This is a genomic window from Butyrivibrio sp. LB2008, assembly GCF_000621565.1.
In the GTDB taxonomy this organism is placed as follows: Bacteria; Bacillota; Clostridia; order Lachnospirales; family Lachnospiraceae; genus Butyrivibrio.
Genome location: NZ_JHXZ01000012.1, coordinates 172,826 through 230,496 on the forward strand (window position 1 = coordinate 172,826; position 57,671 = coordinate 230,496).

Annotated in this window: 53 protein-coding genes, 1 other RNA gene and 1 riboswitch (2 of these 55 running past the window's edge); of the genes, 49 read left to right on the top strand and 5 right to left on the bottom strand. The window is 40.3% G+C overall.

Annotated features, from left to right (window positions below; genetic code table 11):
- Positions 1-703: the 5' portion of a diacylglycerol/lipid kinase family protein gene (locus T356_RS0102440; protein ID WP_026513128.1), read on the bottom strand. The gene continues 266 nt to the left of window position 1, outside the view; only the first 703 of its 969 coding nucleotides appear in the window; the start codon lies at positions 701-703; its stop codon lies off the left edge, out of view.
- Positions 704-837: 134 nt separating this feature from the next.
- Here T356_RS0102440 and glyA point away from each other — a divergent pair, with 134 nt between their 5' ends.
- From glyA to T356_RS0102465, 5 genes are all read left to right on the top strand, one after another.
- Positions 838-2,076, top strand: coding sequence for a serine hydroxymethyltransferase (gene glyA / locus T356_RS0102445; protein WP_026513129.1), 1,239 nt, complete (start codon positions 838-840; stop codon positions 2,074-2,076).
- A 709-nt stretch (positions 2,077-2,785) separates the two neighbouring features.
- Positions 2,786-4,114, top strand: coding sequence for a glycoside hydrolase family 3 N-terminal domain-containing protein (locus T356_RS18100; protein WP_051563097.1), 1,329 nt, complete (start codon positions 2,786-2,788; stop codon positions 4,112-4,114).
- Positions 4,115-4,130: 16 nt separating this feature from the next.
- On the top strand, positions 4,131-4,856 hold the full coding sequence (locus T356_RS0102455; RefSeq protein ID WP_026513130.1) for a polyphosphate polymerase domain-containing protein: 726 nt from the start codon (positions 4,131-4,133) through the stop codon (positions 4,854-4,856).
- Positions 4,853-5,521 (top strand): DUF4956 domain-containing protein, encoded by a 669-nt coding sequence (locus T356_RS0102460; RefSeq protein ID WP_026513131.1) that lies wholly within the window; start codon positions 4,853-4,855, stop codon positions 5,519-5,521. Before T356_RS0102455 ends, T356_RS0102460 begins: the two co-directional genes overlap by 4 nt.
- Positions 5,522-5,667: 146 nt before the next feature.
- Positions 5,668-6,528, top strand: coding sequence for a hypothetical protein (locus tag T356_RS0102465; protein ID WP_026513132.1), 861 nt, complete (start codon positions 5,668-5,670; stop codon positions 6,526-6,528).
- Between the two features lie 65 nt (positions 6,529-6,593).
- Here T356_RS0102465 and T356_RS0102470 read toward each other — a convergent pair whose 3' ends face one another.
- Positions 6,594-7,097, bottom strand: coding sequence for a hypothetical protein (locus tag T356_RS0102470; RefSeq protein WP_026513133.1), 504 nt, complete (start codon positions 7,095-7,097; stop codon positions 6,594-6,596).
- Between the two features lie 150 nt (positions 7,098-7,247).
- Positions 7,248-7,559 (bottom strand): hypothetical protein, encoded by a 312-nt coding sequence (locus T356_RS20995; RefSeq protein ID WP_155838950.1) that lies wholly within the window; start codon positions 7,557-7,559, stop codon positions 7,248-7,250.
- Between the two features lie 259 nt (positions 7,560-7,818).
- On the opposite strand from T356_RS20995, the gene T356_RS0102480 reads away from it, so the two are divergent.
- The 7 genes from T356_RS0102480 to T356_RS18105 are packed head-to-tail and all read left to right on the top strand — an operon-like array spanning position 7,819 to position 16,428.
- Positions 7,819-8,361 carry a hypothetical protein gene (locus T356_RS0102480; RefSeq protein WP_026513135.1) on the top strand — a complete coding sequence of 181 codons (543 nt, stop codon included), beginning with the start codon at positions 7,819-7,821 and terminating at the stop codon, positions 8,359-8,361.
- 2 nt (positions 8,362-8,363) lie between these two features.
- A complete protein-coding gene (locus T356_RS0102485) occupies positions 8,364-9,050 on the top strand; it encodes a polyphosphate polymerase domain-containing protein (RefSeq protein WP_035780208.1) in 687 nt (228 codons plus the stop codon).
- Between the two features lie 49 nt (positions 9,051-9,099).
- Entirely contained in the window at positions 9,100-9,786 is a 687-nt protein-coding gene (locus T356_RS0102490) for a DUF4956 domain-containing protein (protein ID WP_026513137.1), read from the top strand.
- A 24-nt stretch (positions 9,787-9,810) separates the two neighbouring features.
- On the top strand, positions 9,811-11,451 hold the full coding sequence (locus T356_RS0102495) for a CotH kinase family protein (RefSeq protein WP_026513138.1): 1,641 nt from the start codon (positions 9,811-9,813) through the stop codon (positions 11,449-11,451).
- 3 nt (positions 11,452-11,454) lie between these two features.
- Positions 11,455-12,885 (top strand): MBOAT family O-acyltransferase, encoded by a 1,431-nt coding sequence (locus T356_RS0102500; RefSeq protein WP_026513139.1) that lies wholly within the window; start codon positions 11,455-11,457, stop codon positions 12,883-12,885.
- Positions 12,886-12,899: 14 nt separating this feature from the next.
- A complete protein-coding gene (locus T356_RS0102505; protein ID WP_026513140.1) occupies positions 12,900-14,132 on the top strand; it encodes an alginate O-acetyltransferase AlgX-related protein in 1,233 nt (410 codons plus the stop codon).
- Complete coding sequence (locus T356_RS18105; RefSeq protein WP_051563098.1) at positions 14,122-16,428, top strand: glycosyltransferase; 2,307 nt, start codon at positions 14,122-14,124, stop codon at positions 16,426-16,428. Before T356_RS0102505 ends, T356_RS18105 begins: the two co-directional genes overlap by 11 nt.
- A 27-nt stretch (positions 16,429-16,455) precedes the next feature.
- Here the strand turns inward: T356_RS18105 and T356_RS0102515 are convergent, their stop codons facing one another.
- On the bottom strand, positions 16,456-17,256 hold the full coding sequence (locus T356_RS0102515; protein WP_026513141.1) for a hypothetical protein: 801 nt from the start codon (positions 17,254-17,256) through the stop codon (positions 16,456-16,458).
- 107 nt (positions 17,257-17,363) lie between these two features.
- On the opposite strand from T356_RS0102515, the gene thrC reads away from it, so the two are divergent.
- From thrC to T356_RS0102565, 11 genes are all read left to right on the top strand, one after another.
- The gene (gene thrC, locus T356_RS0102520; protein ID WP_026513142.1) at positions 17,364-18,857 is read left to right on the top strand and encodes a threonine synthase; all 1,494 of its coding nucleotides are present in this window, start codon (positions 17,364-17,366) and stop codon (positions 18,855-18,857) included.
- A 36-nt stretch (positions 18,858-18,893) separates the two neighbouring features.
- Complete coding sequence (locus T356_RS0102525) at positions 18,894-20,267, top strand: citrate/2-methylcitrate synthase (RefSeq protein ID WP_026513143.1); 1,374 nt, start codon at positions 18,894-18,896, stop codon at positions 20,265-20,267.
- Between the two features lie 14 nt (positions 20,268-20,281).
- Positions 20,282-20,941: a deoxyribose-phosphate aldolase gene (gene deoC / locus T356_RS0102530; protein ID WP_026513144.1), complete on the top strand. Its 660-nt coding sequence runs from the start codon at positions 20,282-20,284 to the stop codon at positions 20,939-20,941.
- A gap of 92 nt (positions 20,942-21,033) precedes the next feature.
- Positions 21,034-22,857 (top strand): aminopeptidase P family protein, encoded by a 1,824-nt coding sequence (locus T356_RS0102535; RefSeq protein ID WP_035780210.1) that lies wholly within the window; start codon positions 21,034-21,036, stop codon positions 22,855-22,857.
- A 40-nt stretch (positions 22,858-22,897) separates the two neighbouring features.
- Positions 22,898-23,761: a CPBP family intramembrane glutamic endopeptidase gene (locus tag T356_RS0102540; RefSeq protein WP_026513146.1), complete on the top strand. Its 864-nt coding sequence runs from the start codon at positions 22,898-22,900 to the stop codon at positions 23,759-23,761.
- Positions 23,762-23,876: 115 nt separating this feature from the next.
- A non-coding RNA gene (gene ssrS, locus T356_RS20730) (6S RNA) lies at positions 23,877-24,085 on the top strand.
- Positions 24,086-24,162: 77 nt separating this feature from the next.
- Positions 24,163-25,293 carry an AI-2E family transporter gene (locus T356_RS0102545; protein ID WP_026513147.1) on the top strand — a complete coding sequence of 377 codons (1,131 nt, stop codon included), beginning with the start codon at positions 24,163-24,165 and terminating at the stop codon, positions 25,291-25,293.
- Positions 25,294-25,365: 72 nt separating this feature from the next.
- Positions 25,366-25,557, top strand: coding sequence for a hypothetical protein (locus T356_RS0102550; protein WP_026513148.1), 192 nt, complete (start codon positions 25,366-25,368; stop codon positions 25,555-25,557).
- Between the two features lie 171 nt (positions 25,558-25,728).
- Positions 25,729-26,988: a 6-phosphofructokinase gene (locus tag T356_RS0102555; RefSeq protein WP_026513149.1), complete on the top strand. Its 1,260-nt coding sequence runs from the start codon at positions 25,729-25,731 to the stop codon at positions 26,986-26,988.
- A 143-nt stretch (positions 26,989-27,131) separates the two neighbouring features.
- Entirely contained in the window at positions 27,132-27,410 is a 279-nt protein-coding gene (locus tag T356_RS0102560; protein WP_026513150.1) for an HU family DNA-binding protein, read from the top strand.
- A 152-nt stretch (positions 27,411-27,562) separates the two neighbouring features.
- The gene (locus T356_RS0102565; protein ID WP_026513151.1) at positions 27,563-29,224 is read left to right on the top strand and encodes a putative bifunctional diguanylate cyclase/phosphodiesterase; all 1,662 of its coding nucleotides are present in this window, start codon (positions 27,563-27,565) and stop codon (positions 29,222-29,224) included.
- Between the two features lie 279 nt (positions 29,225-29,503).
- Here T356_RS0102565 and T356_RS0102570 read toward each other — a convergent pair whose 3' ends face one another.
- Positions 29,504-30,391: a DegV family protein gene (locus tag T356_RS0102570; RefSeq protein WP_026513152.1), complete on the bottom strand. Its 888-nt coding sequence runs from the start codon at positions 30,389-30,391 to the stop codon at positions 29,504-29,506.
- Between the two features lie 517 nt (positions 30,392-30,908).
- On the opposite strand from T356_RS0102570, the gene T356_RS0102575 reads away from it, so the two are divergent.
- The 26 genes from T356_RS0102575 to T356_RS0102705 form a co-directional block, all read left to right on the top strand.
- Complete coding sequence (locus tag T356_RS0102575) at positions 30,909-31,499, top strand: manganese efflux pump MntP (protein WP_026513153.1); 591 nt, start codon at positions 30,909-30,911, stop codon at positions 31,497-31,499.
- 17 nt (positions 31,500-31,516) lie between these two features.
- A complete protein-coding gene (locus T356_RS0102580; RefSeq protein ID WP_026513154.1) occupies positions 31,517-31,759 on the top strand; it encodes a GIY-YIG nuclease family protein in 243 nt (80 codons plus the stop codon).
- A 100-nt stretch (positions 31,760-31,859) separates the two neighbouring features.
- Positions 31,860-33,773 (top strand): sensor histidine kinase, encoded by a 1,914-nt coding sequence (locus T356_RS18110; protein WP_035780211.1) that lies wholly within the window; start codon positions 31,860-31,862, stop codon positions 33,771-33,773.
- Positions 33,770-34,537 (top strand): LytR/AlgR family response regulator transcription factor, encoded by a 768-nt coding sequence (locus T356_RS0102590; protein ID WP_026513155.1) that lies wholly within the window; start codon positions 33,770-33,772, stop codon positions 34,535-34,537. Before T356_RS18110 ends, T356_RS0102590 begins: the two co-directional genes overlap by 4 nt.
- Before the next feature lie 463 nt (positions 34,538-35,000).
- A complete protein-coding gene (locus T356_RS0102595) occupies positions 35,001-36,434 on the top strand; it encodes a thiol-activated cytolysin family protein (RefSeq protein ID WP_026513156.1) in 1,434 nt (477 codons plus the stop codon).
- A gap of 90 nt (positions 36,435-36,524) precedes the next feature.
- Positions 36,525-37,529: a hypothetical protein gene (locus T356_RS0102600; RefSeq protein ID WP_026513157.1), complete on the top strand. Its 1,005-nt coding sequence runs from the start codon at positions 36,525-36,527 to the stop codon at positions 37,527-37,529.
- 126 nt (positions 37,530-37,655) lie between these two features.
- Positions 37,656-37,734: riboswitch (cyclic di-GMP riboswitch) on the top strand.
- 100 nt (positions 37,735-37,834) lie between these two features.
- A complete protein-coding gene (locus T356_RS0102605) occupies positions 37,835-38,644 on the top strand; it encodes a hypothetical protein (protein ID WP_155838951.1) in 810 nt (269 codons plus the stop codon).
- A 317-nt stretch (positions 38,645-38,961) separates the two neighbouring features.
- Entirely contained in the window at positions 38,962-39,255 is a 294-nt protein-coding gene (locus T356_RS0102610) for a hypothetical protein (RefSeq protein WP_026513159.1), read from the top strand.
- 53 nt (positions 39,256-39,308) lie between these two features.
- Positions 39,309-39,395, top strand: coding sequence for an Imm53 family immunity protein (locus T356_RS21795; RefSeq protein WP_442856026.1), 87 nt, complete (start codon positions 39,309-39,311; stop codon positions 39,393-39,395).
- On the top strand, positions 39,392-39,616 hold the full coding sequence (locus T356_RS0102620) for a hypothetical protein (protein WP_026513160.1): 225 nt from the start codon (positions 39,392-39,394) through the stop codon (positions 39,614-39,616). Before T356_RS21795 ends, T356_RS0102620 begins: the two co-directional genes overlap by 4 nt.
- 1 nt (position 39,617) lies before the next feature.
- A complete protein-coding gene (locus T356_RS21005; protein WP_155838953.1) occupies positions 39,618-39,761 on the top strand; it encodes a hypothetical protein in 144 nt (47 codons plus the stop codon).
- Positions 39,758-40,735, top strand: coding sequence for a PstS family phosphate ABC transporter substrate-binding protein (locus T356_RS0102630; protein ID WP_051563099.1), 978 nt, complete (start codon positions 39,758-39,760; stop codon positions 40,733-40,735). The genes T356_RS21005 and T356_RS0102630 overlap by 4 nt, the downstream gene beginning before the upstream one ends.
- A gap of 340 nt (positions 40,736-41,075) precedes the next feature.
- Complete coding sequence (pheS, locus tag T356_RS0102640; protein ID WP_330370873.1) at positions 41,076-42,098, top strand: phenylalanine--tRNA ligase subunit alpha; 1,023 nt, start codon at positions 41,076-41,078, stop codon at positions 42,096-42,098.
- 278 nt (positions 42,099-42,376) lie between these two features.
- The gene (gene pheT / locus T356_RS0102645; protein WP_026513163.1) at positions 42,377-44,800 is read left to right on the top strand and encodes a phenylalanine--tRNA ligase subunit beta; all 2,424 of its coding nucleotides are present in this window, start codon (positions 42,377-42,379) and stop codon (positions 44,798-44,800) included.
- Between the two features lie 30 nt (positions 44,801-44,830).
- A complete protein-coding gene (locus T356_RS0102650) occupies positions 44,831-46,336 on the top strand; it encodes an aminopeptidase (RefSeq protein ID WP_026513164.1) in 1,506 nt (501 codons plus the stop codon).
- Between the two features lie 29 nt (positions 46,337-46,365).
- Positions 46,366-47,424: a tRNA preQ1(34) S-adenosylmethionine ribosyltransferase-isomerase QueA gene (gene queA / locus T356_RS0102655; protein WP_026513165.1), complete on the top strand. Its 1,059-nt coding sequence runs from the start codon at positions 46,366-46,368 to the stop codon at positions 47,422-47,424.
- Positions 47,425-47,449: 25 nt separating this feature from the next.
- Positions 47,450-48,310, top strand: coding sequence for an NUDIX hydrolase (locus T356_RS0102660; RefSeq protein WP_026513166.1), 861 nt, complete (start codon positions 47,450-47,452; stop codon positions 48,308-48,310).
- Between the two features lie 247 nt (positions 48,311-48,557).
- Entirely contained in the window at positions 48,558-49,748 is a 1,191-nt protein-coding gene (locus T356_RS0102665) for an SPFH domain-containing protein (protein WP_026513167.1), read from the top strand.
- A 33-nt stretch (positions 49,749-49,781) separates the two neighbouring features.
- Positions 49,782-50,711 carry a sugar kinase gene (locus T356_RS0102670; RefSeq protein WP_026513168.1) on the top strand — a complete coding sequence of 310 codons (930 nt, stop codon included), beginning with the start codon at positions 49,782-49,784 and terminating at the stop codon, positions 50,709-50,711.
- Positions 50,712-50,830: 119 nt separating this feature from the next.
- Complete coding sequence (locus T356_RS20075; RefSeq protein WP_051563100.1) at positions 50,831-51,463, top strand: CPBP family intramembrane glutamic endopeptidase; 633 nt, start codon at positions 50,831-50,833, stop codon at positions 51,461-51,463.
- Positions 51,464-51,511: 48 nt separating this feature from the next.
- Positions 51,512-52,861 carry an NCS2 family permease gene (locus T356_RS0102680; protein ID WP_330370874.1) on the top strand — a complete coding sequence of 450 codons (1,350 nt, stop codon included), beginning with the start codon at positions 51,512-51,514 and terminating at the stop codon, positions 52,859-52,861.
- Positions 52,862-52,885: 24 nt separating this feature from the next.
- Positions 52,886-53,839 (top strand): FtsH protease activity modulator HflK, encoded by a 954-nt coding sequence (hflK, locus tag T356_RS18115; RefSeq protein ID WP_197020868.1) that lies wholly within the window; start codon positions 52,886-52,888, stop codon positions 53,837-53,839.
- Positions 53,826-54,719 carry a protease modulator HflC gene (gene hflC, locus T356_RS0102690; RefSeq protein ID WP_026513171.1) on the top strand — a complete coding sequence of 298 codons (894 nt, stop codon included), beginning with the start codon at positions 53,826-53,828 and terminating at the stop codon, positions 54,717-54,719. Before hflK ends, hflC begins: the two co-directional genes overlap by 14 nt.
- A 395-nt stretch (positions 54,720-55,114) precedes the next feature.
- Entirely contained in the window at positions 55,115-56,545 is a 1,431-nt protein-coding gene (rho, locus tag T356_RS0102695; RefSeq protein WP_026513172.1) for a transcription termination factor Rho, read from the top strand.
- Between the two features lie 516 nt (positions 56,546-57,061).
- A complete protein-coding gene (locus T356_RS0102700) occupies positions 57,062-57,292 on the top strand; it encodes a hypothetical protein (RefSeq protein WP_026513173.1) in 231 nt (76 codons plus the stop codon).
- Positions 57,293-57,333: 41 nt separating this feature from the next.
- A protein-coding gene (locus T356_RS0102705) for a hypothetical protein (RefSeq protein ID WP_026513174.1) crosses the window boundary here: on the top strand, positions 57,334-57,671 show its 5' portion. It continues 451 nt past the right edge of the window; only the first 338 of its 789 coding nucleotides appear in the window; the start codon lies at positions 57,334-57,336; the stop codon falls past the right edge of the window.

The following is a 57,671-nucleotide window of genomic DNA, read 5'->3' on the forward strand; positions in this document are numbered from 1 at the left end:
TAAAACCGCCGCCTTCGTGGTGGTGTATCATCGATGCGATAAAAAGAAAGTGTGACAGATGAACTTTTCTGCCGTTGTCAAATTCGATATCGCAGGGAATCTTATCAGCTTTAAGAAGCTGTTTTATTGCGATTATTCCATATGTCAGTTTGCCGAGCCCGATCTTGTTCAGGAAATTCTTGGTGCCTGAAGCTAAGGCTTCTTCACATACGGCCGCATCGAATCCGATTCCGGAACTTACACCGAAATATCTGACTTTCTCAGGGGCATCATTGCATAATCTTGAAATAGGTTTTGTCATGGAACCGTAAGTGAGCTTTCCGATATCGAGTGTTCTTATGACCTGACCGTCTATTATACGTTCAAGAAGGTCATCATACTCTTTGGGATAGTTCAGATCTCTTGAGAAATCATTGCTCGATCCGAGCGGAACAAAGCCGACGATTACTTTTTCAAAATCAGTGATTCCGTTTATTGCTTCGTTAAGGGTTCCGTCGCCTCCAAGAACTATGACTTTTATCGGGAGTTCGCTGTCCTTTGCGGATTCTATGAACTGTGACATTAGTTTTGTTGCATGTCCGGGACCTTGGGTGAAGACGGGATTGTAATCCAACCCTGCAGAGATAAACTTGTATTCGAGGCCGGTCCATATGTCTTTTCCTATGCCAGATCTTGCTGATGGATTGATTATACAGTAATACATATGCTTCCTCTGTTAAAAAAATAATTAATTGAAAACATTATAGCATTATTTTCACAGATATGGTACGATATTCGAGATATTGCTTTAACGCATTAAATTGACGAATTTTAACATATTTATTCGGAGGAACAGAAATGTATTCATTGGATGAAGTCAAAAAGATTGACCCTGAAATCGCTTCTTTGATAGAGGCTGAAGTAGAACGCCAGAACAATCACATCGAGCTTATCGCATCAGAAAACTGGACAAGCAAGGCAGTTATGGCTGCTATGGGAAGCCCGCTCACAAATAAATACGCAGAGGGCTTACCGGGAAAAAGATATTATGGCGGATGTCACGTAGTGGATGAAGTTGAGAAGATCGCTATCGAGAGAGCAAAAGAGCTTTTTCATTGTGATTATGCAAATGTTCAGCCTCATTCAGGTGCACAGGCTAATCTGGCAGTTCAGTTCGCTCTTTTACAGCCCGGTGATACGATCATGGGTATGAATCTCAGCCAGGGCGGACATCTTACACACGGAAGTCCGGCTAACATTTCCGGAACATATTTCAATGTGGTTCCTTACGGAGTTGACGATAACGGTGTGCTTGACTACGAAGAGATGTACAAACTTGCCGTAGAGCACAAGCCCAAGCTCATCATTGCAGGTGCATCTGCTTACTGCAGAACAATTGATTTCAAGAAGTTCAGAGAAGCTGCCGATGCCTGCGGAGCAATCCTCATGGTTGATATGGCTCATATTGCAGGTCTTGTTGCTGCAGGTGTTCATCCCAGTCCTTTCCCTTATGCAGATGTTGTTACAACAACAACTCATAAGACTCTCAGAGGACCCAGAGGAGGACTTATCCTTTGGAATCAGTCTGCTCAGGACAAGTTCAAGATCAACAAGGCTGTATTCCCCGGAATCCAGGGCGGCCCTCTTGAGCATGTTATCGCAGCTAAGGCTGTTTGCTTCAAGGAAGCTCTTTCACCTGAATTTACAGAATATGCAAAGAATGTTGTTGAGAATGCAAAGGCTCTTTGCAACGGTCTCATGAAGAGAGGCGTTAAGATCGTATCAGGCGGTACAGACAACCACCTTATGCTTGTCGATCTCACAAACTTTGGTCTTACAGGTAAGGAAGTAGAGGCTTGGCTTGATGATGCTCATATCACAGCTAACAAGAATACTATTCCTAACGAGCAGCAGTCACCTTTTGTTACAAGCGGAATCCGTCTCGGAACTCCTGCCGTAACAACAAGAGGAATGAATACAGAAGATATGGATCAGATCGCTGAGGCTATCGCTGTTGTTATCAAGAATAAGGGCGAGAAGAATGACGAAGCACGCGCTATCATTAAGAAGCTTACAGATAAGTATCCTCTTGATTGATTCAAAGACATTAAGTAATATTGTCAAATAATAAAATAAAATATCATTAATTATTTAATTGGAAAAATTGTCCGCATCTTAAATGTGTGACAATTTTTTCTTTTATAATCAGCTTTTTTACTGGAGCTCTTTTGCCCGGGAATGAATATGCAGAATTGATTGTAATGTACATACAATTTAGAATATACACAGAATATTTAACAATTATAAACTAATAATCAAAATAATAGAAGAATTATTATAAAATGTCTTGACAAATTAAGATGGCATAAATATAATGAAAACAGATAAAGAAAAGGGATTGATATAAAGAATACTTCTCCTGAGAGTTCTTTAGATCGAAAGAGCAGGGAGAAAGAAAAGGAGGTACGGTCCAAAGGGATAGTTAATTAAAATATTCAGGGAAAGGATGGTACAGACCACCAAAATATTTATTTTGAACTAATTGATTAGGTATTGTTTTAGAATTTAATTTCAGCTCTTCCGGTACATGATTTGTGGTCATGACAATATCAAGATCTTGCAACCACAGCATCTGAATGCAAAAATGAATGGAAAGATTGTAGCTGGGAAATTGGAGGACGGTCCATTGGACATGGAAAATTTAAGTTCAGAAGAGTACTCGGTATAGGGCAGAAGCAGGTAAAAAGATGAAGCTTCTGCCCTTTGATTATGCTTACTTATGTGTTAAAATAATGGGGAAGTATAAATGAATAATGGGGATATGAGTGAAATGGATGAGCAAGTTTTAGACCAAAAAAGACTTGAGAGGAGACTTAGAAGAAAGCGAAACCAAAGAACGGCATATTTGATTTTGGCAGGCGTAACAATCGTAGCCACAGCCTTGGTTTTCATAACGGTATATTCCCTAAATAAAGTATTTAAGTTTGTAAAACCAAAGGATGAGGAAATGATGGCAGCTGCGGAAATGACTTCGGAGGAGGTTGTTATCGAGACTCCGGAAGCATTTGGAGGAGATGAAGCGCAGGAGCTTGAAATGTCTGCTGACGATCGCCTTAATTATGTGATTGACACATGCATAAGTGATATGCCTTTGGAGGATAGGGTTGCGGGACTCTTTATCGTAACTCCCGAGCAGCTTACGGGAGTGTCTACAGCCGTCAAGGCGGGGAGCGGAACACAAGAAGCTCTTATGAATTACGCTGTCGGCGGAATGGTTTATTTTTCAAAAAATATTAAAAATGAAGAGCAGATTACGGAAATGCTGGATACGACTTCCTCTATGAGTAAGTATCCTGTGTTTACTTTGGTTGCGGAAGATGGAAGCAAGAACGGTGCAATATCTTCAAATATCGGTATTGAAGGAATAACGGATGTTACCGATTCTGATTCTGCACGTGACAATGCAAAAGCTATCGGAAGTGCAATGTATAAGTATGGCTTTAACTTTAATCTTTCTCCTGTAATTGATTTTTCAGGCAATGATAAGGATGAAAAGGATTTTGATAAGGTTAAGGATATAGCGGTTTCTTTTTCATCCGGTTTGCAGGAATCGGGAATGACAGCTTGTCTTAATGCTTTTCCTGCTAAGGCGGATACTTCACGCGGAAAGGCTGAGGTTGGAAAAAGTGTGACAGATCTTGAGTCTTCCGAGTATCAGATCTTTGAGGAAGCGGTTAAGAACGATTCTGTAAATGCAATCATGGTTACGGGAGCATCTTATCCCAATGTTGACGGCGATGATACACCTGCTTGTCTGTCAGAGAAGATGGTTACCGGACAGCTTAGAAACCATTTGGGATTTGACGGCATAGTACTTACCGATGCGCTTAACACATCAGCCATAACCAAGTATTACTCCGCTGATGAAGCGGCGGTTGCAGCTATTAAAGCCGGAGCGGATATGATCTATCTTCCCGAAGATTTTAAGAAAGCATATGAAGGAGTACTGAAGGCTGTCAACGACGGAACAATAACTGAGGACAGGATCAACGAGTCACTCAGAAGAATCTTCAGGATCAAGTATGCCGGCAGACTTGATATGTTTGCGGAAGAACAGAAAGATAACGTAGGTTGATTTAAACGGTGGCATAATGAATAAATACAGAAACGAATGGAAATACCTGATAAATTACGGTGAGTATGAAGCTCTGAAAACCCGTATGAATCCGTATTTCCATATGGATCCCAACGCGGTGAACGGAGAATATGTTATTCGAAGCCTGTATTTTGATGATATAAAGAACAGCGCCTATGAAGAAAAAGACATAGGCGTGTTTTTTAGGAAAAAATACCGTATCAGAATATATAATTTTTCCGATTCAAGCATCAAGCTTGAGCGAAAGCTCAAAAAGGGCAGTTATATTTTTAAAGAGGCTGCAAAACTGACAAAAGAGGAAGTATATAAGATTCTCGAAGGCGATTACGGCTTTTTATTAAAGAGTGAGAATAATCTCTGCAGAGAGTTCTATTATGAGTGCATAAGTAATTTTATGCGTCCCAGAGTTATTGTGGACTATGACAGAACCCCGTATGTTATGGATGCGGGAACTGTAAGGATAACTTTTGACAAGAGAGTGAGAGCGGCTATAGGAGGCTTTGATATATTTGATGCGAATCTTCCGACGCTTTCGGCACTTCCTTCGGACAAAATGATAATGGAGATCAAGTTTACGGAGTTTTTGCCTAAGATCGTAAAAGATTTGGCGCCTCCCCACACAAGCGAATTTGTTGCGGCTTCAAAGTATGTTCTTTGTTGTGACAAAACGCAATATTTAAACGGATACGAATACTACAAGGACGAGAGGAGTCTTATATGAGCATAAAAGATGTTATAAAAAAATCTATTTTAAATTCCGATGCATATTCGGGATACGATCTTGGGAAAATCGCATTCTCACTTATCGTGGCACTTCTTTTGGGAATAATGATATTCCTGGTTTACAAGAAATTTTTTGCGGGAGTTGTTTTTTCTAAAAACTTTGCGATAACACTTATCGGTATGTGTGTTCTTACATGCATGGTAACTCTTGCGATCAGCACAAATGTCGTAATATCACTAGGTATGGTCGGTGCGCTTTCTATCGTAAGATTCAGAACTGCAATAAAAGATCCGCTCGATCTTCTGTATCTGTTCTGGGCCATCACTACCGGAATTACAGCAGGTGCGGGAATGTACGGACTTACTATCGTTTCTGCAGTCATTATGATAGCAATGATCATATGCTTTTATGCAAAGTCTACAGCCGGACAGGTTTATGTTGCCGTTATCCATTATGAAGGCGACGATACGGCTGATCTTGTAGCCAAAGCTTTTGAGAAGACCAAACATTTTGTAAAATCCAAGACTATTCGCGGAAACACAACAGAGCTTGCTGTTGAAGTATATGTAAAGAATGATATATTCGATTTTGAGCAGTCACTCAGAAGTATTGACAGTGTAAAAGATGTAACATTTATCCAGTACAACGGAGAATATAACTGATCCCATTTATTAAAAGGTTATTAAATATCGTGTTCATGCCTTTTTATTTTCGTTCAAGGGGAGTAAAATGAGGGTGGAAATATAGGATGGAATCTTTGCACGGTTTTTTACTTTACTACGTGCCGATGCAAAGTGAAGGAGGTAATATGGCAGATATTAGTATTAGAAGTCAGATATCAAATTCGCTGAATTCATCCGTAAATACACGTGGTATTGAGCTCCAGAAAACGGCAGATGCAAAGAGTACAGATACACAGAATAGGAATCCCGATGAAAAAGAGCAGGGCATAGCGAAGGACGCGCTTGCTAAAGCGGAAGAAGTCAAAGCATCGGAATATGGACCTATTATAGCGCAATCCGGTGATGGTGATACAGTTCGTGTAAAGAATGATAAGTCAGACCTTAAGGCGGATGAGAAAGACAGCGCCGCAACCATTTATGATGCTGTTAAGGCAGCAAATGATAAACGGGAAAAAGAAGCTGTTCCCAACATTGATCTTCCCGAAAAGAAAAAGGAGACAGAGGCTGCACAAGCTGCTGCAGAAGAGCAGAAGAGAAGCAAGATTGATCTTACTGATAAAGGAGAGAGAGAAAAACTTGCTAAACAGGCAGCTGAAAACGCTAAGAGACAGACTATCGAAGAGAGTGATCCCGGACTCTATAACAGAAAGAATCAGGAGAAGATCACACAGGCAGGTTCAAGTGCTTATGCGGGCTACACAGATGCACAACTGCAGCAGATGTATTTAAGAGGTGATGTTTCACAGATTGAATACAATCAGGAAATTGAAGCAAGAGATGCTGCCAGAGAAGCAAGACTTGAAAGTGCCAATGATAATACCAGAAAGATAATAGAAGAAGAGGCAGAGAGCAGTAATCTTGAAAGAACTGCCGAGGCGGTAAATACAATTCAGAACGGTGATGTTTTGGAGGGTGAAGGTACCGTGCCTATCGATGTGCGTCTTCAGGCTATGCAGAACGCAGATAATCTTTTTGCAAACGGTTAAACTATAATAAATAAAAGAAACGGCTCAGAACTTTTAAATATGGTTCTGAGCCGAAATTTTTTGTCTTACAATTTGCTGAGCAGTGATATTATGCTCTCTTTTTTGAAATAAAAAATATTAATTGAAATAAGTGCAAGGGTCAATAAAATGAATAGGTTGTTTTGCCAGGGCATTTTGTACATGGTATGGAACAAACTTCTGTACAAAACTGATTTTATAGTAAAGCCAATGAATCCGAGCACGAGGGGGCTGATTGCAAACAGCTCGGATGACCTGCTCTTTTTGAAGATTGCATTGAATGCAACTGCGCACATCACTGTAACAGCAATGTGAATTATAATTTCTACAATATCGAAAACTGCAAGCTTTGTCATTATCGATTCACCGGGCTTGATATTTAGGTCAAAGGGGAAAGCCCAGAGTAGAGATGAAAGAGTGTGAATAATATTGTAGGCACATATACAAAAGATTGTGCCGTATACAATTACAATCTTACATACATCTACTGTGCAAGAGTCTTCGTCTGAATGTTCATTAATAAAACTCTTTTTATTCATAATAGTATCCATATTGTTTTCCCTATATAATGCTAAAAAAATTAAGGCTAACCCACTGTGAGATTATCGCATCAGCAGAAGGAGGTCACTTGATTTTGATAATCTCAAGCGGGTGTTTTTGTATACAGAGTCGTTTAATCACCCCTAAAGTGAGACTTCTGTTTAGTAAGTTATGGCGATGTCAGTGCCGGCAGATAAGATTGCTGAGATACCAACGTTCCCTATATTTCCGTCAGCAGTGATGCTACTTGATGAAGAAAGAGAGGACCCCGTAGATGCGGCATCTGAAGGAGATGACGAGTCATCTTCTCCAGTGAATGAAGAATCCGTATCTAATGAAGGGGTAGCATCCGAAGGGGACGCTGTATCTTCAATATTTGTGTCTGACTCGGATGTTGCTGCCGATGACTGACATGCCATAAGTGTAAAAGACATAGTAGTTACTATTGCCATTGCTATCAATTTATGTTTCATATATTCAAACCTCCGAAATGGAATCGTGTATTAGTAGTGTTAGTACAGTTATAACATAATTGGATATACATGTCAACAAACTACTTAAAATTATTTTCGAAGCAGTCGTAGAGCGTGATGTAAATGCTATTTTAATAATTTTTTATAAAAAAATTAATTTTTTCAAAAAAAGACTACCATCTTGAAGAAAAATGATGTATAATCGTGAACGTTGTGTGGTAAAAATGTGTTTAAAATGTGAAAACGGTGGTATTTGTTAATGTTTACGAAAGAAAAACTGGTTATTGAATTACCCAAAGTGGACTATGATCTTTATTTTACTAAAGATTCGATCCTCTTCATTGCGATCATCGTAGCGATGCTGTTTTCGATAACAATGTGTCTTTTCGGACACAAAGCTTTCAAGGTGATTGCAGAGATCCTGATTGCGACCGGACTGGCTGCGGCAGGAATGATCGTATTGGACCCATTGGTTCAAAGTCCTGCACTGAAGATGTTTTTACTGGTATTGTTTGATTTTGTCGTAATGAGTATTCTGGTAGGTCTGTTAGGACTTATAGAAAAGAAGAAAATCGAAAAGAACGGCAAGAAAACAGGACCGGGACGGTTTACCCGTTTGATTGCGCCTATTATAGGAGCAGGAGTGATGTTTACTGTTCTTTATACAAGTGTCTACAACGATATTGCGGTTGACGCAGGAATCGTTGCGGTATTTGTGGTTTTGGGCTATCTCATACAGATGCGCTCAAAAGGAGAAGATATTCAGTTCCGCACCTATGATGATATATATTATGGGAGGTGAATATGCTTGACGTAAGTAGAAAAGAATTAAAGTATATCATTGGAACAGATGAGATATACCTTTACAAGAGCAAGCTTGAGAAAATCATGGACGCCGATCCACATAATAGAGACGGCGGCGGTTATACAATAAGATCACTTTATTTTGACACATTCCATGATAATGATTATATGGAAAAGCTTGACGGTCTGGACAAGAGACAGAAGATCAGAATGAGAATCTATGACGGACAGACCAATATCATTAAGCTTGAGCTTAAAGCAAAAGAAGGCGATTTCCAGAGAAAGAGATCACTCAGCCTTAGTCTTGAAGAAGCGGAAAGTATGATAGATGGGGACTATACATTCCTGCTTGAGAGACCTGAGCATTTGGCTCACGGATTATATACTTTCATGTGTACGAAAGGATATGTTCCGAAATGTATCGTTGAATATGACAGAATGGCATTTATGAACCAGTTCAACGATATAAGAATAACGTTTGATATGAATCTTAGAGCGTTGGAAGATCCATCGCAGTTTTTTAAGGATGATATAGAAACATACAGAGTTGCAGATCCTTCTGAAACTACAATGGAAGTTAAGTACAACGGTTTCTTATTCTCATATATTAAGCAGACGCTTGATATTGTAGACAAGCCGAGAGTATCAAACAGTAAGTACGGACGTTCAAGATCATTTGCTAAATAAAAGGAATAATTGAGAAAGAAAAACGAGAAAGAGAAAGAGAGAGTTAAAAATGAAAGAGTATCTTTACACCAGTTTAATGGACGAAGTAAGCAGTTTATCAATTGAGAATGTTATCATGAACTTTGTTGCAGCATGCATTCTCAGTCTTATGATCTTCATATCATACAGAGTGTCACATTCAGGAGCTGTATACAGCCGCAAATTCAACGTTTCACTTGTTATGCTTGCACTTGTAACAACACTTGTTATGAATGTTATCGGTAACAATATTGCATTGTCACTCGGTATGGTAGGAGCATTGTCAATTGTTCGTTTCAGAACAGCTATCAAGGATCCCAGAGATACAGCATATATCTTTTGGGCAATTGCGATTGGTATCACTTGCGGTGTATCCGATTATGTTATGGCAGGAATCGGAACATTCATCATCTTTGTATTCCTTGTATTCTTCGGTGTTGTAAGAGATAACGAGAGAATCATGATCGTTATGAAGGCAGAGGCAGACAAAGTAGAAGATATCGACAAGGAAATCACATCTTTCTTTGCAGGAAAGGCCGTTATGAAGCTTCAGAACGTTAACAAGGACAAGAACGTTGCTGAGCTTATCTATGAAATTTCTGAGACTATTCTCAAGAAGCGTGAGCAGGCTAACGGAGCATTTGTTCCCAACTTCTCAGCAAAGGTTGGAATTAAGACAGTTAGTCTTGTAAGACAGGACGAAGAGATCAATCAGTAATTAGAAGAGTGAATGGGGCTACCAATGAGTAAGAAATTTCAGTTTAATGAAAGAAAGGTTCTTGTTGCCCTTTTCCTTCTTGTTATTGTGGTCATGGGAATGCTTAGTGTTTTCAGTTCGGGTGAGACTTTGACAGAAAAATCCGCCGGAACATATGAAACACTTATTCCCGATTCATCAACTGACGATCCTATCGGTTATATTGACAGTGAATACAAGGTAAAAGAAGGTTTCCATACAAACCTTCCCATCGTTGTGCTGTCAGTTGATAAAGAAATGCCTGCATATAAGAAATACAGAGAAGGTCAGGAGATCCTTTCCGGTGAAGATCCCTATGTATCAGGGAATATCAGGATAATTGACGGCGGAGCAGGAGATAATACACTTGCTACTCCCGTTTCATTTAACAGTAATATCCGTATCAAGATGAAGGGACATTCATCTATCGGATATGATAAAAAGCAGTATAAGATCAAGACCGTTTTTGCCAACGGAGAAGAGAATGACTTGGATATCCTTGGAATGGGTAAAGGCTCTGAGTGGGTTCTTAACGGAAGTATGGCTGACAAGAGCATGATAAGGAATTATCTTGCTTACAGGATCGCATCTGAGATAGGCGGCAATAATATGGCTCCCGACAGCAGATTCTGTGAAGTCTTAATGGAACAAAACGGTTCATATACATATCAGGGTGTATATCTTCTTATGGAGACTATTTCAAGAGGAGATGACAGGCTTAAGATTGACAAGTACAATCCCAAGAATGTCTACTCAAGTTATCTTGTAAGAAGAGACAGACAGACATCACTTGATCCTATGCTTGAAACATACGGTAGACTTTCAGGCAATGTCACAAGCGAAGTAAAGCCTTATGATAACTGGATTGGTCTTAAGTATCCTTCTCAGTCAAAACTGACTGATGAAACCAAGAAGTACATTGAAAAAGATTTCTCCAAGATGGAGAGAGTTATTTATTCTAAGGATTACTCAATATTCAGAACATATGACAGATATATCGATACAATGTCATTTGCAGATTACTTCCTGATAAATGAGTTTTTCGGAAACTACGATGCCGGTAAGCATTCAACATATATGTACAAGAACTCGGGCGAGAAGCTCAAGATCGGACCTGTATGGGATTATGATCAGGCTATGAATAACAACCCTCTTGTTGAGATGGATCTTGATGATCTTGCATTCCAGACAAGAGATATTTATGCGCAGATATGCAATGATAAGAAGTTCATGAAGCTTCTTAAGAACAGATTTGCATATCTTCGTCAGAATCAGCTTTCTGAAGAGCATATATTTGATGTGATAGATGAGACCACTGCATATCTTAAATCCGCACAGGTAAGAGAGTGGTACAGATGGGCCGATGATTATCTCGATCCTACATCGGATAATCCGGGCAACTATCACCTTGAATCATATACAAAAGACGATGTGACATTATCCAGATTTACGGATGATTATTTGGATGAAATCTATGTTATCAAGAGTTTCATCCAGAAGCACGGCAAAATGGTCCAGGTGGATCTAGGCAAGCTACTTGACGGGGCAGAGTATGATACATCTGTCGGCGGAATAAGAGAGCTTCTTCTTATCGCTGCTTTGTTACTGCTTATCATTCCGTCATATCTGATTCAGAGAAAGGGGTAAAGAATGTTATTTTCCAGCATACCTTTTTTGGTGTATTTCTTCCCGATTGTATTTCTGGGATATTATTTGCTCTCTTTTTCTAGAACAGCGCAGAATGTGTGGCTGTTGTTGGCCAGCCTTTTGTTCTATGCATGGGGAGAGCCGGTTTATGTATTCCTTATGATAGGCTCGATACTGTTTAACAGTATAATAGCGATTATTATTGAAAAGCTTGAAGATGTTAAGGTAAGAAAAGGATTACTTGTTTTTTCGATAATCGGAAATATTTCGGTACTCTTTGTATTTAAATACCTTGGATTTGTAGTTGGAATTGTGAATAGCGCGGTGAAGATTTTCCCGGATGTTAATCTTCCGCTTCCTATCGGTATTTCATTCTTCACATTCCAGGCGCTCTCATATGTTGTTGACGTGTACAGAGGAACAACCAAAGCAGAGAACCCATTCTATGTGGGACTTTATGTTGCTTTCTTCCCTCAGCTTATTGCGGGACCTATCGTACAGTACAACTCGATTGCAGAGCAGATCAGAGACAGAAAGAGTAGTCTTGATAAGATTTCTCTCGGACTGTCGCGTTTTGCGGTTGGTGTAGGCAAGAAGATAATTCTTGCAAACAATTTTGGAATAATCGCTGATGAAGTATTTAACTGGTCACGTATCGGTACGGATAAGCTCCCTGTTCCCGCCACACTTGCATGGCTTGGATCGATTGCTTATTCATTGCAGCTTTATTATGACTTCTCTGCATATTCAGATATGGCGATCGGACTTGGACTTTGTTTTGGATTTAAGTTCAAGGAGAACTTTAACTATCCTTATATTGCAGGATCTGTTTCTGAGTTCTGGAAGCGTTGGCACATCTCTTTGACAGACTGGTTCAGAGAGTATGTATATATTCCTCTCGGAGGAAACAGAGTTGCAAACAGAGATACAATGGTAAGAAACCTTGCAATCGTATGGCTTCTTACAGGTATTTGGCACGGTGCAAACTGGACATTTATCTTATGGGGAATGTTCTTCTTTGTACTTCAGCTTCTTGAGAGACTTTTGGACTTTGACAACCGTGTGCACAACACATTTTTAAAGCATTTATATACTTTGCTGATAGTTAATTTCCAGTGGGTACTTTTCAGAGCAGATGATATTTATCAGGCCGGACGTTTTTACCTTAATATGTTCGGATGTAACAATAACGGAATTCTGAGTGCGACAGCATTTATGTTTGTCAGAGAATACTTACCGATAATTATTTTTGGTATTCTTTTTGCAACACCTGTTATTCCTATGATGAATAAGTGGTTCCATGCACATGAGGACTCAGCAATTCATAAGGTATATTCGATTGCTTATCCGGTACTTATGTCGATCATGATCGTGATCAGTGTAAGTTACCTTGTTATCGGAAGTTACAATCCGTTTATTTACTTTAACTTTTAAGGAAAGGCGCCGAGATGAAATATTTCGTAAAAAAAAGAATATTTGCGGTAGTTTTCCTTGTGGCTATGTTTTCGTTTAGTGCCGTAAATATTTATACCAATAAAGATTCTTTTATAAAAGAAACAGAGAAACATGCCAATGAACCGACGAAGCTCCCGTCAGAATATGATGAGCTTATGAAGGATAAAATCTACGGTAAGACCGAGCTCGTTGAGACATACGGTTTTACACAGAAAGCATTGGGCAAAAAAGAGTTTAATGACTTTAGTTATGTAAAAGATAATAATGGATTCCTTTACTATTCGGCATTTTATCGTGATGAAGAAAAGAATATCTTTGAGTGTGCTCTTAGAGTTAAGAAGCTTCAGAATTATGTTGAGAAATACGGAACAAAGGTACTTTTTGTTATGGCTCCTTCAAAGTACAACAGACAGTATTCTGACTTTTCAATGGGTATGCCTGTAAACGATCCTACTGAGGATACTCTTGAGATGATGATCTATCTCAACAGACTTGGAGTACCAAACATAAACCTTGGTGAATATATTCCAAATAAGGATATTCCCTATGACCAGGCATTTTTTAAGACTGACCATCACTGGACTGTTCCGGCAGCTTTTTATTGTACAAAGGTAATGGTCGATGAGCTTAATAATCTGTATGGTGCAAATCTTGATCCTACAGGATTTTATCTTTCTGATGAAGCATATACTAAGCAGGAATATAAAGGCCAGATGCTTGGATCAATGGGAAGAAGTACAGGCATAGTTTATTCAGGTCTTGAAGATTTTACAGCATATCTTCCTACTTTTGACGGTCATTATAAGAGAACTTACATAATGGACGATAAAGAGACTTTGGAAGGACCATATTCAGAGACACTTTTGAATATGGAGGTTCTTAAGCCCGGTATCGACTATTACGTTGATTCACAGTATTCACTTTATGTGGATCAGGTTACAAACCTTGAAAATATTGAGAATCTTGATAATCCTAACGGACCAAGCGTATTGATGGTCAGAGATTCATATTTTGGACCTGTTATTCCGTTTATGGCACCTATGTGCAGTAAGATCGATGCTATATGGTCTTTGGAAAAAATGGATGACATGAACGTAGGTGAATATATTAAACAGCAGTATGAGAACGGGGAAAAATACGATTACCTTATAGTTGAGTATTATCCTCATAACATTGAAGAAGATGCTTTCAAATTCTTCCGTGGAGATAATAATTATGAAGATTAAAATTTGCTTTTGGATAAATACATTTTTTTCCGTGCTGTATCTGTTCTGGAGAATATTTTTCACAATCCCGTTCAGAGCCGGCGCATTGTCGGTAGTTTGCGGTATTATTCTCCTGATATTTGAAGCACTTGGAATGGTGGAAGCATTTGTTCACTTTACGAACATGCATACCGATCACAATTACAAGGTTCCCGATGTTCCTTTGGAAAGATTTCCTCACATTGATGTTTATATCTCAACATACAGTGAGGAGCCGGAGCTCTTGTATAAGACTATAAACGGTTGTAAGAACATGGATTATCCCGATAAGAGTAAGGTCCATATCTATCTCTGTGATGATAACAGAAGACCTGAGATGGAAGAGCTTGCGGGAAGAATGGGTGTAAACTACCTTAAGCGTGCCAATAATATCGGTGCTAAGGCAGGTAACCTTAACCATGCGCTTGCACATTCGACATCTCCTTACGTTGTTACTTTCGACGCGGATATGATCCCTCAGAAGAGGTTCTTGATGCAGCTTGTGCCGTATCTTGTTGACGCTGAGATGAAGAACGAAGGAAAGAGTGAGGAAGATAAGGTAAAGATCGGCTTTATCCAGTCTCCTCAGAACTTTTACAATCCTGACCTGTTCCAGTTTAATCTTTTCTCTGAGAACAGAATTCCGAACGAGCAGGATTATTTCTACAAGGATATTCAGGCTGCCAGAACTAAGAGTAACAGTGTTATTTATGGTGGCTCGAACACTATTATTGCAAGGGAAGCTCTTGAGAGCATTGGAGGATTTTATACAGAGGCTATTACAGAGGACTTTGCTACAGGTATCCTGATTCAGAGAGCAGGTTTTGTCTGCCTTGGAACCAGCGATCCTTTGGCTTCGGGTCTTTCGCCTACAGATATTCCCAACCTCATCCAGCAGCGTATTCGTTGGGGACGAGGCGTTATAGCAACCGGAAGAAAGATGCACATATACACTGCGAAAGATCTTTCTCTTTCTCAAAAATTAAATTATTGGGCATCAATTTGGTATTGGTATTCACCGGTTAAAAGACTTGTATACATGATATCTCCTATCCTGTATGCGGTATTCGGATTTACTATATTTAAATGTACCCTTCCGCAGGTATTGGCATTCTGGCTTCCGATGTACCTGACTTCAAACCTGGCTTTGAGCCAGCTCTCAGGAAATGTCCGCTCTAACAAGTGGACGGGCATATATGAGACAATTATGTTCCCTTATATGCTCCTTCCCATAACATTGGAGACTTTCGGAATTACACTTAAGAAGTTCAAGGTTACGGCAAAGAACCAGCTCAGCGGTAAGCAGCATTATGAGCTCTATATGGTTCCTTTCCTTCTTCTTATCGGACTTTCGGTTTTCGGAATATTTAGATGTGCTGCGGTTATATTCGACAGTTCATCTTTTGGACCCGGTGTAGTTTTGTTCTGGATGGTCATGAACCTTTACTATATGGTAATGGCGGTTCTTTTCATTGACGGACGTGTTGCTTACAGAAGAACAGAGAGAATTCCTCTTGAAGTTCCCTGCACATTTACTGTTGACGGTGATGAGATTCAGGGAATCACAGTTGATATTTCAGAGGAAGGACTTTCGGTTCAGTTTGATAAGCCATACTATATCAACGAGGAGGCTATGATACCTATCAGCCTTAACTGGGAGAACTGCAATACCGACGTTCTTGCAAAACTCGTATATGTAAAGAGAAACAAGAACAAGTGGCGTTACGCAATGGAGATTATTGATTACAAGGAAAGCTATAACGACTGGCTTAATATTGTATTCAACAGAATTCCGCCGCTTCCTTCGGAGATTATCAAGAACAGTGGAAGTTACGACGATATTATGCTTAATACCAAGAAGAGACTTGATCCTCCTTCATTTCAGAAAAGAATCTATCCCAGAGTTCTTCTTAACTACGATGCAACCATCGTGGGAGATGAGGAGAATAAGATACATATCAAGAACTTCAACTATGCTTGCGTAAACCTTTCAATTGCGAAGGGACCCAAGAAAATGAAGGTAAAGCTCTTTGACGATATTATCTTTGATCTTAGCTTCCAGTTTAAGAGCCGCGGAGAAAACTGCATTTATACAATCGATAACATGCAGGAGATAATAAAGGATAAAGAGAAATACAAGAAATTCCTTGATTTCGTTGTTGAGAACAATGTGATCGCAAGAGGCGAGGCAAAGGTTGAACAGATCGAAAAAGACAGGAAGAAAAAAGAATATGAAAAGCAGAGGCTTGTTGTATTCGATGAAATGAATTACGTATAAAACGTACTCGGCAAAAAGGGCTGAAGGTCACTGAACCTTCAGCCCATATATTTTGTCCGAAATCTTTGTTTTGTGATAAATATCGGCATATTGAGACGGAGTGAGATCTTCTACATAATTTATGGAGAAGTTCTTTTTTATGCCGTTTTTAATGAGAATATCGGCAGCTTTGTTATATGCGATCGCTGCTTCGGCTTCGCTGTTGTATTTGCCGATTACATAGTTGCTTTTTACATGGATGACAGCTTTGTATCTGATAAAACCTTTTTCTGCAAACTGCCTTACTCCGCGGTATCTGTTGAGGATGATTATATTCTCATATCTAAGATCGCTTGAATCGTCATTTGCAAAGCGATAATCGCGCCCTTTTACGGAGTAGCTGTTTATGCCATATCGCTGGAGTACCGATAATTGGCTTCCGTAGTCGGCGACAAACAGATGAGAGCCTCTTCGCATTATTTTGTGAGAGGAATAGTAGAAGAGATCGTCGATGTCGAATTTTAATTTTTCATCTTTTGAAAGATAATAAGTAAAATATTTTTTTTCCAAATAAATCGGATTCGAAATATATATCCCTTTATCACGGTAATTTATTAGTGAAATAAATTTTTCGAAGGGAAGAGTCATGCTTTGAGTGTACGATTCAATATCTATAGATGAACGGGTTAACACTCTTTTTGCTTCGCGGTAAACCTTGGAAGCGTCCTTCCGGCTTGGGAAAGAGCCGAGTGCGATATGTTTTCCGAGGTATGTTATGGAAGCTCTGAAGGATGGCGTTCCGTCCTTTAATGTTGTCTCGTAAACTCCGATAGAATTATTTTTTTTCACACAATCCACCTGTTTGTATGTTATAATTTTAACTTAAGGGCTCTATATAATTTGTCCTTAAATCATTTATTTATAAATATTGTATCAATAAAAGAGGAGTAAAAGCAATGGCAAAGGAAGTTTTGTACAGTAGCACCAGAGGGGCGCAGGGCAATATTAAGGCTTCAGAAGCAATTCTCAGAGGACTTGCACCGGACGGAGGATTATATGTCCCCGATCATATACCGCATCTTGAGAAAACATTAAGAGAGATTGCGCAGCTTGACTATCAGGGTACTGCATATGAGGTAATGAGACTTCTTCTTACCGACTATACAGAAGAAGAGCTTAAATATTGCATTTCACATGCATATGATTCTAAGTTCGATACAAAGGAGATAGCTCCGATTTCAGAAGCAGACGGTGCTTTTTATCTGGAACTGTACCACGGCGCAACTATTGCTTTTAAAGATATGGCACTTTCAATTCTTCCATATCTCATGACAACTGCTGCAAAGAAGAATAATGCAAAGAATGAGATCGTTATTCTTACAGCTACAAGCGGAGATACTGGAAAGGCTGCTCTTGCAGGATTTGCTGATGTTCCGGGCACAAGGATTATTGTCTTTTATCCTAAGCACGGCGTTAGCCCTATTCAGGAACAGCAGATGGTAACACAGAAGGGTGACAATACATGTGTTATCGGTATCGAAGGAAACTTCGACGATGCTCAGACAGGAGTAAAGAAGCTCTTTACAGATGATAAGCTTGCAAAAGAGATGGATGAGAAGGGATTCCAGTTTTCATCTGCAAACTCGATCAATATCGGACGTTTGGTTCCTCAGATTGTTTATTATGTATATTCATATGCAAAGCTTTTGAAAGAGGGAAGAATCGCAGACGGTGATCCCATTAATGTTGTAGTTCCGACAGGTAACTTCGGAAATATCCTTGCAGCATATTATGCAAAAAATATGGGTGTGCCCATCGGAAAGCTTATCTGCGCATCAAACTCAAATAAGGTCCTTTTCGACTTCTTTAAGACGGGAGAATATGACAGAAATCGTGAATTTGTTCTTACAGCTTCACCTTCAATGGATATTCTCATTTCTTCAAATCTTGAGAGACTCATCTATCATATCTCAGGCGATAATGCCGGAGTTGATGCAGAGTATATGAGTAAGCTCTCTAAGGACGGAAAATATGAGATAACAGATGATATGAAGAACAAGCTTGTTGATTTCTATGGTGGATATGCATCAGAGCAGGATACATTCGATACCATCAAGAATATTTTTGAGAAGACAGGTTATCTTATGGATACGCATACTGCTGTTGCAAGCTCTGTTTACAACAAGTATACGGAGGAGACAGGTGATAAGACACCTACTGTTATTGCTTCAACGGCAAGCCCCTTCAAGTTTACAAGAAGCGTTATGAATGCTCTTGGTAAAGGGGATGATTCTAAGGGAGATTTCGAACTTGCAGACGAGCTCTCAAAGGTATCCGGTGTCAAGATCCCTGAAGCGGTATCATCTATCAGAACCGCTGAGATCAGACACAAGAAAGTTGTAGATAAGACTGAAATGGAAGGCGCCGTAAAAGAGTTCCTCGGTCTTTGATAAAATACTAAAATAATTGCTTAAACGGAGGTGCGGATGGAAAACGGAAAAAATATTTACTCTGAAAACACACCTGAGATTGTTGAGCTAGCCAGACTGTCAGAAGCTGCTGATCAGATAGAGAATGAGCTTTTTGTCAAGTATGACGTAAAAAGAGGACTTCGAGATTTAAACGGAAAAGGCGTACTTACAGGTCTCACACGTATTTCGGAAATTGTTGCCAAAGAAGAAAAAGATGGGAAGAGTATTCCCAAGGACGGCGAGCTGTATTTTAGAGGTTATGATGTAAAGAAACTCATAAAGGCAGCATCGGATGATAACAGATTTGCTTTTGAAGAATGCGCTTATCTGCTTCTTTTTGATAAGCTTCCCAATAAAAGCGAGTTAAACGATTTTAACAGGCTTCTCGGATTTTACAGAAGCCTTCCCACAAGCTTTGTAAGAGATATAATCATGAAGGCTCCGAGCAGGGATATGATGAATACCCTTGCCCGCAGTGTCCTTACTCTTTATTCTTATGATGACCTTGCGGATGATACATCACTTCCTAATGTGCTCAGACAGAGCCTTCAGCTTATAAGCTTGTTCCCACTTTTGTCTATATACGGATATCAGGCTTATAATCATTATCACGAGGGAAAGACACTTTTTATTCATCCTCCTCTTGAAGAGCTGTCTACAGCAGAGACAATACTGTATCTGCTAAGACCTGACAGCAAATATACAGAGCTTGAGGCAAAACTTCTTGATATCTGTCTGGTGCTTCATATGGAACACGGCGGTGGTAACAATTCATCTTTTACAACACATGTCGTAAGCTCAAGTATGACTGATACATACTCGGTTATCGCAGCTGCAATCGGTTCTCTTAAGGGACCCAGACACGGTGGTGCCAATATCAAGGTTGTGCACATGTTTGATGATATTGAAGCAAATGTCAAAGATTGGAAAGACGAGGCGGAGGTTGAAGCATATTTAAGAAAGATACTTAACAAGGAGGCCTTTGATAAGGCGGGACTTATTTACGGTATCGGACATGCCATCTATTCCAAGTCGGACCCGAGAGCATTGGTATTAAAGAGCTTTGTAGAGAAACTTGCTATAGAAAAAGGCCGCGAGGACGAACTCAAGTTGTATGAGCTCGTAGAGAAACTTGCACCGCAGATCATAAGCGGAGAACGCACTATGTACAAAGGTGTAAGTGCTAATGTTGACTTCTATTCAGGATTTGTATATCGTATGTTAGGACTTCCTGAGGAACTTTATCCGACAATATTTGCTATGGCAAGAATTGTCGGTTGGAGTGCTCATAGAATGGAAGAGCTTGCCAACAAAGGCAAAATTATTCGTCCTGCATATATGGCAATCGAGCCCAGAAAGGGCTATATGGATATGAAGGACAGAGATTAAGAAAGGGGTTCAATATGGACGAGAAAGAAATTATAAAACTTATTGACCACACTCAGCTTCAGGCAGATGCAACATGGGAAGACATTGTAAGTCTTTGCGACGAGGCAGTTAAGTACAAAACAGCGACGGTTTGCATACCGCCGACATACTTGAAGAGAACACATGATAAGTACGGCGATAACCTTAAGCTTTGTACTGTTATCGGATTCCCTCTCGGCTACAGCTGCACAGCGGCTAAGGTTGTAGAGGCACAGGAAGCCATTAAGGACGGAGCAGAGGAAATCGATACCGTTGTTAACGTTAGTGATGTAAAGAATCACAGATATGACGAAGTAAAGAAGGAACTTGAAGAGATCAGAAAGGCATGCGGAGATAAGCTTCTTAAAGTTATCATCGAGACATGCTATCTTACAGAGGATGAGAAGAAAGAACTCTGCAAGATTGTTACTGAAGTAAAAGCTGACTATATCAAGACTTCAACAGGATTCGGAAGCGCCGGTGCGACTCTTGAAGACATTGAACTCTTTAAGAAGAATATCGGCCCTGATGTTAAGATCAAGGCAGCAGGCGGAATCCGCACAATCGAGGATGCTGTGGCATATGCAGAGGCAGGATGCAGCAGAATCGGTTCTTCAAAGGTTGTACCTCTTATTGTTAAGAAGTACGGACTTTAATAATTGTAAATGATTTTTATATACTACTCACAGTCATTTGCGCTATGCGCTTACAGATTGTGAGTAGTCGTGATTTATAGGAAGAAGCAGATATGGAAACAGAGAATAAAATAATAAAAAACAGATTAGAGCAGCTTAGAAAGAAGATGAAGGAAAACGGAATCGATTATTACATGATCCCGACATCCGACTTTCATAATTCTGAGTATGCGGCTGATTTTTTTAAGACAAGAGAGTATTTCTGCGGATTTGACGGATCTAACGGAACACTTGTAGTGAGCGACAAAGAGGCGGGACTCTGGACAGACGGCAGATACTTTATTCAGGCTGAGAATCAGCTTGCAGGAACAGGCGTAATTCTTTATAAGATGGGTGAAGAGGGCGTTCCTTCCATCGATGAATATCTTGAAGATAAGATGAACTTAGGCGAAGTTCTCGGATTTGACGGAAGAGTGGTTTCTGCAGAGATTGGTGAGGAGCTTGAAAAAAGGCTCAAGAATAAAAAGGCAGAGTTTAAGATTGGAAAAGATCTTGCGGAAGAAGTATGGACAGGCAGACCGGCGCTTCCTTGCCATGATATGTATGTTTTGTCCGATGAACTCTGCGGTAAGTCTTTTAAGGAAAAGCTTAATGATGTGAGAGCCAAGATGAAGAAGTACGGAACATCGATGCATCTTTTGTCCAAGCTTGATGATATTATGTGGCTTACAAATCTTCGCGGAAATGATGTTGAATGCAATCCTGTGGCACTTTCTTATGCAATAATAACAGATGATATGTTCATTCTCTTTGTGCAGAAAGAAGAAGTTACGGATGAAGTTCGTGCATATTGCGAAAAAAATGACATTGTCCTGAAAGAATATGCAGAATATGCCGAGTATATGTCGGAGCTTGTATTTACGGGAAATGTTCTTTTTGACAAGAGAAATACAAATTATCTCACGTTCAAGCTGTTGTCCGACAAGGCTAAGGCTGCCGGATTTGAGACTGTGGACAAAAAAGATCCCACAGAGCTTATGAAGGCTGTTAAGAACGAGACTGAGCTTAAGAATATCCGTGAGGTATATCTGAAAGACAGTGCTAAACTTACTGAGTTTATTTACTGGGTAAAAGAAAATGTCGGTAAGATTCCTATGACTGAGTACTCCGCTGCAATGAAACTCGACGGCATGAGAGCACAGATTCCGGGATTTATTGAATTGTCTTTCCCGACTATCAGTGCATACAATGCAAATGCAGCAATGGCGCATTATGAGGCTACTGAAGATAATGCCGCTGAAGTTAAGCCACAGGGCATGCTACTTGTTGATTCCGGCGCAACATACATGGGCGGAACAACCGATGTTACGAGGACTATCGTTGTCGGAGAGATCTCAGATGAGATTAAGAAGCACTATACAGCAACCGTGTCCGGAATGCTTGAACTTGCAGATGCTGTTTTTAAGGACGGATGCACGGGAAGAAACGTTGATATATATGCCAGAAGGGCATTGTGGGATATAGGAATTGACTATAACCACGGAACCGGACACGGCATAGGATATATGCTCAATGTTCACGAGGGACCTCAGGGAATCAGATGGAAATATGCAGAGGGTGCGAGCGAAGCTCTTCTTAAGCCAGGTATGATAGTTTCCGATGAACCCGGCGTATATATCGAGGGAAGCCACGGAATACGCATAGAGAATATTGTTGAGGTTGTGAGCCGCAATGAGAATGAGTATGGTAAATTCTATGGATTTGATCATCTCACATATGTGCCCATTGACCTTGAGGCAATTGATAAGAAATACATGAAGCCTGATGCGGTCAAACTGCTCAATGAATATCACAAGGCAGTTTATGACAGGATCTCACCTCTTATTGAGGATGAAAATGTCAAAGCATGGCTCAAGGATGCAACAAGAGAAATATAAGTAATACTTATAAATCAGACACAATCATCAGGAGGATAGTATGGAGCAGAAAACCGGTAAGGTTAAGGCATTATTGTTTGTAGCACTTGCAATAATTGTATTTTTTGTGGTTTTGACAATCGGGCAGTGTATAATACTTATTCCGGCAATGGTCAAAGCGGCTATTGAAGAGGGATTGACGGATGGCGCGAGCTTAATGGAATACATGTACCAAAAAGAAGGGGTTATGGCAAACGCGCAGTTTGTTGGAGAAGTACTCTCTGTTACCGTGATGGCGATATGGTATTATTTTGGCTTTGTAAAAAAAGAGAAAAAAGCCGGTACATATGAGCCTGTAGTAAAAAAGTTTTCCGATAAATTTAACATATTATTTGCTCTTCTTTTGTTTTTGGCAGGAACGAGTCTTGTTTATGTCTTATATTGGATAATGGGCCTGGTTATTCCGAGTGAAGTAGAAAATCTGAGCAATATGATAGGCGGGATGGATGACAATGCGCTTGGTTTAATAGCGGTTGTTATTGGAGCGCCTTTGTCGGAGGAACTTACTCTTCGAGGAGTTGCAATGAAGAAAACAAAGCAGGCGTTTGGAATTATCGGATGTATGATAATGAGCTGTATCTGTTTTGGAGTGGTCCATGGTAATATTGTTCAGGGAATATATACAATTCCACTTGGATTGATTTTTGGTTACGTCGCATATAAGTTTAATTCTGTAATTCCTACTATTTTCGGACATGCATTACATAATGGCCTTGGCGGATATGTCTATGATAAGATAGGTGTTGCCGGAATGGCTGTTATACTTGTTGTTAGCTGTGTGGGATTATTCCTTGTAATTCCAAAAGCACAAATATGTGAAAAATCCAAGAAGGATCCAAAGATAGATCTTGAAAAGGAACTGTAAATATACGTTTTATAAATATAAGTTATATGTGAAAATACTCTTAAATCACGCGTAAACCCTTGAAAAATGCGCATGTATGGATTATATTAGAACTAACAAAGAACTACATCAGGTAGTTCTCCTGGGGTGTCCGACAATTCCTGTGTAATTTGAACCTACATTACTTTAAACGGGACTCCTACATCATTGGTATAAATGTCACGCCTTCGGCCCTGCGCATGCGCAGACAAAGCTATGGGAGAGGAAGACAGGCATATCAGTTGCGGTAACCCACCTGGCATTAGCTAGGAGTCAAATAACAGGAACCGGCATTTTGGGATAATTTTGGGAATAAAAGCAGTCATATGTTTTATGGCTGCTTTTTCCATATGGATTGATAAAACAACGATATGGGGGAAGACATGAAATTAAATAACAAGTGGTTTAAAAAGAAATGGGTTTCATACACTATCGCCACATGCTCGGCGGTTGTCTTATACATGTTGTTATCTAATTTTTCTACTATCATCGATGGAATAAATTCATTTTTTAGTTTCCTGAGACCTGTAATACTTGGTGTAGTAATAGCTTATATATTCAATCCGGTGGCAGTATTGCTTGAAAACGGCATATTTAAGAAGATAAAAAAAGAAAATACAAGATGGAAGATTTCTGTTGCATTTACGCTTATATTGATACTTCTTTCGGTTGTCCTTCTTTTTGTTGCACTTGTGCCGCAGCTTATTGACAGCGTGACGAAATTTGTCTCAAGCATAGGAGCATATGTTGATCCGTCAAACAGCTTTTTGGACGATCTTGAGAATAATAAGATCGTAAAGCTCTTTGAGATAGACCTCACCGCTATAGAGAATTTTGAGAAGAATATCCTTGGCAAGATAGGAGAGTATTTCTCTGAGAATGTGGACAGCTTTGTCAGCGGTTCGTTAAATGCAGGAAGAGGAATGTTTGATCTTGTACTCGCATTTATCTTTGCGATATATCTTCTTTTGGATAACAGAAGGCTTATCAAAGGCTTTTCGAAATTCATGGGACTTATCATGAAGGAAAAGACATATAAAAGAGCCTGTGATCTTACGGACAGATGCAATGCGATCCTTATCAGATATATAAGTTTTGATATTATAGACGGAATCATAGTAGGCGTTATAAACCTTATATACATGCTGATAGCGGGGCAACCGTATTCTGTATTGATCTCGGTTATAGTCGGAGTGACCAATCTTGCGCCGACTTTCGGACCTATAGTCGGAGGCGCGATAGGAGCATTTATCCTTGTGCTTGAGAATCCGTGGTATGCACTTTGGTTTATTATATTTACGATCATCCTGCAGACTGTCGACGGATATATATTAAAGCCCAGACTCTTTGGCGAAAGTCTTGGGGTATCACCGCTTATGATACTTGTAGCGATCGTGCTGGGCGGAAGGAAATTCGGAGTTATCGGAATCCTTCTTGCAATCCCTTTTGCGGCTATCATCGATTTTATATTGAAAGACTATATAATAAAAAAACTTGAGGAAAAACGTGCGTAGAGGTACAATATATAGTAGTAAAATAATTTGCTATATCGAATTATTGAATTGTTTTTATTTGGGGGTAACGCAATGATGGAATTTATTGAGAACGCAATAGATTTTGGAAAGAAGAAACTGGACAAGGCAATTAAGTTTTGGAACGGTCTCGATGATGATAAGAAGAGGCTTTATACAGTGTGCGCCATCGTTGTGGTCAGCTTTATTGTTGTAGCTTCAATTGCTTATAGCTTGGGAAAATCACGCAGAGGGAAATTCATCTGATAAAAATGCATCAGATATACTATTGATGCCCATTTTTACGTATATTACATTTATTTGGTATGCTCAAAAGAGCCCGTTAAGCGAAAAAACGTTTTAACGGCTCTTTTTTTGGTGACAGTTATCGTTTTTTCGAATATAATGGTAGTATACTTTCGAAAGGGGACAGGAGTTATGGTGCAGAAAAAGAAAAGAAACGTAATTGTTGGGCAATCCGGTGGTCCTACCGCGGCAATTAATTCTTCACTTGCCGGCGTGTACAGAACCGCCATCGACCGTGGATACAAAAAGGTTTACGGTATGATCCATGGCGTACAGGGTCTCATGGAAGGTCGCTATGTCGATCTGTCTGATCACATTCAGTCCGGGCTCGATATCGAGCTTTTGAAAAGAACTCCCTCGGCATATCTTGGTTCTTGCAGATACAAGCTTCCGGAGATTTTTGAAAGTAAAGAGATATACGAGAAGATCTTTGAGATTCTTGTAAAATTGGAGATCGATTGTTTTATCTACATCGGCGGAAATGATTCCATGGATACGATAAAGAAGCTGTCTGATTATGCTATCATCACAGGCTCTGATATCAGATTCGTCGGATGCCCTAAGACAATCGACAACGATCTGGCTCTTACAGATCATACTCCGGGTTATGGCTCAGCAGCCAAGTACATCGGAACCTCTGTAAAAGAGATAATAAGAGACAGCTGGTCTCTTGAGACAAGCCACGGACAGGTTATCATAGTGGAAGTAATGGGAAGAAATGCAGGTTGGCTTACAGGTGCCACAGCGCTTGCTAAGGGCGAAGATTGTGACGGACCTGATGCCATCTATATGCCTGAGATTCCGTTTGATATGGATGCTTTCCTTAAGAAGATAAAAGCTCTTTTGAAGACAAAGGCATCTATTGTTGTTGCTGTATCTGAAGGTATCAGGACCAAGGACGGCAAATATGTCAGCGATCTTGACAACTCCGTTGAGTATGTGGATGCATTCGGACACAAGCAGCTCACGGGTACAGCGAGATATCTTTGCAATGTAGTTTCCACAGAGTGCGGATGCAAAACACGTGCTATTGAACTTTCAACTCTTCAGAGAGCGGCAAGTCATTGCGCGTCACGAGTAGATATTCTTGAAGCTTATGAAGTGGGCGGTGCTGCAATGAAGTCTGCCGATGAAGGTGACAGCGGCAAGATGGTCGTTATAGAGAGACTTTCTGACGATCCTTATCAGGCAGGAACTGAGGTCAAGGATGTTCATAAGATCGCGAACGATGAGAGAGTTGTTCCGAGAGAGTGGATCAGCAAGGATGGAACATACGTAACGAATGAGTTCATCACTTATGTGAGACCTCTTATTCAGGGTGATGTGGGTCCGATTATGGTTGATGGTATTCCCAGACATCTGTACAGACCTGGATTCCAGGACATCCTTTGATGAAAAAGAGCTATAACAAGCGTTTTTTTTAGAAAAAATCATGAAATTTCCGCATTTTTCCGCTTTTTTTGGTTGTTATGTGCTTGAAATGGTGGTAAAATGGGCAATGTAGTAAAATAAATTTCTTTTTGGAGGGAAATTACATGAACAAGACAGAACTTATTGATGCAATTGCTAAGGAAGCAGGACTTTCAAAGAAGGATGCTGCTGCAGCACTTAACGCTTTCACAGAGACAGTTACAAAGGAACTTAAGAAAAAAGGAAAGGTTCAGCTTGTAGGTTTCGGAACATTCGAGACAACAAAGAGAGCAGCTAGAACCGGTAAGAATCCTCAGACTGGTGAAGCTATCAAGATTCCTGCATCTATAGCACCTAAGTTCAAAGCTGGTAAGGCTCTTAAGGATCTTGTAAACAAGAAGTAATTTTATACTATAAAAAGGCTGTACCATAAGTGCAGTCTTTTTTTGTGCCCGAAAAAGCCGGTGCCTGGCGAGCGCAATATTGAAAAAACATAAAATTTTTATTAAAATTATATTATATATAACTGAAGAAAACCTATGAAGGGCGGACTTATATGAATTTTGAAAAGAGTTTTGAAAACTTTGTTCAGATACTTTCGGAAGAGGAAGTCACACCGGAGATATCGCCAAGTGCAATTGCCGATATTGCCAAGGAGTATTCTCTTAGGTCTATTGTCTCTATAGTTTCTTATGCAAAAGGCTCTGAACAGGAGGGGGAACCCGACACTGTTATACCGCTGTTTGGCCCTGTTCCCGAAGGGGAAGCGCCTGCATATTTTTTCCGTAACAATATAGCGGGACAGAAGACGGTTACATATAACATTTACCTGTATGGCGACAAACAGTGGAATGATGATGAGTATAAGAGTTTTTCGATTCTGGTGGATATTCTTTCTTTTCATATGGAGAGATTTCTTTTAAATACAGTTGTCAGAGAGAGCACACTCAAGCAGTATCTGACAGGTCTTCCCAATTCTGGAGGATTTCTTGTTTTTGCTTCAAAGCTCTGCGAAAGCGGAGATATAATGCTTTATGATTCCTTTTATTTCAATTTAAAAAGCTTTGGTCTGTACAGCAGACGCTACGGCATTGCCGAGGGCGATGAGATCATGAAAAGATATGCGAAGAAGCTAAAAGGGTTCTTCAATAAAGATGAGATCGTTGCGCACCTTGGAGGCGATAATTACACTGCGCTTGTTAAGAAGGAGAGGACAAAAGACTTTTTGAATTTCCTGTCAGGAGTTGATGTATACGGTATCAGAAACGGCAAAGAAGAACCTATAAAGATCGCCGCGGTCTGCGGAGTGTATGCGGTTGATGATTCGCTTAAAGATGCCGGACAGCTCCTTTCAAGAGCCGCTATGGCGCTTAATTATGCCAAGAATGAGGCGAATAAGCCGTATGTATTTGTAAATAAAGCAATGAGCACCCGTATCTACAGGCAAAAGCAGATTGAAGACAGATACGAAGAAGCTTTGGAAAATGACGAGTTCAGAATATATCTTCAGCCTAAGGTTGATACGATAACCGGCGAGATAGTGGGAGCAGAAGCATTGTCGAGATGGTTCTGTAACGGAATTGTACTGTATCCGACTGAATTCATTCCTATTTTGGAGCAGGAGGGCATGGTAGCATCTCTTGATCTTTATGTACTCAAAAAAGCCTGTGAATTTATCAGCGACTGGCAAAAGCGCGGAATACCGACAGTGCCTATTTCTGTCAATTTCTCGCGAAGAGACTTAAGCTACAAGCGCATTGTCGAAGAGATTACTGAAGTAATCGATAAATACGGAATAGACAGGAAGTTCATAGAGATAGAAGTTACAGAGACAGTAAGCGAAGATGAGAGATCTCTTATGACAAGCTTCTTGTCCAAATTAAAAGACGCAGGCATAAATACCGCCATAGACGATTTCGGAACAGGTTACTCGTCACTTTCCACATTGCGAGATTTCCCCGTTAAAGTAATCAAGATCGACAAAACATTTATCGGCAATGATAACCTTAGCAAAAATGATGAGATTGTCCTTAAAAACATCATTACAATGTCAAAAGAGCTCGGAATAGACGTTGTCACCGAAGGTGTCGAAAGAGAAGACCAGATCGAACTCCTAAAAGGAGTAGGCTGTCACATCGTACAAGGCTTCTTCTACGATAACCCCATGCCCAAACCCGACTTTGAAAAACGCCTTGAAAAGAAATACTACTCAGAATAAAAAAACATCAAAATACCTAAAGACTAACAACTACCTAAAGGCAGAACTTCCAGCCTACCAACACCCCAAAACTGGGAGCCTGAGTTCAAGAGGTCTGTAAGGGATAAAAAAATATAGGTCTATGCAATTTTTTGCGATTTTGTGCCACGGAAATGAGACCAAGAAAAAACGAATGCCTCTGCATTCGCTTTTTCTGCTCTGGTCTCATTGCAGTGCTCGGCACAATCAGAGCAAAAATGCATAGACCTATATTTTTTTATCCCTTACAGACCGATCAATTTACTCAGTCCTTTCATCGCCCCAGAAGAAGAGGGCAACGGTGCCGGGGCCGGTGTGACTTCCGATGGTTGTTCCTATATCGAATAACTTGATCTTACCCTTGAGAGCAGGAATCTGAGCCTCGATCATATCGGCTACCGCTCTTGCATCATCGTAGCAGTCTGAGTGAGAAATGAAGCAACTGTTATTGTAATCTGTTCTGTTCTCACAAAGCTCGAACATCTTCTTTACCTGAGCCTTCATAACGGCATTTTTGCCTCTTACCTTTGCTTTTACACAAAGATGTCCTTCTCTGTCAATATTGAGAAGAGGACAGATATTAAGTACATTTCCGATTGCTCCGGCAGCTTTTGAAACACGTCCGTTTCTCACAAGGTACTTAAGATCTGAAACAAAGAACCAGCTCTGAACATAGTACTTATTTTTCTCAACCCAGTCATGAAGTTCATCGATATCTTTTCCCTCATCACGAAGGTCTGCCAGCTTGTCTGCTACAAGTCCGAGACCGGCTGAAGCAGCATAAGTATCAACGATGTAGATCTTACGATCGGGATATTTTTCTTTTAACTGCTCACATGCGACAGATGCGGAATTGAATGTTCCGGATATTCCCGAGCTGAGTGCGAGATGAAGGATGTCTTTGCCTTCTTTAAGGAAAGGCTCGAAGAATTCTACATATTCACCGATACTTACCTGAGAAGTCCTTGTCATGGCGCCCTGAGCCATCATTTCATAGAATTTCTTGAAAGGAATTGAATCTCCGAGATCGTCCGGGTAATCTTTTCCGTCTATTTCAAAGTGAAAGTAAACATATTTAATGTCTCTTTTATCAAAATGCTCACGCGAAAGATCTGCAGTTGAGCATGTGCTAATAATAAATTCGTTCATAGCGTCCCCTTTTTTGCTGTGTTTAAGTCCTTTAATATCATACAATAATAACCTTTTTGTATCAAATTAATTAAGGGGTGAATTGTTTATGCGAATTCATGGGAATTGTCTGAATTGTCTGAATATAAAAATAATTCAAAAAAGATGATTGACAAAACTATAGGGTTCTGGTATATTATAGTTACAATCACTTAAGAGATAAAACCTAAGTATCCGAGGTGGCTTAAGCTTCACCAAAGGAAAACGGATGGTTATCGGAACGGCTGACATCTACAGCTAGGGTGGCGAGGCTTCACATATGCCGAGGGATGTCGAGGTGCCGTTGCAGTAAGTGATTTAATATAAATAAAACGAAAAAGAGAGGACAGACCATTGGAAAATCAGACATGAAGGTGAGTGTTCATTAGTTTAATGGATGCTTGCCTTCAATTTTTTTGCGCTTTTTTGGAGGCATATTATTGTTCCGGACACCATGTTTTGGTATGATAATGTGTACATACCTTTTCGGGAGAATGATATGACTAATACTATATTGTTTCTTACAAATAGCGTTTTGTTGGGAGTAGGACTCGCCATGGACGCTTTTTCTGTTTCTCTTGCAAATGGATTTGCAGACACCGGCATGAGCAAAAAAAGAAGATTGGAAATTTCCGGTGTATATGCGATATTCCAGCTTGCAATGCCGCTTATAGGTTGGTTCCTTGTTCATAATGCGGCAAATCTTTTTAATGGCTTTAAAGTACTTATTCCGTGGATTGCACTCTTTTTGCTGGCTTTGATAGGCGGTAAGATGCTTCTTGAAGGATTTCAGGATAAGAAAGATCCTGATAGGGAAAAGAGTGAAGTAGATGGAACTTTATCTGACAAAGTGCTGGTTCTTCAGGGAATAGCCACTTCTATCGATGCGCTTTCCGTTGGATTTACAATTTCACAGTACGGTGTTCTTATGGTTCTTGCATGCACCACAATAATAGGTGCGGTTACCTGGCTCGTATGCTATGCGGGACTTAAGCTTGGAATCAAATTCGGAACAAAACTTGCGGGCAATGCAAAGATAGTAGGCGGACTTATCCTTATTGGAATAGGTCTTGAGATATTCTTTGGATAAATTCATTTGGAAAAAATATGAATTATACATACATAGTTGAATGCGCAGACGGCTCTTTGTACTGCGGATGGACCAATAATCTTGAAAAGAGGATCGCAGATCACAATGCCGGAAAAGGCGCCAAATATACCAAGACAAGGCTTCCTGTAAAGCTTGTTTACCACGAAACTTTCGAAACAAAGGAAGAAGCAATGAGCAGGGAGTGGCATATCAAGCAGCTGAGGCGTGAAGCAAAGCTAAAATTGATAAAAGAAGTCTGAGTTAGGTTATAAAGAAATAATGTGAATATGATATTGGACATATATTTGACTATAAAAGCCAAGTATATATACAGAAGTATGCGATGGGGTATAAGACGGGATGAACGCAAAAAAAGTTCGGACATTCAGGCTTGCGGTATCAATAGCAGTATTGCTGATCATGATTCTTTTTATTTTTTTAACCAATAGGACCTGTGTGCTAAAAACTGCAGACGCTTTTAAGGGGCATGTAAACTTATCCGGATGGGATGTTGGAAAAGAGATATATGCACTTAACGGTGATTGGACGTTTTATCCAAACGAGTATACCGGTAGCGGAAAAGGCATAGAAAGTCCGGTATTTATTGAAGTCCCGTCTTCCATGAAAACGTCGCTGTATGAAAGGTCCAAAGGCGTTAATTTCGGGACATATGAACTTAATCTTGATATCGATACGCCGGGGCAGTATATGCTCTTTATTCCCGGTGTCCGAAGTGCTTACAAAGTGTATGTCAACGGCGTATTACTGGGCGGAGTAGGAGATACGGGGCGAACTGTCGATGAAGAAAATGGTGTGTATCAGCCGAGTAATTACCTCATAAACGCGGATGGTACAGCTTTAGATATAAAAATTGAAACTTCTTTTTTTACCAGCGTCAATGGTGGAATCGCTAATGATATTTATCTTGGAACTGTCGAAAATATCTACAGATACAGCATCAATCAGCTTATCAACGATATTTTGACTGTCGGAATGTTAATTGGCTTCGGAATATATCCGCTTCTTCTTGTGAGCAGGGAAAACAAGGGAAAAGCGGGATACTATTTTGCCGGATTCAGTATTTTCAGTGCACTTTTTGCAATTACTATAAATCCAAATGCAGGCCTGTTTTTTAGGCATGGGATACCGCTAAAGTTCATGGTGAAAGCAGAGTTTTTTGCTTTTATCCTTATGATGTTCTGTATTTATGCTTTCCTTGTTTCTGTATATCCTTATGATAAAAAGAGAAATCTTACCAAAATAATCGCCGTAATTGACGGGATATATCTGGTGCTTATATTTATGAGCGGAAATAAAGGGATGCTGAATGTTGTCGGAAACCTGTATCCTATAGTGCTCGTGATAAATGCAGCTATATGCTTCTTGGTTATCATAAGGTCGATTGCAAAGAAAAAAGTCTATGCGATGCTTTCTCTTTCGGGAAGTTTTGTATTTGTACTTATGGGATTTCTTGAGATAATCGCATCAGAAAGCGGCAGGAATTTAAGACTCTATCTGAAAAACGATCTTTATAATATCGGATTGGTTGTTTTTGTGATATGTCATATAAATATCTTTCTCATGGAGATAGACAGGGCTTTTGAAAATGCCGCTTTGGCGGACAGAATGGAAATTTCATATCTTCATGCGCAGATAGCGCCGCATTTTCTTTTTAATACGCTTAATAACTTATATGTGCTGATGTCGTCTGATATAGAGAAGGCAAAAGACCTTTTGATGAATCTTTCGCAGTTTCTGAAAGTGAAGTACAGATTCGACTGCAATAAGTTCGATGACTATAAGCTTGGAGATGAAATAGGTTTTCTTAAGTCTTATACGGATATCGAAAATTACAGGAAGCAGGGGAATATCAGACTGCAATTTGATTTTGATGGGGAAAAGATACCGGGCGATGAAGAGATAAATGAAGATAATGCGGAAAAGAAGTGGTATGAAAAGGTAAAATTTCAGCCTATGATACTTCAGCCGCTTGTAGAAAATGCGATAAGACACGGCTATAAATCTGAGCCGCTGGATATTCGGATAAAGGTGAAGAGAGCGGATGGTTATCTGGAATTTCTTGTTGAAGACAACGGAGCCGGAATGTCTGAGATGCAGGTCAAGATGCTGAATAAGGCAATGAGCCACGGAGTCGGAGTGCAAAATATCAACTACAGGCTTTCAAAGTACTGCGGAGAAAGGCTTCATTTTGACAGTACACCCGGCATGGGAACACGTATAAAATTCAGATATCGCATGGAGGAGACGGTATGAGAGTTGTTATAGTGGATGATGAATTGAATTCTGTTGAGTATATAAAAGAACAGCTGGAAGATTATGATCAGTGTGAGGTTCAGGCAACATTTACAGATCCGGTGGAAGCACTAGCATATCTCATAAGGACGGAGTGTGACCTCCTTTTTCTTGATATTGAGATGCCGGGGATAAGCGGACTGTATATTGCGGAGCAGGTGGCACTTCTACGTTCCGATACAAGGTTTTGCTTTATTTCTGCGCACAATGAAGGGGCTGTGAAGGCTTTTGAGCTCAATGCGCTTGATTACATCCAAAAGCCTTTTACAAAAGAGCGCTTTGACAAATGCATCAGAAGGTATCTTGATTTAAGTGAAAAAGATAATGCGATAAAAAGAAGCAAGAACGCGCAGATAGATGCGCTTTCCGATGTGAATCAGGCAATAGATTACAGTCTTAATATGGTATGCGGGTATCAGGATGAGAATATTGTCATAATAAATATTTCTGATATCTATTACTTTGAAGTGAGCAACAGCATTGTCTTTATACATACAAAAGATAAAGTATACAGAGGTAATAAGACGCTTGCTTTTTACGAAGAAAAGCTTGAGCGGCAGTATTTCTTCAAGACGCATAAAAGTTTTCTGGTGAATCTTTCGAAGGTTGATCATTTCAGTCCGAGAATATCCTATACCTACGATATGTTTTTCAAAGACCTAAAAGATGTCGTACCTGTCAGCCGCTCAAAAGTCAAAGAACTAAAAGGATTCTTCATGTCATAAGTCAGAGGCTGTTGCACTTTTTTGTGTAGCAGCATTTCATTACGCCCGGCCACAAAGGTATATGTTCGGAGATGCGCTGTGTACGTCTTCGCAGTGATTTTCATAATTTTACAAGAAACGGGAATGCCTCCTTTCGACGTTGCTCAGAGAAGTCGGCATTCCCGTTTCTTGTAAAATTTGAAAATCATCTTGCTCGTACGAATACAGCGCATCTCCGAACATATACCTTTGTGGCCGGGCTGTCTGTGAAAAGGCGGTAAGTACAAAGAATGAGCTGCGAAAAACCTGACATTTGCTATGAAGATATGTTTATGCTGGGCTTTGTATAGGGAAGAGAGTAGCTGCGTTTAAAAGGAAGAATTCGACCGGTGGGGGAGGATAATTGCCTTTCAGCCAAAATACAACCGGCAGAATAAATCTCCTGTTACAGTGTAGATACAAAATATGAAGGGAGGTTTGTGGTATGGCAAACACTAACAAAGAACAAATTGATAATGAGATTTTTGGATTGGATTACAATCCGCAGGAAATTTTGTACTTTGATGGAAATCAGTATGAGAATTTTGTTGAGCACAGTAGCAATTGGTCTAATGATGAGTTTTACGTAATCACAAGATCACTTCATGAAGTATCCGGGAATTATGATATCTCGGCTCCGAATGCGGCAAAAGATGTTGCATATCCCGGAGGACTTTTGATGGGCAACAATGGAATTGTTGAAGGAAGTCCGCAGTCACTTGATGCGGCAAGAGATCCCATCAATATTTCAATCGATCTTCCGGGAATGGAATCTAAGAGCTGTGTCACGGTTGAAAATCCGGTTTATGAGAATGTTCATTCGGCGGTAGATATTTTACTTAACAACTGGTACACATCCTGTAGTGACAAGAATAACATTCCTGCGGTTTTCCAGATGAAATCCACAATAGCGGAAGAAGAAAAGCAGCTTGCACTGAATCTGGATGTTAGCGTCAATTTTTTGAAAGATGATCTGGGAATCGATTTCGGTGGAATCTACAGCAGGAAAAAGTCAACTTATGTCACTGAGTATAAGCAGATTTTTTACACTGTATCCGCAGGAAAGCCGACAAGACCTTCGGACGTTTTCTCTGAAGATGTGACATGGGATCTTTTGAGCAAAAAGGGAGTTTCTGCTAAGCAGCCTCCTATGTACGTTCAGAATGTTCAGTACGGACGACAGATCTTTATAACTTTCGAATCATCTATGACAGATGTGCAGTTAGAGGCTGCCCTTGACGGTAAGATCACTTTAAAGAACGGAATTAAGATTGATGGAAACGCAAAGCTTGATGGAGGCTATACATACAGCGATATACATGTAAAAGTAATCGTTCTCGGCGGACGTAGTGATATTTACAGCGGTATTTTGTCGGATGAAGATTTTATCAAAAAAATGAATGACATTATCTTTTCAAATACAAAACTTAGCGCTGAGAATCCCGCATATCCGGTATGCTACCTTCCTTGCTTTTTGAAAGATAACAAACCTGCTTCAATTGTTGGAAATACCGAGTACATCACAGAAGAGGTTACAAAGTACAGAAATGGTAATTTAAAGCTTAGACATACGGGAGCGTATGTGGCAAAATTCAACGTTACCTGGCAGGAATATGAATATAACGATAAGGGTGTAATGGACATAAAAAATTGTTCTTGGCCCCAAAACGGAGAGCACAAGACTGCGGGCTTTGAGGCTAATATTCCATTAAATGCAAATACAAGAAATATCTGCATAAAGGCAGAGGGAGCAACAGGACTTGTGTGGGATAAGTGGCATAACCCTATAGATAAAAAGAACCTGGCAATGGTTGAGAATAGATATGCTAAAATCTGGGGAACTACCCTTGATCAAAAGGGAGAAGTAAAACCTGAGTAAGAACCTGATTTACACTATTGCGAATATTTTATATATTTAATTATGTAAACACATAAACAATACGCAGTGGCTGCAAAAGAAGGGGGAAAAATGGGAGCAAGTATTAAATTATCTGAACTTAAATCCGGGGATATCATGTTGTTCGAGGCACCGCCTGAGAAGTTGTCTCAGCTTATCTCAATACTTACGAATTCGCCTGTAAGTCATGCGGGGATATCCGACTATAATCACGGATATGTGCTTAATGAGCAGATCGATGGAGCGGTTAAATCGCCGCTCCATCCTAAAAATGAGAGAGCAATCTATATCAGAAGGCTCGCTAATGGTGCGGATACAACAATTGTTGCCGATATCGCGACAGAGTATGTTAATGAGCAGCTTCCTTACGGAAAGCTTAATCTGGCTCTCCTTGGCATATATATCCTTGGTTATGATTTTTCCAAAGATTCAAAATTGCATGATCTGATCGTGAGTGTCATTAAGCTGGCTATTTTTGAGATTATCAAGATCGTAGATAAAAAGTATTATGATGGAAAAGATGTAACTCCTATGGTCTGCTCGCAGTTTGCCGCTCATTGCTACGACGAGGCGGTCAAAAGAGCCGGATCTGAGTATAAGATTCACTATAACAGCAATGTGACTTCGGGCGTTAACCTCCTTAAGGAGATCATTGACTATATCAAAGAGCATTTGGGAGATTCTTTTGAATATAAAGAGGAACAGCTGCTTGCCGGTAAAAACAGTGATGCGGGCGCCGATGATGACTGCATAGAAGAGCTTCTAAGAAACTTGGATAATCGCGACAATGTGATGAAAGACGATTTGGGTAAGGGCATTGTTTCGGAAGAGATAATAAAGCTGTTCTATATCTATGGACGAGCCGTACTTAAATTGACCGGAAGTAAGAATGAATACAAAGACATAAGAAAAGAAAAAGTGTCAGGTGAAGCGATGCTTCATCTGTTCGATGAACTCCTTGCATTTCAGGAGACATTTATTACACCCGGAAACCTTCTTTCTGATACGACAAACCTGCTTGATATGGGCGTTCTTGAGTACACAGAGGAAGAACTTGCGGAGTATGTGAAGCAGTAATAGATAAAAAAATAATGATAACAGAGCGTATTTTGGCATGGACTAGTGCCTGAATACGCTCTGCTTTTGCCATCGGATGGACTTGGTTGCTTAAGAGTATTTCACGTGGTAGAATGTCAATAATTTACATGATTTAGGCAAACATATAGTGATGTATGGACGCAAAGTCGTAAATCTTTTTTACAAAGATGGTTTGACTGCAAAAAGTGGAAAAATCCGCTGTTTGCAGTCTTTTTTTGTTCGATAAGGGAATACTATCGAATAAAAAACGCTCCACTATAGATGAAAGGGAATGAAAGATGTTTTTGGAGAATAAAATAGTTGTTTGGTGGATTGCGATAGCGGTTACATTACTGCTTGCATTTTTTACATTTAATATTGCGAAGAAAAAAGGGTATAATATAGTCTTTTTCCTTATCTATAGCATTTTTGCTCCCGGTTTTTCTTTACTCCATGTTATTGCTTTGCCGGATAAAGCTGATACCACGAAAAGAATGTATAGCCCAAAGACGCTTGTTTTCAATGCGCTTGCGGTTGTTCTTTTTGCATATTTGTTTTGGGTTTACATTTTTTTATTCATTATGAATTTAAAGTATTACATAAATGGCGGGATGGGTTTGTTTGATGCGGGATTTGGTATAATGAATATTCTGCTGTTATTACTACTTGTAATATCAATAATATTGGGAAGAAGAAATGTGTTTTCCTTGACTGTGCATATTGCTTATTTTATGTACTATATAGGCGAGGTTACTGTTATGATAACACGCATATTAAATGACGGAGTAAAAGACGATTTGTTTTATGATTGTTTCATGATTGCAGGAGAAGTTATGACTGCATGTGTGTCTATTGCTTCTGCATATATTGTTGATAAATATGGGATTAAATCACAGCATCCGAGTGGGAAGAAAGATATCTTGTTTTTTATTCTTCCTGCGCTGCTCTGTTTATTAAGCAAAGCAATTATTGTATGTGGTGTAAATATCTGTCTTTCTATTCCGGGTTGGTATCCTGGCAATATTTTTTCGTTATGCATTATGTTAGGAATGCCATTTATTCAATATCTTTTCCTGGGATTGTTTTATTATGAGGACAGCAAAGCGGAGATTTGATAATCGCTCAGATTGTGGTAGAGATTTAAACAGATAAGAACCGCGTAGATATTGTTATTATCTGTGATTTTTGGCTGTTATTTTTGGGGAAATGTAAAGAAACCCAGATAAGAGGCGCATAGATGTAACGTTTTATCTGTGATTTACAGATATTTGTTGGAAAAAAGTGCAAGAAAACCCAGATAAAAAGTGCAAATAATGGAACAGTTATCTGTGTGCGACGGATGTTCTTCAGGAAAAGAAGCTGAAAAACCCAGATAAATAGTGATTGAGTGTTGAATTGATCTGGGGACTGATTTTCTACGGAGTAAATATAGATGGATAAGCAGAAAAAAGAAGTGATGATAGGGATAGATATCTTTTTATGGATATTTGTGTTGGTGCCTTGGTTGGTCTGGGCTTTTGAGCTGGTTGACGTATACAAGAACGGAGGCAATTTTGGGCCGGGATTCTTTGGAGAAAAGCATTTTGCCATCGGGTGGAATGCGGTTTGGGAAGAGATAGGATTGATCAAGGATTTTGGCGGAAGTCTGTGGGTGCTATTCGTGCTGTTTACGCTTGCATATACGATTTTCCTTGTGAAAAGAATTAAAAAAGAAGAGCATCAGTGATTCTACCGGTGTACAGGCAATGTTTAAGTTTTATAGAAAGAGAAGGTGATATAATGAATTATATAAAATGGTTGGAAGAATGGTATAAAAGTTATTGTAATGGTGATTGGGAACATGGATACGGAGGGAAGTTTTTATGATCATATTGATAATCGCAGGTGTAATAACTCTGTTATTTTTAATCTGCGTGATTATGTTCATACGTGATGCCAGAGCTGCGAAAAGGGAAAACAGAGAGCGTGATCCTTCGCTGGCCGTGCTTACAGCAATTACAATGATATTATTTTCAATAGTTGCCGGATGCGGAATTGTTGTGGGGCTTTTCTTTTTGCTTGTTGATGCATTTTTAAGGAGCATGTGATATGAGTGATAAGAAGTTTTTTGGAATGCTTTTTGCGGTGATCGCAGTTGGGCTACTTATAACTGCAGCCCATGCTGCGTATGTTTACTATGCATATACCAATTCATCTATTATTTATTTCATTTCTAAGGAGCTCTGGCTATGAAAAAGCGACTTCTTATTCTTTTTTGTGCAGTGTTTTTTCTGGCATTAAATCTCTTTTTATATGTGACGGTGACAAGGAGGCTTGGCAATAACTACAGCGGAGCGACACAGCTGAAAATGGTTGATGTTTCAAAATTCCTTCCCTTTGAGGAAGATTCCCTGCTTGCAAGAACGGGAGCATCGATACATTTTTCAGAAGGTGACGATCTGCCTGTCCTTGACGGTGCGGCTGCGCTGGTCCCTGTTTATGCTTCCGTTATCGACAATATTTACCCAGAGGGCTGCGTTACATATGAAGGCGGAAGCTTTTCGGATGATAATAAGTATGGAGAAAACTTTGCCGATGACAGTGCGATGAAATACCAAAATACCATACGCGGCTTCGATGCTGTGGTTGACGGATCGGTCGATCTTTTTTTCACCGCGCATCCATCTGAAGAACAGATGAATACTGCAAAAGAGAAGGGAGTGGAGCTTGAGATAGTACCTGTGGGGCTTGAGGCCTTTGTCTTTTTCGTAAATAAGAATAATCCTGTGGATGGCCTTACAGCCGATCAGATCCGCAAGATTTACAGAGGTGAGATCACGAACTGGAAAGAGGTCGGCGGACCGGCCAAAGCCATAAATCCGCTTACCAGGATCAAGGGCTCGGGAAGCCAGACTATGATGGATAAATTCATGGAAAATGATATTCATCCGTCAAAAAATGTGTTTTCTATTTTGGGAGCTTCAATAGGCTATTCTTTCCGCTATTATCTCTCAGGAATGGTGGCTGACAATAACGTGAAGATGCTGGCAATAGACGGTGTCTTTCCTGATTCCGAAAATATCAAAAACGGCAGCTATCCGCTGACTGTAAATTTCTATGTGGTCTACAGAAAAGACAATACTAATGAGAATGTAAAAAAGCTCGTAGACTGGCTTCTTAGTGAAGAAGGTAAGCGGATGATAGAAGCATGCGGGTATGAGGCTTGACAAATACTCTGTTGCAAAATACAATAAGTTGTTGAATAAAGATTAAAATGCTATGAAGGTGTGGGCTACGCCCAAGATGTTATGCTACATGGTTCAGAGAATGGGAGTCATCGGCTGGAAGCTTCCTACTACGGGTATATACGGAACATTCGCACCGGAGCAGTCCTTCTGAAGGCTATTATTTTATCGTGCTTGTAGGTTGGATCGTTTTGTCTACGTTACAGATATAATGAGTGTCCGTACATAAATATATATGACGGGAACTTGGGTGGTACCGCGATAATTTCGTCCCATGTGTTAATTACTAACACTTGGGACTTATTTTTTTAGGAGGAAAAAAATGATTAGTGAACAGCTGGACAAAATCCGTGAAGAAGCCCTGAAGCAGATTAAAGGATCTGACGGACTCGAGAAATTGAACGAGATCAGAGTCAACTTCCTTGGTAAAAAGGGTGAACTTACAAGCATCTTAAAGAGCATGAAGGACGTAGCTCCCGAGGACAGACCAAAAGTTGGTCAGCTTGTAAACGAGACAAGAGAGGCAATCGAGAAAGTTCTTGAAGAGACCAAGAGCAAAATGGAAGCTGCCGTTAGAGATGCCAAGCTCAAAGCTGAAGTCATCGACGTTACACTTCCTGCAAAGAAGAACAAAGTTGGACACTGTCATCCGAATACAATCGCTCTTGAAGAGGTAGAGAGAATCTTTACCGGAATGGGATATGAAGTGGTTGAAGGACCTGAAGTTGAGAAGGATTATTACAACTTCGAGGCTCTCAATATTCCCGCAGATCATCCCGCAAAGGACGAGCAGGATACATTCTATATTAACGGAGATCTTCTCCTTAGAACTCAGACATCTTCAACACAGGTGCATGAGATGGAAAAGGGCAAGCTCCCTATCAAGATGATCGCTCCCGGAAGAGTATTCCGTGCAGATGAAGTTGATGCTACACATTCACCTTCATTCCACCAGGTTGAAGGTCTTGTTATAGACAAGAATGTTACATTTGCAGATCTTAAGGGAACTCTTGCAGAGTTCGCCAAGCAGCTCTTCGGACCTGAGACAAAGACAAAGTTCAGACCTCACCACTTCCCGTTCACAGAGCCTTCTGCCGAGATGGACGTAAGCTGCTTTAAGTGTGGCGGAAAGGGATGCCGTTTCTGTAAAGGCGAGGGCTGGATCGAGATCCTCGGATGCGGAATGGTTCATCCTCACGTTCTTGAGATGAGCGGAATCGACCCCAACGAGTACACAGGCTTTGCATTCGGTGTAGGCCTTGAGAGAATCGCACTTCTCAAATACGAGATCGATGATATGCGCCTTCTCTATGAGAATGATATACGTTTCCTTAATCAGTTTTAGCGATATAGGGATTCATGTACATTCAATGCTGTGCTTGCACAAAGCATTGAATGTATATGAAGACCGAACGGAAATGAGGAAAAAAGATATGCGAATGAAATGAGCATGTCGATTTCCGAGGCTAGTAGTACTTAACGAGGAACGAGTTTAGTACTACTCCCACAGAGTGATTTCCGCAGGATTGCGAGAGCGAAGCGGAGCAATCCGTATATCGCGAAAACTTACCAGCGCAGCAACAAATATATCGATTATCTTTTTATATAAACAGGAGAAAAAATATGAATTCATCAAAATCATGGATTAAAGCATATGTGCCGGATCTTTCATGCACCGATCAGGAATTCTTCGATGATATGACACTTTCCGGAACAAAGACTGAAACATATACAGCACTTGATAAGAACCTTGAGAAGATCGTTGTCGGCCAGATCAAGACAATCGAGCAGCATCCCGACGCAGATAAGCTTGTTATCTGCCAGGTTGACATCGGAAAAGAAACAATCCAGATCGTTACAGGTGCCAAGAATATGAAGGAAGGGGACAAGGTTCCCGTTGTTCTTGACGGCGGACGTGTTGCCGGAGGTCATGACGGAAGCCCGAATCCTGCAGAAGGAATCAAGATCAAGGCAGGAAAGCTCCGCGGAGTTCCAAGTGCAGGTATGATGTGCTCAATCGAGGAACTTGGCTCAACAAAGGATTTTTATCCCGAAGCTCCCGAAGACGGACTTTATATCTTCCCTGAAGATACAGAGGTTGGAGCTGATGCCGTTGAGGTTCTCGGCCTTCATGACACAGTATTCGAATTCGAAGTTACATCAAACCGTGTAGACTGCTACAGCATCCTTGGTCTTGCAAGAGAGGCAGCGGCTACATACAAGCTTCCTTTCAAAGCTCCCGTTGTTGAAGTTAAGGAAGACGGAAAAGGAAACGTAAAGGATTTCATCGATGTTGAGATCAAGGATACAGACCTTTGCTCAAACTACTGCGCAAGGGTTGCCACAGATATAAAGATCGCTCCTTCACCCGAATGGATGCAGAGAAGACTTGCAAGCGTAGGAATCAGACCTATCAACAACCTCGTAGATATCACAAACTACGTAATGATGGAATACGGTCAGCCTATGCATGCATATGACCTTTCAACAATCGCAGGAAACAAGATTGTTGTAAAAAGAGCTAAGGACGGCGAGACTTTCGTAACTCTCGACGGACAGGAGAGAAAGCTCGACAGCGAAGTTCTTATGATCTGCGATGCTGAGAAAGAAGTAGGACTTGCAGGTATCATGGGAGGTGAGAACTCCATGATCACTGATGACGTTAAGACAGTTCTTTTCGAGGCTGCAACATTTAACGGACCTAATATCAGAAAGTCCGCTAAGAGAGTGGGCCTTCGTACAGATGCTTCAGGATTCTTCGAAAAAGGTCTTGATCCCGCAAACGCACTTGATGCTATCAACCGTGCTTGCCAGCTTATCAACGAGCTTGGCTGCGGTAAGGTTGTTCCGGGCGTAGTTCAGGTAGGACTTCCAATCAAGCCTTTGAAGAGATTTGCGCTTGAGGCAGATAAGATCAACAACCTCCTCGGAACAGATATTTCCAAGGATGAGATGATCGAGATACTTAAGAGAGAAGAAGTTGAGTACGACAATAAGACTGATGAAGTTATCATCCCTTCTTTCCGTCAGGACCTCAACCAGATGTGCGATATCGCGGAAGAGATCGCAAGATTCTCAGGATATGACAAGATTCCTACAACTCTTCCCAAGACAAGCGCTACAACAGGCGGTATCTCATTCAAGATGAGAGTTGAGAAGAAGGCAAGAGAAGTAGCGCAGTTCTGCGGATTCTCACAGGGATATACATATTCATTCGAGAGCCCCAAGGTATTTGATAAGCTTCTTTTACCCGAGGACGCAGTTGAAAGAAAGGCCATCAAGATCTCAAATCCTTTGGGAGAAGATTTCTCAATAATGAGAACAATTTCCTTAAACGGAATGCTCACAAGCCTTGCAACCAACTATAACCGCAGAAACAAGGACGTTCGCCTCTATGAGATGGGCAACATCTATGTGGCAAAGAGTCTTCCTCTTACAGAGCTTCCAGATGAGAGAATGCAGCTCACACTCGGATTCTACGGAGACGGCGATTTCTACAGCATGAAGGGTGTTATCGAAGAGCTTCTTGACAGCGTAAATATGCTTGATAAGGTTGAATACGATCCTAATGCAGGCAAGTCATTCCTTCATCCCGGAAGACAGGCAAATGTCATTTATGATGGCGAAGTTATCGGTTATCTCGGTGAAGTTCATCCTGCGGTATGCGATAACTATGACATCGATACAAGAGTTTATGTTGCTGTTATTGATATGCCTGAGGTTGTTAAGTACGCTAAATTTGATACAATATATACAGGAATTGCCAAGTTCCCCGCAGTTACAAGAGATATCTCAATGGTAGTACCTAAGGAAGTTCTTGCAGGTGATATCGAGAAGATGATCCGTCAGCGTGGTGGCAAGAAACTTGAAGAATTAACACTCTTTGACATTTACGAAGGTTCACAGATCAAAGAGGGATTTAAGTCTATGGCTTATTCTCTTTTGTTCAGAGATAAAGAAAAGACAATGGAAGATGATGAGATCAACTCAGCAATGAAGAAAATACTTAAAGGCTTGCAGGATCTTGGCATAGAACTTCGTTCATAAGAAAAAGATTTATTTAAAGAGGTACATAATATGAATAAGAAGAATGTATGGACAACCTATAACCGTACACAGCTCAAGGAATGCGATAAGTTCGCTGATAATTACAAGAAATTCCTTGATAATTCCAAGACAGAGCGCGAAGCAGTTGACACAATAGTTAATGAAATCGAGGATGAGGGTTATGTAGAGCTTAGTAAGCTCATTAACTCAAATACCAAGCTTAAAAAGGGTGATAAGGTCTATTCGGTACTGATGAACAAGACCATTATTATGTTCAAGATAGGATCTGAGCCTTTGGAAAAAGGACTTAATATCCTCGGAGCACATATAGATTCTCCGAGGCTTGATGTTAAGCAGAATCCTTTGTATGAGGACAACGGGATTGCTTATCTTGATACCCATTACTACGGCGGTATCAAGAAGTATCAGTTCGTGACAATACCCCTTGCTCTTCACGGAGTTGTTGTGAAAAAAGACGGAACGACAGTTATTTTAAATGTCGGTGAAGATGAGGATGATCCTGTATTCTTCATTTCAGATATTCTCATTCATCTTGCAAGCGATCAGATGGGCAAGAAGGCATCAAACGTGATAGAGGGCGAAGCCCTTGACCTTGTTATAGGTAACAGACCGTTTGTTGTCGAGGGAAAAGAGAAATCTGAAGAAAAAGAAAATGAAAAGAATTCAAAGCTTACAGAGGGTGAGCAGTACGCCGTTAAAGCCGAAAAAGAGGAAAAGGCTGAGACAGGTAAGCTTTCCGGAGCTGTAAGAAGAGGAATCGTTGCACTTTTATATGATCTGTACGGAATCGAGGAGGAAGACTTCCTCTCTGCAGAGCTTGAGATCGTTCCTGCAGGAAAGAGCAGAGATGCAGGTTTTGACAGATCAATGATCCTTGGATACGGACATGATGACAGAGTATGTGCATATCCTTCAGCACGTGCGCTTGTTGAAGCGGGCGATCTTAAGAGAACAGGATGCTGTATTCTTGTTGATAAAGAAGAGATAGGAAGCGTCGGCGCAACAGGTATGGCTTCAAGATTCTTTGAAAATACCGTTGCAGAGCTTATTGCTCTTACAAATAAAAGCTATGACGATCTTAAACTCAGAAGATGCCTTGCCAATTCATGCATGCTCTCATCTGATGTAAGCGCAGCTTTCGATCCCAATTTTGCTTCTGTATTTGAAAAGAAGAACAGTGCATTCCTTGGCTTTGGACCAGTATTTAACAAGTACAACGGCTCACGCGGAAAGTATTCTTCAAATGATGCAAATGCAGAGTACATTGCTGCAGTAAGAAAAGTATATGACGACGCCGGCGTATTGTTCCAGACAGCCGAGCTTGGTAAGGTAGATGCGGGCGGCGGCGGAACAATCGCTTATATTCTTGCTGAATATGGCATGAATGTTATCGATTCCGGTGTTGCAGTACTTAATATGCACTCACCTTGCGAAGTAATAAGCAAAGCAGATCTCTATGAGTCTCTCAGAGGATATATCGCTTTCCTTGAGAACATGGATTTTTGCAATGAATAAAAAGAACTTTTTTTAGAAAGTAAGATATTATGTCAGAAACTACACAGCTCGGACTATCGACCGCGGACTATTTCTTTGATCTTCCGCAGGAACTTATAGCTCAGGACCCTCTTGAAAAGAGAGATGAGTGCAGACTTCTTGTTATAGACAAAGAAACAGGAAAGACAGATCATAAGATATTCAGCGATATCATTGATTATCTTGAGCCCGGCGACTGCCTTGTCCTTAATAATACAAAGGTTATTCCCGCAAGACTTCTTGGGGAAAAGGAGGGTACAGGCGCAGCGGTCGAGATCCTTCTTCTTAAGAGAAAAGAAAATGATGTATGGGAAACTTTGGTAAAACCCGGAAAGAAACTTCGTCCCGGTGCAAGAGTTTCTTTTGGCGGAGGAATCCTTACCGCTGAGATCCTTGATATAGTGGAAGACGGCAACAGACTTGTCAAATTCTACTATGACGGAATCTGGGAAGAGGTGCTCGACAGATTAGGAGAGATGCCGCTTCCTCCTTACATCACACACAAACTCAAAGATAAGAACATGTATCAGACTATCTATGCCAAATATGAAGGCTCAGCGGCAGCGCCGACAGCGGGGCTTCATTTTACCGACGATCTTCTTAAAAAGATTGCCGATAAGGGCATAGATATGGCTTTTGTTACACTTCACGTTGGTCTTGGAACTTTCAGACCCGTTAAGGTTACAAATGTCAAAGAACATCATATGCACACTGAGTGGTATCAGGTTACCGCTGAGGCAGCAGAGAAGATAAACAGGGCAAAAGAAAACGGACACAGAGTTATCTGCGTCGGAACAACGAGCTGCAGAACAATCGAGAGTGCCGCAGGTGAAGACGGCAGACTTTCCGAGTGCAGCGGGGATACATCAATCTTTATCTATCCCGGTTATAAGTTCAAAGTTCTCGACTGCCTTATCACAAATTTCCATCTTCCTGAGTCGACACTCGTAATGCTTGTTGCGGCTCTTGCGGGAAGAGAGAATATTCTTGCGGCATATGAGGAAGCTATAAAGGAAAGATACAGATTCTTTTCATTTGGAGATGCGTGCTTTATCACGGACAAGATGTAATTGTTTTAGGCTCGGGAGAGCGTGAATGACACAAAAGAAAGACAAGAATGGATTAACTGAAAAAGAATTCCTTAAGGAATATAAAGCCGGAGATTATGACAGACCGTCTGTCACGGCTGATATTTTGGTACTTGGTGCAAGCGCCGATCTGCGGACTTTGAAGATTCTTCTGGTAAAAAGAGATGAACACCCTTATCTGGATCGGTGGGCATTGCCCGGAGGCTTTGTTCATGGGGATGAGACAGCTTTTCAGGCTGCACAAAGAAAACTTTCTAATGAGACGGGGCTTGAAGGCGTATATCTTGATCAGATCTATACTTTTACAAGACCGGACAGAGATCCCAGGACACGCGTTATGACTATCGCTTACCTTGCGCTTGTTTCCGATACGAGCGATGATATGCTCCGCGGAGTAACTTGTGCGGGACTTGGCGAGGCCACCGGCGGAGTTAGGGATGCCGCATGGTTTGATCTTGTGATTGACCAAGGCAGTATAAGTTTTACCAATGCTGAAAGAAATGTATCTATTGAATATTCCATCGAGAACAAGAGGTTCAAGAACGGAAGGATATTCTATGAGAACTGGGTTTCGAGTCTTAAAAGCAAGGAAGAGCTTGCTTTTGATCACATCGAGATCATTATAGAATCATTTATTAAGCTTAAAGCGGAATTTGAGCATACGGATCTTGCCTTTAATATGATGGGAGATACGTTTACTTTGCCGGATCTTCAGGCTTTATATGAACTTGTTCTTGGAAAAAAACTGTATAAAACGAACTTCAGAGCAATGGTGGCACCAAAGGTCGATGCTACCGGAGCAAAGATGAAGTCAATCAGCAGCAACAAAATGTCTGCTGAGTACCGCTATAAAGAGGCTGCGCACTGATTCGGTGTGTGGCCTTTAGTTACGTCCTGCCACAGAGGGATATATTCGGAAATTCGCTGTGTACGTCTGCGGTGTGATTTTCTGAAGTTTATAAAAAAGCAAATGCCTCATTTCACGTTGTTCAGAACAATCGGCATTTGCTTTTTTATTTTTTATGTTGACAAAGTAGCAAAATGCTACTAATATATATTCAAAGATAAGAAAGTAGTAAATAACTACCGAATATAAAAAGAAGGAGAAAAGCAGTATGAAACTCAAGAAATTCAAACCGACGGATTATGTAAAAGTTATTAAAAATGGCAAAGTGATCAAGGAAGGTTTGGGGCTGTCGGTGTTTTATAATAATCTGACGACCAATATCATGGTGGCACCTTCGACTGCTTTTGACGGGGCATTTGCATTTGATGATGTGGTTACGAGTGATTATCAGAGTGTATGTGTTCAGGGTGTTACGACTTATATGATCGCTGATTATGACAAGGCAGCAAAGATGTTTGATTTTACATATCAGTCAAATAATCAGATGGAACAGAAGATTGCAGAACAGATGGCTCTTTTGGAGAAGAGAATAAATAACATTATTAAAGCGATTGTCATCAGAGAAGTCAGCAAAAAAGATGTAAGAACCATCATAAGACTTGCGGATGAAATGGCGAGGACCATAGAGGAAGATCTGACGAAGGATGAATCGATAGAAAAGCTCGGAGTGAACATTGCTGCGATAAATATTCTTGGGATCAATCCAAAGACTGAGACGAGAAAGGCTCTTGAAGCAGCTGCGCGTGAGCAGATATTGAAGGAACAGGATGATGCGATCTACAAGCGCCGCAACGCAGCAATCGAGCAGGAACGTACTATAAAGGAAAACGAGATCAATACCGAGATCAAGGTTGCCGAGAAGGAAAAAGAGAAGGAAGAAAAAGAGCAGGAAATGAAACTGTATGTGCAGCGCTGCGATCTTGACATGATGAAAGAGCGCGAAGAAAGAGAACAAGAGATGCGCATGAGGGCACTTAGAAGCGAGCTTGAAATGAGCACAGAGAAACAGGAAAAAGAATTTGCGTTAAAAGAAATGGCTGCCGCAAAGAAGCTTCAGATAGAGAGCAAGGAGATGCTCGGCAGGATTGAACTTGAAAATAATGAAATGCTCGGAAAGATAGAACTTGAGAAGAAGAACGGTGAATATACGGCACTTCAGACAGAAAATGAGAGAATTAAAGCGGATCAGCAGGCATATGCATTAAAGGCTCTTGTTGATGCATATAACAACTTAAATGTCGCTCTTGTCGAGGCTTGCGCAATGGCTCAGACGGATCCAAGCACACTTATGGCAAAGGCATTTATGAATATCGGAGAAAACGCAGATAAGATTGGGGTACTTAATCTTACACCGGATCTTTTGCAGACGATCACAAACGGATTTGCGCAGAAGGAATGAGCGTAATTTATAGACGCTTAAAAGGAGGTAACTATGGACAGGGGAATGAATAAGGTTGTTTTGATAAAACGCCGCACCAGATATGAAGAATTAAAGAAAAGATATAATACGGTAGAGCAGGCAAGATTCTATATCGAACATCTCGGAGCGGATTTCTCGGATTACGAGAGAGAAGACAGGACTTATAATGAGGCTCTTGAAAATATCAGAAACCTGATTCGCCCCTGTGCAAGGCTACAGGAGATAGACAGAGAGTATCTTCCCAACATGATATTTGGAAAAGATGATATCGTCATAGCTGTCGGACAGGACGGACTTGTTGCCAATGCTATGAAATATCTGGACGGACAGCCGCTTATAGGCGTCAATCCCGATCCTGCAAGATGGGACGGAGTTCTTTTACCGTTTGAAACAGGGGATATCGGAAAAGTGCTTCCTAAGGTGATAAACGGTTCATTTGACATGAAGAATGTAACCATGGGGAAAGTTGAGACTAAGGATGGACAGGTATTGTATGCTGTAAATGATTTTTTTATCGGAGTATCCAATCATACTTCGGCCAGATACAATATTACTTACCGCGATCATATTGAAAATCAGTCATCTTCCGGAGTAATCGTATCTACGGGATTTGGGATGACGGGATGGCACAAGTCGGTCATGGCGGAGTTTAGGGGAATTGCCAAAGCATTCGGACTTGGAACCGTTCCGGAGATTCAGGGAGACTGGGGAGCAAGACAGCTCACTTTTCAGGTTCGTGAACCGTATCCAAGCAGATTTACACAGGCGGACATAGTATACGGCAATATTATAGGTGATGAACAGCTTGTGATCACATCGAATATGAGTGAGAACGGTGTTGTCTTCTCGGACGGTATTATTGAAGATACCATTGATTTCAATGCGGGGATGCAGATAAGGGTAGGCGTTTCTGACAGAATAGGGAAACTCGTTATCGGATAATCGTTTTTGGCAATATCTGTCCGCAAGCGGAATGCTCCATATGTTACAAAAAATAAATTGACCTCAATAAACGGAATATTTATAATATAGCTTGATTGTACATTCAAAGGAGCATAACAGTGAAGCGCTTATATATACCGTTTATTTTGGAACTGGTTTTAATCATCGCTACAATTATTTGGGAAAAGCAGTCTTTTTGCCTATTTTTTGCATATTATACCGGACTGCTTATTTATTTCTACTTCGTATACAAACAGTTCTCTTTTAGAAAATTGCGTAGTAATTTCAGCAATTTAAAGACATTTTGGATTCCTGTTATATTAACGGTTGCAGGAATGCTGTTGGCATCAAAGTTTGAAGCTTTAATAAGAATGAAGTTTTATCGTGAATATTTGGATAGCATAGTTTCTATACCTCTTCAGAATGAACTTATCCCGACACTTTTTGACGCACTGGTCTGTATCATTATGAAACCGGTGGCAGAAGAGCTTTTCTACAGAAAAGCGATCATAAGATTTGACAGTAAGAAAAAGGTTGTCCTTTTGACAATCGCAAGCTTGATACTTTGTGCGGTAACAAGAGCACACGGACTTATAGGAATAGTGACATTTGTTGTAATGGCGCTTCCTGTCACGATTGCTTACATTGCTACCCGAAATATATATGTTTCCATAATGGCTCATATTATTTTTGAGTTTATAAGCAATGTATATGGTTATGCATACGAGGTTGCCAGACTCTACCTAAGATGAGGCAATCTGTATAGATAGTCATTAAAATGCAAAGGAGAGGAAAAAAGTATGTTGGAGAAGTTATTCAAGCTCAAAGCACATGGCACTACGGTGAAGAGGGAAATTTTAGCGGGTGTCACGACATTCCTTACTATGGCATATATTCTTGCCGTTAACCCGAATATCCTGGGTACCGTAATGAATGCAAACGGTGTATTCGTTGCAACAGCGATTGCATCAGCGATTGCTACTTTTATCATGGCTTTTTTGGCAAATTATCCTATCGGACTTTCCGCAGGACTCGGACTTAATGCATATTTTGCATATACCGTATGTCTTTCGGAACTCGCTGCAGAAGAGAACGCATTTACAATTGCCCTTACGGCTGTATTTGTGGAAGGTCTTTTGTTCATTGTTCTTTCTTTCTTTAAATTCCGTGAACAGATTATAAATAGTATTCCTCAGAACCTTAAATTCGGTATTTCTGCGGGAATCGGTTTGTTTATAGCCTTCATCGGTATGCAGAATGCCCGTATCATCGTGGCAAATGAGGCTACTGTTGTGGGACTCGGAAGCTTTAGCGACCTTGATATGGTTCTTGCTCTTGTGGGACTTATCATCATTGCGGCACTTGTTCATTACAAAGTTACAGGAGGAGTGCTTATCGGAATCATCGGAACATGGGTGATCGGTATGATCCTTCAGTCAGCAGGAGTGTATACTTCGGCAAATCTTTTCCCTGATTTTTCACAGGGACTTCAGCTCGGAGCAATTTCTGAGACAGCATTTAAGCTTAATTTCGGTTGGGCTGCTTCTCACTTAATACAGTTCCTTGCTATTACATTCAGCTTCCTTTATGTGGATCTTTTTGATACTGTCGGAACGGTTGTAGGTGTAGCCGATAAGGCGGGACTTCTTGATAAAGACGGCAATCTTCCAAGAGTCGGCCAGGTATTTCTTGCAGATGCTGTCGGAACAACAGCAGGAGCTTGCCTTGGAACATCTACTGTCACAAGCTTTGTTGAGTCAAGCGCAGGTGTTGCCGCAGGTGGAAGAACAGGACTTACAGCTCTTACAACAGGTGTGATGTTCCTTGTTTCACTTGTATTAAGCCCTTTGTTCCTTGCTATTCCTTCATTTGCAACTGCTCCCGCACTTATCTATGTCGGAATGCTGATGCTTATGAGTATTACAAAGGTTAAGTTTGACGGAGACATTGCTGATTCAGTAGGTGCATATCTTGCGGTTGTAATGATGCCTCTTTCATATTCAATAGCTACAGGTATCATGTTTGCAGTACTTGCATGGGTAATCCTTAAGGTTATCGCTAAGAAGACAAAAGATATCAGTCCCGTTATGTGGATTGTATTTATCCTGTTTGTGCTCAGGATAATAGCACTAATCACTAATTTCCAGTGATTTAATATTTTTATGAGGATGGAGATGAAGATGGCCAAGAAAAAGAGAAAATTTGATCCTAAACTTATTATCCCGGCTTTGATTGCCATCATCGTGTTTATGGTGGTGACGGGAAGCTTCTATTCTGTAAAAGAACAGGAGCAGGCAATCCTTACAATGTTCGGTAAAGTTGTAAGAGTTGATACGGCCGGCCTTTATTTTAAGGTTCCGTTTATACAAAGTGTTCATCATATCGATATGACAACACATGGTGTCGGTATCGGATACACGATACAGGATGGACAGAATATCACTGTTGATGATGAAGGAATTATGATCACTTCTGATTTTAACTTTGTAGATATTGATTTCTATCTTGAATACAAGGTAAGTGATCCCGTAGCTGCATATTATAACTGCGAGCGCCCCGAAGTTGTAATGAAGAATATGGCTCTTTCATGTATCAGAAATACGGTTGTAAATTATCCTGTTGATGATGTTATTACAACAGCAAAGGGACAGATTCAGGCAGAAGTAAAAGAAAAGCTTCAGAATGAGCTGTCAGAAAAAGACATAGGACTTATGGTTGTAAACCTTTCTGTTCAGGACGCAGAGCCGCCTACAGAGGAGATCGTTCAGGCATTTAAGTCTGTTGAAACAGCAAAGCAGGGCAAAGAAACTGCAATCAATAATGCAAAGAAATACCAGAGCGAGGAACTTCCCAAGGCAGAGGCTGCAGCCGATAAGATTGTTCAGGATGCCGTAGCTAAGAAGGAATCAAGAATTGCAGAAGCTGAGGGACAGGTTGCGAGATTCAACGAGATGTATGAGCAGTACAAGCTTCAGCCGTATATAACCAAGAAGAGACTGTTCTATGAAACAATGGAAGATATCCTTCCCGAACTTAAAGTTATAATCACAGACGGAAACACACAGAAAATGCTTCCTCTGGAAAGTTTTAACGGTAATGAAGGAGGGGCAAAAGATGGAGACAACTAATAAAAAGAGTGGTATTTTCGGTGTGGCCGCAGTTGCGGTAATTTTGGTAATTGCCTTTCTTGTAGGTTCGGCAACTTACGTTGTGCACCAGAAAGAATATATTGCTGTAAGAAGATTCGGTAAGATAATCAGTATTGCAAAAGAGCCCGGACTATATTTTAAGACTCCTTTTATTGATGATACCCAGTCAATAAGCGCGCAGATCGTTCTGTACGATATCCCTAAGTCTGATGTTATCACCAAGGACAAAAAGTCTATGATAGCCGATACTTATGTGATTTGGAAGGTTGTAGATCCGATTAAGTATATTCAGACTCTTAATGCATTAAATGCAAGAGCGGAGGAACGTATTGAGGCATCTGTATATAATGCTACCAAAAATGCCATTTCTTCCATGACTCAGGATGAAGTTATTGAAGCAAGAGGAGAACAGCTCACTAAGCTTATTTCAGACGAAGCCAATGCAGATATGACCGGATACGGAATTGAAGTTGTACAGGCACAAATCAAGGCTTTGGATCTTCCTGATGACAACAAGCAGGCTGTTTACGAGAGAATGATCTCTGAGAGAAATAATATCGCAGCATCCTACACAGCGCAGGGTGATGCCGAAGCTCAGAAAATCCACAACGAGACAGACAAGGAGGTTACCATTGTAAAGGCTAATGCCGAAAAAGATGCGGCCGTACTTGAAGCAGAGGGTGAATCCGCATATATGGAGACTCTTTCAAAAGCGTATGATACCGCTGAAAAGTCTGAGTTTTACAGCTATATAAGAGGACTTGATGCTCTCAAGAAATCACTTGTCGGAGACGATAAGACACTTATCCTTGATAAGAATTCAGAACTTGCCAGAATTTTGTACGGAAACTTTAATTGATAGTTGAAAAAACGTATTTTTAAGGAGGTTTTCATCGGCTATGTCCGGTGAAAAACCTCCATTTTTTATATCATAGGAAATTGCTTTCCTATGATATAAAAACGCTCCGCTATGGATGCGACCGATGCGCAGATGAATTATGCAAGCTAAAGCTTGCGCGCATCGGCGCGCAAAGAGTCGCGAGCGACTCTTTGTTAATACTTTATACTTTTAATATAATTTTTTTTCTTGCATTCAAAAAAAATATAGTGTATGGTACTAATATAGTCGTGAAAATGAAATATTCCGTAAGCAAACGCGTGTTGTTACGCATTCATTTGTTTATCCCACTTAATTATTTTAACTATTATAGTATTTTGTCTTGCGATTGAGTGCGCAGAGGATAGGAGTATAATTTGAGAGAAAAATATGAAACATTAAAACTTAACGATCTTAGGGATATTGCTAAGAAGAGGGGCATCAAGGGCGCAACGGCCATGAAGAAGTCGGAGATCATAGATCTTATGTGTGAACTTGATGAAAAAGAGAAGAATACAGCTGAAACCGAAGAAACTACAGAGACTGTTTCAAAGCCTCGCAGAAAGAATATTGTGGTTAAATCGCAGAAAGAAGATTTTAGCCATAAGAGCGATAATTCAGAAGAAAAAACAGAGAAGAAAACGGAGCCTGCAGCTAAGGAAGATCCGGAAAATGAAGTATTGGACGGTGATTCCGCTGACGGTATCCTTGAGATAATGCAGGATGGTTACGGATTCATAAGATGCGAGAACTATCTTCCGGGTGAAAATGATGTATATGTTGCACCAAGTCTTATCAGGAAGTTTAATCTTAAGACAGGTGATATTCTTACGGGAACATGCAGAGCAAAGAAGGAGACAGATAAGTTTGCCGCACTTCTTCGCCTTGATACAGTAAACGGATATAAGCCCGAAGTTGCTATGGGAAGATGGAACTTTGAGAACATGACACCTATTTTCCCTAATTCAAGAATCAGACTTGAACAGCCCGGTGCAAGCGTTGCGATGAGAATCATGGATCTTATCAGCCCTATCGGTAAGGGACAGAGAGGAATGATCGTATCTCCTCCGAAGGCAGGTAAGACAACACTTCTTAAGGAAGTAGCAAAGTCTGTTCTTAAGAACAGCCCTGAGATTCATCTTATCATTCTTCTTATTGATGAGAGACCTGAGGAAGTAACAGATATCAAGGAGTCTATCGAGGGACCTAACGCAGAGGTTATCTACTCAACATTTGATGAGCTTCCCGAGCATCATAAGAGAGTTGCCGAGATGGTCATGGAGAGAGCTAAGAGACTTGTTGAACACGGTAAGGACGTTGTTATCCTTCTTGATTCTATCACAAGACTTACAAGAGCTTATAACATCGTTGTTCCTCCTTCCGGAAGAACACTTTCAGGTGGTCTTGATCCCGCAGCTCTTCATATGCCCAAGAGATTCTTTGGTGCAGCCAGAAACATGAGAGAGGGCGGAAGTCTTACAATCCTTGCAACCGCACTTATAGAGACAGGATCCAAGATGGATGATGTTATCTACGAGGAGTTCAAGGGAACAGGTAATATGGAAATGGTTCTTGACAGAAAACTTCAGGAAAAGAGAATTTTCCCTGCTATCAACATTCCGAAGTCAAGTACCAGAAGAGAAGACTTGCTTCTTGACAGAGAAGAACTTACAGCTATCAATAACCTCAGAAAAGGCTTTAACGGCATGAAGGCTGATGACGCTGTAGATCAGTGCATCAATCTCTTCTCAAAGACAAGGAACAATACAGAATTTGTAAGAATGGTAGAAAAGCAGATCCGCTTCTAAAGATGTAATTTATCGAGAAGTAATTTGCTGAGAAGTATTTTGCTGAGAAGTAATTTACTGAGAAATAATTTATTGAGAAGTAATCTATTGAAATGTAATTTATTGGTTTGATTCTATATAATTTGGGCTGACCGAAGACGGTCAGCCCAATGATTTCTTATAAAGCAAGCGTGAACACGCATGGCTTTTTTCTATCAGCAGCCAATTTCATGCTGCAATTCAAAATCAATATGAAAAGAATACTCTAGTTGCAGTAGATTTCAACTGCAATTCAATTTCATATATGAAGAGAATGTTTTTGTAGACTGGTAAATTGCCCTACCTAGTCAGCTATAAGCGTAAATCAATAGGTTTTGGTACTTTTTTGCCGGCGCTATAAGTGCCTGTCTTTATTTCTGTTTTTGGAAAATAGGCAGGGGTATTTATTGGCGAAAACCTGCCTCTAATTCGGAAAATCGAAAAGTAGGCAGGGAAAAACAAAGCAAAAACCCTGCCCCTAATTCAAATAATCGGAAAATGGGCAGGAAAAAACAAAGTAAAACCCCTGCCTCTAATTCAGATAATCAAAAAAGAGGCAGGAAAAAACAAAGGAAAACCCCTGCCCATAATTCAAATAATCAAAAAAGAGGCAGGGAAAAACAAAAGAAAATCCCTGCCCATAATTCAAATAATCGGAAAATGGGCAGGAAAAAACAAAAGAAAACCCCTGCCTCTAATTCAAATAATCAAAAAGTAAGCAGGGAATAAAGCTGCAAATTAATTCAAGACAAGTAATGGAGGAAAAAATAATGCATGGTTTAAAGGAGTTATTGATAAAAGAGGAGGAAAGATTGGAGTCTATAAAGAATGTAGTTGATAATCGCCTTGTTGAAACACCTGATGGTCGACTTAGGATAACTACTTCCAAAAAATCTGTTCAGTACATGTATTGTACATGCGGTAGAAATGGGACATATATTAAAAAGGATGATAGGGAAATAATTGGGGGATTGGCTCAAAAAGCATACGATCTCAGGGTGAAGAGGCTTGTAGATAGAAGATTAAAACAGCTTGAGAAGCTTGCTGAAGAATACAACGACAATGAGATTGAGATTATCTACGAACAACTTCATCCCATAAGAAAGAA

Coding starts and splice junctions, on each gene's coding strand:
- T356_RS0102460 (WP_026513131.1), top strand. CDS start 4,853: ATGAGCATAAAAGATGTTATAAAAAAATCTATTTTAAATTCCGATGCA.
- pheS (WP_330370873.1), top strand. CDS start 41,076: ATGATTAGTGAACAGCTGGACAAAATCCGTGAAGAAGCCCTGAAGCAG.
- T356_RS0102570 (WP_026513152.1), bottom strand. CDS start 30,391: ATGAACGAATTTATTATTAGCACATGCTCAACTGCAGATCTTTCGCGT.
- pheT (WP_026513163.1), top strand. CDS start 42,377: ATGAATTCATCAAAATCATGGATTAAAGCATATGTGCCGGATCTTTCA.
- hflC (WP_026513171.1), top strand. CDS start 53,826: ATGGAGACAACTAATAAAAAGAGTGGTATTTTCGGTGTGGCCGCAGTT.
- T356_RS0102560 (WP_026513150.1), top strand. CDS start 27,132: ATGAACAAGACAGAACTTATTGATGCAATTGCTAAGGAAGCAGGACTT.
- T356_RS0102620 (WP_026513160.1), top strand. CDS start 39,392: ATGATCATATTGATAATCGCAGGTGTAATAACTCTGTTATTTTTAATC.
- T356_RS0102545 (WP_026513147.1), top strand. CDS start 24,163: ATGAAATTAAATAACAAGTGGTTTAAAAAGAAATGGGTTTCATACACT.
- T356_RS0102540 (WP_026513146.1), top strand. CDS start 22,898: ATGGAGCAGAAAACCGGTAAGGTTAAGGCATTATTGTTTGTAGCACTT.
- T356_RS0102700 (WP_026513173.1), top strand. CDS start 57,062: ATGGGCAGGAAAAAACAAAGTAAAACCCCTGCCTCTAATTCAGATAAT.
- hflK (WP_197020868.1), top strand. CDS start 52,886: ATGAAGATGGCCAAGAAAAAGAGAAAATTTGATCCTAAACTTATTATC.
- T356_RS21005 (WP_155838953.1), top strand. CDS start 39,618: ATGAGTGATAAGAAGTTTTTTGGAATGCTTTTTGCGGTGATCGCAGTT.
- T356_RS0102660 (WP_026513166.1), top strand. CDS start 47,450: ATGACACAAAAGAAAGACAAGAATGGATTAACTGAAAAAGAATTCCTT.
- T356_RS0102670 (WP_026513168.1), top strand. CDS start 49,782: ATGGACAGGGGAATGAATAAGGTTGTTTTGATAAAACGCCGCACCAGA.
- T356_RS18100 (WP_051563097.1), top strand. CDS start 2,786: ATGAATAATGGGGATATGAGTGAAATGGATGAGCAAGTTTTAGACCAA.
- T356_RS0102535 (WP_035780210.1), top strand. CDS start 21,034: ATGGAAACAGAGAATAAAATAATAAAAAACAGATTAGAGCAGCTTAGA.
- T356_RS21795 (WP_442856026.1), top strand. CDS start 39,309: ATGAATTATATAAAATGGTTGGAAGAATGGTATAAAAGTTATTGTAAT.
- T356_RS0102575 (WP_026513153.1), top strand. CDS start 30,909: ATGACTAATACTATATTGTTTCTTACAAATAGCGTTTTGTTGGGAGTA.
- T356_RS0102650 (WP_026513164.1), top strand. CDS start 44,831: ATGAATAAGAAGAATGTATGGACAACCTATAACCGTACACAGCTCAAG.
- T356_RS20995 (WP_155838950.1), bottom strand. CDS start 7,559: ATGAAACATAAATTGATAGCAATGGCAATAGTAACTACTATGTCTTTT.
- T356_RS0102590 (WP_026513155.1), top strand. CDS start 33,770: ATGAGAGTTGTTATAGTGGATGATGAATTGAATTCTGTTGAGTATATA.
- T356_RS0102610 (WP_026513159.1), top strand. CDS start 38,962: ATGGATAAGCAGAAAAAAGAAGTGATGATAGGGATAGATATCTTTTTA.
- queA (WP_026513165.1), top strand. CDS start 46,366: ATGTCAGAAACTACACAGCTCGGACTATCGACCGCGGACTATTTCTTT.
- T356_RS0102485 (WP_035780208.1), top strand. CDS start 8,364: ATGCTTGACGTAAGTAGAAAAGAATTAAAGTATATCATTGGAACAGAT.
- T356_RS0102455 (WP_026513130.1), top strand. CDS start 4,131: ATGAATAAATACAGAAACGAATGGAAATACCTGATAAATTACGGTGAG.
- T356_RS0102480 (WP_026513135.1), top strand. CDS start 7,819: ATGTTTACGAAAGAAAAACTGGTTATTGAATTACCCAAAGTGGACTAT.
- thrC (WP_026513142.1), top strand. CDS start 17,364: ATGGCAAAGGAAGTTTTGTACAGTAGCACCAGAGGGGCGCAGGGCAAT.
- T356_RS0102550 (WP_026513148.1), top strand. CDS start 25,366: ATGATGGAATTTATTGAGAACGCAATAGATTTTGGAAAGAAGAAACTG.
- T356_RS0102490 (WP_026513137.1), top strand. CDS start 9,100: ATGAAAGAGTATCTTTACACCAGTTTAATGGACGAAGTAAGCAGTTTA.
- T356_RS0102630 (WP_051563099.1), top strand. CDS start 39,758: ATGAAAAAGCGACTTCTTATTCTTTTTTGTGCAGTGTTTTTTCTGGCA.
- T356_RS0102680 (WP_330370874.1), top strand. CDS start 51,512: ATGTTGGAGAAGTTATTCAAGCTCAAAGCACATGGCACTACGGTGAAG.
- T356_RS0102505 (WP_026513140.1), top strand. CDS start 12,900: ATGAAATATTTCGTAAAAAAAAGAATATTTGCGGTAGTTTTCCTTGTG.
- glyA (WP_026513129.1), top strand. CDS start 838: ATGTATTCATTGGATGAAGTCAAAAAGATTGACCCTGAAATCGCTTCT.
- deoC (WP_026513144.1), top strand. CDS start 20,282: ATGGACGAGAAAGAAATTATAAAACTTATTGACCACACTCAGCTTCAG.
- T356_RS0102465 (WP_026513132.1), top strand. CDS start 5,668: ATGGCAGATATTAGTATTAGAAGTCAGATATCAAATTCGCTGAATTCA.
- T356_RS0102595 (WP_026513156.1), top strand. CDS start 35,001: ATGGCAAACACTAACAAAGAACAAATTGATAATGAGATTTTTGGATTG.
- T356_RS0102600 (WP_026513157.1), top strand. CDS start 36,525: ATGGGAGCAAGTATTAAATTATCTGAACTTAAATCCGGGGATATCATG.
- T356_RS0102665 (WP_026513167.1), top strand. CDS start 48,558: ATGAAACTCAAGAAATTCAAACCGACGGATTATGTAAAAGTTATTAAA.
- T356_RS0102565 (WP_026513151.1), top strand. CDS start 27,563: ATGAATTTTGAAAAGAGTTTTGAAAACTTTGTTCAGATACTTTCGGAA.
- T356_RS0102500 (WP_026513139.1), top strand. CDS start 11,455: ATGTTATTTTCCAGCATACCTTTTTTGGTGTATTTCTTCCCGATTGTA.
- T356_RS0102555 (WP_026513149.1), top strand. CDS start 25,729: ATGGTGCAGAAAAAGAAAAGAAACGTAATTGTTGGGCAATCCGGTGGT.
- T356_RS18105 (WP_051563098.1), top strand. CDS start 14,122: ATGAAGATTAAAATTTGCTTTTGGATAAATACATTTTTTTCCGTGCTG.
- T356_RS0102470 (WP_026513133.1), bottom strand. CDS start 7,097: ATGGATACTATTATGAATAAAAAGAGTTTTATTAATGAACATTCAGAC.
- T356_RS0102525 (WP_026513143.1), top strand. CDS start 18,894: ATGGAAAACGGAAAAAATATTTACTCTGAAAACACACCTGAGATTGTT.
- T356_RS0102495 (WP_026513138.1), top strand. CDS start 9,811: ATGAGTAAGAAATTTCAGTTTAATGAAAGAAAGGTTCTTGTTGCCCTT.
- T356_RS18110 (WP_035780211.1), top strand. CDS start 31,860: ATGAACGCAAAAAAAGTTCGGACATTCAGGCTTGCGGTATCAATAGCA.
- T356_RS0102580 (WP_026513154.1), top strand. CDS start 31,517: ATGAATTATACATACATAGTTGAATGCGCAGACGGCTCTTTGTACTGC.